General features: G+C 38.9%; 57 protein-coding genes, 2 tRNA genes, 1 other RNA gene and 1 pseudogene (2 of these 61 only partly in view). 36 read left to right on the top strand and 25 right to left on the bottom strand.

Translation table 11 applies throughout. The annotated features are described in order from the left end of the window. The 3 genes from tilS to glmM all read left to right on the top strand — a co-directional run. Window positions 1–660, top strand: the end of a protein-coding gene (gene tilS / locus B11cv2_RS05780; protein WP_100693703.1) for a tRNA lysidine(34) synthetase TilS. It extends 804 nt beyond the left edge of the window; the window shows 660 of its 1,464 coding nt (coding positions 805–1,464); the start codon falls outside the window, past its left edge; it ends in the stop codon at window positions 658–660. Between the two features lie 150 nt (window positions 661–810). Beyond that, window positions 811–2,901, top strand: a complete 2,091-nt coding sequence (gene ftsH, locus B11cv2_RS05775) for an ATP-dependent zinc metalloprotease FtsH (protein WP_100693702.1) — start codon at window positions 811–813, stop codon at window positions 2,899–2,901. 516 nt (window positions 2,902–3,417) lie between these two features. Next, a complete protein-coding gene (gene glmM, locus B11cv2_RS05765) occupies window positions 3,418–4,773 on the top strand; it encodes a phosphoglucosamine mutase (protein WP_100693700.1) in 1,356 nt (451 codons plus the stop codon). A 660-nt stretch (window positions 4,774–5,433) separates the two neighbouring features. Here the strand turns inward: glmM and B11cv2_RS05760 are convergent. Both B11cv2_RS05760 and B11cv2_RS05755 read right to left on the bottom strand, forming a co-directional pair. Continuing rightward, complete coding sequence (locus tag B11cv2_RS05760; RefSeq protein WP_100693699.1) at window positions 5,434–5,871, bottom strand: phage holin family protein; 438 nt, start codon at window positions 5,869–5,871, stop codon at window positions 5,434–5,436. Window positions 5,872–5,874: 3 nt separating this feature from the next. After that, window positions 5,875–6,195, bottom strand: a complete 321-nt coding sequence (locus B11cv2_RS05755) for a YqjD family protein (RefSeq protein WP_100693698.1) — start codon at window positions 6,193–6,195, stop codon at window positions 5,875–5,877. A gap of 457 nt (window positions 6,196–6,652) precedes the next feature. Here B11cv2_RS05755 and B11cv2_RS05750 point away from each other — a divergent pair, with 457 nt between their 5' ends. Together B11cv2_RS05750 and B11cv2_RS05745 are read left to right on the top strand one after the other, a co-directional pair. Then, window positions 6,653–7,477 (top strand): MotA/TolQ/ExbB proton channel family protein, encoded by an 825-nt coding sequence (locus B11cv2_RS05750; RefSeq protein WP_100693697.1) that lies wholly within the window; start codon window positions 6,653–6,655, stop codon window positions 7,475–7,477. Then, on the top strand, window positions 7,458–7,934 hold the full coding sequence (locus B11cv2_RS05745) for a biopolymer transporter ExbD (RefSeq protein WP_100693696.1): 477 nt from the start codon (window positions 7,458–7,460) through the stop codon (window positions 7,932–7,934). Before B11cv2_RS05750 ends, B11cv2_RS05745 begins: the two co-directional genes overlap by 20 nt. A gap of 188 nt (window positions 7,935–8,122) precedes the next feature. Here the strand turns inward: B11cv2_RS05745 and dut are convergent, their stop codons facing one another. The 4 genes from dut to B11cv2_RS05735 all read right to left on the bottom strand — a co-directional run bounded on the left by dut (window position 8,123) and on the right by B11cv2_RS05735 (window position 9,867). Further along, the gene (gene dut, locus B11cv2_RS05740; protein ID WP_100693695.1) at window positions 8,123–8,674 is read right to left on the bottom strand and encodes a dUTP diphosphatase; all 552 of its coding nucleotides are present in this window, start codon (window positions 8,672–8,674) and stop codon (window positions 8,123–8,125) included. A gap of 103 nt (window positions 8,675–8,777) precedes the next feature. Continuing rightward, on the bottom strand, window positions 8,778–8,909 hold the full coding sequence (locus tag B11cv2_RS07565; protein ID WP_256387020.1) for a hypothetical protein: 132 nt from the start codon (window positions 8,907–8,909) through the stop codon (window positions 8,778–8,780). A gap of 14 nt (window positions 8,910–8,923) precedes the next feature. Continuing rightward, window positions 8,924–9,055 (bottom strand): hypothetical protein, encoded by a 132-nt coding sequence (locus B11cv2_RS07560; protein ID WP_256387020.1) that lies wholly within the window; start codon window positions 9,053–9,055, stop codon window positions 8,924–8,926. A gap of 14 nt (window positions 9,056–9,069) precedes the next feature. Next, window positions 9,070–9,867, bottom strand: coding sequence for a hypothetical protein (locus B11cv2_RS05735; RefSeq protein ID WP_100693694.1), 798 nt, complete (start codon window positions 9,865–9,867; stop codon window positions 9,070–9,072). 211 nt (window positions 9,868–10,078) lie between these two features. Between B11cv2_RS05735 and B11cv2_RS07160 the strand changes: the two genes are divergently transcribed. Next, window positions 10,079–10,222 carry a hypothetical protein gene (locus tag B11cv2_RS07160; protein WP_158521549.1) on the top strand — a complete coding sequence of 48 codons (144 nt, stop codon included), beginning with the start codon at window positions 10,079–10,081 and terminating at the stop codon, window positions 10,220–10,222. Between the two features lie 361 nt (window positions 10,223–10,583). Here B11cv2_RS07160 and B11cv2_RS05730 read toward each other — a convergent pair whose 3' ends face one another. Next, the gene (locus B11cv2_RS05730) at window positions 10,584–11,138 is read right to left on the bottom strand and encodes a disulfide bond formation protein B (protein WP_100693693.1); all 555 of its coding nucleotides are present in this window, start codon (window positions 11,136–11,138) and stop codon (window positions 10,584–10,586) included. A gap of 12 nt (window positions 11,139–11,150) precedes the next feature. Beyond that, window positions 11,151–11,759: a YqaA family protein gene (locus B11cv2_RS05725; RefSeq protein ID WP_100693692.1), complete on the bottom strand. Its 609-nt coding sequence runs from the start codon at window positions 11,757–11,759 to the stop codon at window positions 11,151–11,153. 170 nt (window positions 11,760–11,929) lie between these two features. Between B11cv2_RS05725 and B11cv2_RS05720 the strand changes: the two genes are divergently transcribed. Then, a tRNA-Leu gene (locus B11cv2_RS05720) sits at window positions 11,930–12,014 on the top strand. A gap of 582 nt (window positions 12,015–12,596) precedes the next feature. On the opposite strand, the gene B11cv2_RS05715 is transcribed toward B11cv2_RS05720, so the two are convergent. From B11cv2_RS05715 to B11cv2_RS05705, 3 genes are all read right to left on the bottom strand, one after another. Continuing rightward, window positions 12,597–13,202 carry a hypothetical protein gene (locus B11cv2_RS05715; RefSeq protein WP_100693691.1) on the bottom strand — a complete coding sequence of 202 codons (606 nt, stop codon included), beginning with the start codon at window positions 13,200–13,202 and terminating at the stop codon, window positions 12,597–12,599. 123 nt (window positions 13,203–13,325) lie between these two features. After that, window positions 13,326–15,365: a toprim domain-containing protein gene (locus B11cv2_RS05710; RefSeq protein WP_245406967.1), complete on the bottom strand. Its 2,040-nt coding sequence runs from the start codon at window positions 15,363–15,365 to the stop codon at window positions 13,326–13,328. A gap of 22 nt (window positions 15,366–15,387) precedes the next feature. After that, window positions 15,388–16,647 (bottom strand): DUF1376 domain-containing protein, encoded by a 1,260-nt coding sequence (locus B11cv2_RS05705; RefSeq protein ID WP_100693690.1) that lies wholly within the window; start codon window positions 16,645–16,647, stop codon window positions 15,388–15,390. A 457-nt stretch (window positions 16,648–17,104) separates the two neighbouring features. On the opposite strand from B11cv2_RS05705, the gene B11cv2_RS05700 reads away from it, so the two are divergent. The 4 genes from B11cv2_RS05700 (at window position 17,105) to B11cv2_RS05685 (ending at window position 19,152) form a co-directional block, all read left to right on the top strand. Further along, a complete protein-coding gene (locus B11cv2_RS05700) occupies window positions 17,105–17,425 on the top strand; it encodes a helix-turn-helix domain-containing protein (RefSeq protein ID WP_100693689.1) in 321 nt (106 codons plus the stop codon). A gap of 305 nt (window positions 17,426–17,730) precedes the next feature. Further along, on the top strand, window positions 17,731–18,120 hold the full coding sequence (locus B11cv2_RS05695; RefSeq protein ID WP_100693688.1) for a hypothetical protein: 390 nt from the start codon (window positions 17,731–17,733) through the stop codon (window positions 18,118–18,120). 10 nt (window positions 18,121–18,130) lie between these two features. Next, on the top strand, window positions 18,131–18,322 hold the full coding sequence (locus B11cv2_RS05690; RefSeq protein ID WP_100693687.1) for a hypothetical protein: 192 nt from the start codon (window positions 18,131–18,133) through the stop codon (window positions 18,320–18,322). Window positions 18,323–18,534: 212 nt separating this feature from the next. Then, window positions 18,535–19,152 carry a lambda exonuclease family protein gene (locus tag B11cv2_RS05685; RefSeq protein WP_100693686.1) on the top strand — a complete coding sequence of 206 codons (618 nt, stop codon included), beginning with the start codon at window positions 18,535–18,537 and terminating at the stop codon, window positions 19,150–19,152. A 211-nt stretch (window positions 19,153–19,363) separates the two neighbouring features. Here B11cv2_RS05685 and B11cv2_RS05680 read toward each other — a convergent pair. Further along, window positions 19,364–19,438: transfer RNA gene (locus tag B11cv2_RS05680), tRNA-Thr, on the bottom strand. A 198-nt stretch (window positions 19,439–19,636) separates the two neighbouring features. On the opposite strand from B11cv2_RS05680, the gene B11cv2_RS07430 reads away from it, so the two are divergent. Together B11cv2_RS07430 and murA are read left to right on the top strand one after the other, a co-directional pair. Then, a complete protein-coding gene (locus B11cv2_RS07430) occupies window positions 19,637–19,789 on the top strand; it encodes a hypothetical protein (protein WP_199570328.1) in 153 nt (50 codons plus the stop codon). Between the two features lie 169 nt (window positions 19,790–19,958). Beyond that, entirely contained in the window at window positions 19,959–21,251 is a 1,293-nt protein-coding gene (gene murA / locus B11cv2_RS05675; protein ID WP_100693978.1) for a UDP-N-acetylglucosamine 1-carboxyvinyltransferase, read from the top strand. A gap of 378 nt (window positions 21,252–21,629) precedes the next feature. On the opposite strand, the gene B11cv2_RS05670 is transcribed toward murA, so the two are convergent. From B11cv2_RS05670 to purE, 7 genes are all read right to left on the bottom strand, one after another. Continuing rightward, the gene (locus B11cv2_RS05670) at window positions 21,630–22,493 is read right to left on the bottom strand and encodes a TIGR00282 family metallophosphoesterase (protein ID WP_100693977.1); all 864 of its coding nucleotides are present in this window, start codon (window positions 22,491–22,493) and stop codon (window positions 21,630–21,632) included. Between the two features lie 18 nt (window positions 22,494–22,511). After that, window positions 22,512–23,120 carry a 5-formyltetrahydrofolate cyclo-ligase gene (locus tag B11cv2_RS05665; RefSeq protein WP_100693685.1) on the bottom strand — a complete coding sequence of 203 codons (609 nt, stop codon included), beginning with the start codon at window positions 23,118–23,120 and terminating at the stop codon, window positions 22,512–22,514. A 71-nt stretch (window positions 23,121–23,191) separates the two neighbouring features. Continuing rightward, a non-coding RNA gene (gene ssrS / locus B11cv2_RS05660) (6S RNA) lies at window positions 23,192–23,352 on the bottom strand. 62 nt (window positions 23,353–23,414) lie between these two features. After that, entirely contained in the window at window positions 23,415–24,275 is an 861-nt protein-coding gene (locus B11cv2_RS05655) for a M48 family metallopeptidase (RefSeq protein ID WP_100693684.1), read from the bottom strand. Then, window positions 24,275–24,400 carry a type B 50S ribosomal protein L36 gene (ykgO, locus tag B11cv2_RS05650; protein ID WP_004863016.1) on the bottom strand — a complete coding sequence of 42 codons (126 nt, stop codon included), beginning with the start codon at window positions 24,398–24,400 and terminating at the stop codon, window positions 24,275–24,277. The genes B11cv2_RS05655 and ykgO overlap by 1 nt, the downstream gene beginning before the upstream one ends. 791 nt (window positions 24,401–25,191) lie before the next feature. Continuing rightward, complete coding sequence (locus B11cv2_RS05645; protein ID WP_100693683.1) at window positions 25,192–26,307, bottom strand: 5-(carboxyamino)imidazole ribonucleotide synthase; 1,116 nt, start codon at window positions 26,305–26,307, stop codon at window positions 25,192–25,194. Window positions 26,308–26,393: 86 nt separating this feature from the next. Then, window positions 26,394–26,903 (bottom strand): 5-(carboxyamino)imidazole ribonucleotide mutase, encoded by a 510-nt coding sequence (gene purE, locus B11cv2_RS05640; protein WP_100693682.1) that lies wholly within the window; start codon window positions 26,901–26,903, stop codon window positions 26,394–26,396. A 484-nt stretch (window positions 26,904–27,387) separates the two neighbouring features. Here purE and infA point away from each other — a divergent pair, with 484 nt between their 5' ends. The 19 genes and pseudogenes from infA (at window position 27,388) to B11cv2_RS05550 (ending at window position 48,588) form a co-directional block, all read left to right on the top strand. Then, window positions 27,388–27,606: a translation initiation factor IF-1 gene (gene infA, locus B11cv2_RS05635; RefSeq protein WP_013545481.1), complete on the top strand. Its 219-nt coding sequence runs from the start codon at window positions 27,388–27,390 to the stop codon at window positions 27,604–27,606. A gap of 211 nt (window positions 27,607–27,817) precedes the next feature. Then, window positions 27,818–28,468, top strand: coding sequence for a Maf family nucleotide pyrophosphatase (locus B11cv2_RS05630; protein WP_100693681.1), 651 nt, complete (start codon window positions 27,818–27,820; stop codon window positions 28,466–28,468). A gap of 74 nt (window positions 28,469–28,542) precedes the next feature. Further along, window positions 28,543–28,767, top strand: coding sequence for a DNA gyrase inhibitor YacG (gene yacG, locus B11cv2_RS05625; protein WP_199570327.1), 225 nt, complete (start codon window positions 28,543–28,545; stop codon window positions 28,765–28,767). A gap of 323 nt (window positions 28,768–29,090) precedes the next feature. Then, window positions 29,091–29,255: a hypothetical protein gene (locus B11cv2_RS07155; RefSeq protein ID WP_158521548.1), complete on the top strand. Its 165-nt coding sequence runs from the start codon at window positions 29,091–29,093 to the stop codon at window positions 29,253–29,255. A gap of 179 nt (window positions 29,256–29,434) precedes the next feature. Continuing rightward, window positions 29,435–32,026 carry an ATP-dependent chaperone ClpB gene (clpB, locus tag B11cv2_RS05620; RefSeq protein ID WP_100693680.1) on the top strand — a complete coding sequence of 864 codons (2,592 nt, stop codon included), beginning with the start codon at window positions 29,435–29,437 and terminating at the stop codon, window positions 32,024–32,026. A 1,034-nt stretch (window positions 32,027–33,060) separates the two neighbouring features. Further along, window positions 33,061–33,405, top strand: a complete 345-nt coding sequence (locus B11cv2_RS05615; RefSeq protein WP_100693975.1) for a hypothetical protein — start codon at window positions 33,061–33,063, stop codon at window positions 33,403–33,405. 1,608 nt (window positions 33,406–35,013) lie between these two features. Continuing rightward, window positions 35,014–36,342: a PBSX family phage terminase large subunit gene (locus tag B11cv2_RS05610; RefSeq protein ID WP_100693679.1), complete on the top strand. Its 1,329-nt coding sequence runs from the start codon at window positions 35,014–35,016 to the stop codon at window positions 36,340–36,342. Continuing rightward, on the top strand, window positions 36,342–38,162 hold the full coding sequence (locus B11cv2_RS05605; protein ID WP_100693678.1) for a portal protein: 1,821 nt from the start codon (window positions 36,342–36,344) through the stop codon (window positions 38,160–38,162). The genes B11cv2_RS05610 and B11cv2_RS05605 overlap by 1 nt, the downstream gene beginning before the upstream one ends. A 204-nt stretch (window positions 38,163–38,366) precedes the next feature. Then, entirely contained in the window at window positions 38,367–39,236 is an 870-nt protein-coding gene (locus B11cv2_RS05600) for a hypothetical protein (RefSeq protein ID WP_100693677.1), read from the top strand. A gap of 126 nt (window positions 39,237–39,362) precedes the next feature. Beyond that, window positions 39,363–40,493: a N4-gp56 family major capsid protein gene (locus B11cv2_RS05595; protein WP_100693676.1), complete on the top strand. Its 1,131-nt coding sequence runs from the start codon at window positions 39,363–39,365 to the stop codon at window positions 40,491–40,493. 67 nt (window positions 40,494–40,560) lie between these two features. Beyond that, entirely contained in the window at window positions 40,561–41,277 is a 717-nt protein-coding gene (locus B11cv2_RS05590; protein WP_100693675.1) for a hypothetical protein, read from the top strand. Continuing rightward, the gene (locus B11cv2_RS05585; RefSeq protein ID WP_100693674.1) at window positions 41,278–42,741 is read left to right on the top strand and encodes a hypothetical protein; all 1,464 of its coding nucleotides are present in this window, start codon (window positions 41,278–41,280) and stop codon (window positions 42,739–42,741) included. A 392-nt stretch (window positions 42,742–43,133) separates the two neighbouring features. Then, window positions 43,134–43,616: pseudogene (locus tag B11cv2_RS05580) on the top strand (hypothetical protein); the annotation flags it as partial. Between the two features lie 4 nt (window positions 43,617–43,620). Continuing rightward, entirely contained in the window at window positions 43,621–44,736 is a 1,116-nt protein-coding gene (locus B11cv2_RS05575) for a tail fiber domain-containing protein (RefSeq protein ID WP_100693673.1), read from the top strand. A 5-nt stretch (window positions 44,737–44,741) separates the two neighbouring features. Then, the gene (locus B11cv2_RS05570) at window positions 44,742–45,731 is read left to right on the top strand and encodes a phage tail protein (RefSeq protein WP_100693672.1); all 990 of its coding nucleotides are present in this window, start codon (window positions 44,742–44,744) and stop codon (window positions 45,729–45,731) included. Between the two features lie 537 nt (window positions 45,732–46,268). Beyond that, complete coding sequence (locus B11cv2_RS05565) at window positions 46,269–46,532, top strand: hypothetical protein (RefSeq protein ID WP_100693973.1); 264 nt, start codon at window positions 46,269–46,271, stop codon at window positions 46,530–46,532. A 223-nt stretch (window positions 46,533–46,755) separates the two neighbouring features. After that, window positions 46,756–47,418, top strand: a complete 663-nt coding sequence (locus B11cv2_RS05560; RefSeq protein WP_100693671.1) for a lysozyme — start codon at window positions 46,756–46,758, stop codon at window positions 47,416–47,418. Next, a complete protein-coding gene (locus tag B11cv2_RS05555; RefSeq protein ID WP_245406966.1) occupies window positions 47,415–47,666 on the top strand; it encodes a hypothetical protein in 252 nt (83 codons plus the stop codon). Before B11cv2_RS05560 ends, B11cv2_RS05555 begins: the two co-directional genes overlap by 4 nt. Window positions 47,667–48,138: 472 nt before the next feature. Then, window positions 48,139–48,588 (top strand): hypothetical protein, encoded by a 450-nt coding sequence (locus tag B11cv2_RS05550; protein WP_100693670.1) that lies wholly within the window; start codon window positions 48,139–48,141, stop codon window positions 48,586–48,588. 243 nt (window positions 48,589–48,831) lie between these two features. Here B11cv2_RS05550 and B11cv2_RS05545 read toward each other — a convergent pair whose 3' ends face one another. Continuing rightward, window positions 48,832–49,749, bottom strand: coding sequence for a formate dehydrogenase accessory protein FdhE (locus B11cv2_RS05545; protein ID WP_100693669.1), 918 nt, complete (start codon window positions 49,747–49,749; stop codon window positions 48,832–48,834). 751 nt (window positions 49,750–50,500) lie between these two features. On the opposite strand from B11cv2_RS05545, the gene B11cv2_RS05540 reads away from it, so the two are divergent. After that, on the top strand, window positions 50,501–51,208 hold the full coding sequence (locus tag B11cv2_RS05540; RefSeq protein ID WP_100693668.1) for a DUF4167 domain-containing protein: 708 nt from the start codon (window positions 50,501–50,503) through the stop codon (window positions 51,206–51,208). A gap of 62 nt (window positions 51,209–51,270) precedes the next feature. Here the strand turns inward: B11cv2_RS05540 and B11cv2_RS05535 are convergent, their stop codons facing one another. From B11cv2_RS05535 to B11cv2_RS05520, 4 genes are all read right to left on the bottom strand, one after another. Next, complete coding sequence (locus B11cv2_RS05535; protein ID WP_100693667.1) at window positions 51,271–51,696, bottom strand: hypothetical protein; 426 nt, start codon at window positions 51,694–51,696, stop codon at window positions 51,271–51,273. A 129-nt stretch (window positions 51,697–51,825) separates the two neighbouring features. Further along, a complete protein-coding gene (locus B11cv2_RS05530; RefSeq protein ID WP_100693666.1) occupies window positions 51,826–52,119 on the bottom strand; it encodes a hypothetical protein in 294 nt (97 codons plus the stop codon). Between the two features lie 255 nt (window positions 52,120–52,374). Then, window positions 52,375–53,388: a PAS domain-containing sensor histidine kinase gene (locus B11cv2_RS05525; protein WP_100693665.1), complete on the bottom strand. Its 1,014-nt coding sequence runs from the start codon at window positions 53,386–53,388 to the stop codon at window positions 52,375–52,377. A 15-nt stretch (window positions 53,389–53,403) separates the two neighbouring features. Continuing rightward, on the bottom strand, window positions 53,404–54,198 hold the full coding sequence (locus tag B11cv2_RS05520; RefSeq protein WP_100693664.1) for a response regulator: 795 nt from the start codon (window positions 54,196–54,198) through the stop codon (window positions 53,404–53,406). Between the two features lie 162 nt (window positions 54,199–54,360). Here B11cv2_RS05520 and B11cv2_RS05515 point away from each other — a divergent pair, with 162 nt between their 5' ends. From B11cv2_RS05515 to B11cv2_RS05505, 3 genes are all read left to right on the top strand, one after another. Next, window positions 54,361–54,576 (top strand): NepR family anti-sigma factor, encoded by a 216-nt coding sequence (locus B11cv2_RS05515; protein WP_100693663.1) that lies wholly within the window; start codon window positions 54,361–54,363, stop codon window positions 54,574–54,576. Next, a complete protein-coding gene (locus B11cv2_RS05510; RefSeq protein WP_100693662.1) occupies window positions 54,573–55,127 on the top strand; it encodes an RNA polymerase sigma factor in 555 nt (184 codons plus the stop codon). The genes B11cv2_RS05515 and B11cv2_RS05510 overlap by 4 nt, the downstream gene beginning before the upstream one ends. 221 nt (window positions 55,128–55,348) lie before the next feature. Next, window positions 55,349–56,767 (top strand): sensor histidine kinase, encoded by a 1,419-nt coding sequence (locus tag B11cv2_RS05505; RefSeq protein ID WP_100693661.1) that lies wholly within the window; start codon window positions 55,349–55,351, stop codon window positions 56,765–56,767. Window positions 56,768–57,323: 556 nt separating this feature from the next. Here B11cv2_RS05505 and B11cv2_RS05500 read toward each other — a convergent pair. Next, a protein-coding gene (locus tag B11cv2_RS05500; protein ID WP_100693660.1) for a M23 family metallopeptidase crosses the window boundary here: on the bottom strand, window positions 57,324–57,378 show its 3' portion. 1,934 nt of this gene lie beyond the right edge of the window; only the last 55 of its 1,989 coding nucleotides appear in the window; the start codon falls outside the window, past its right edge; it ends in the stop codon at window positions 57,324–57,326.

The following is a 57,378-nucleotide window of genomic DNA, read 5'->3' as shown; positions in this document are numbered from 1 at the left end:
CAACGTCGGGTTCAAGCGCAAAAAGTTGCAGATTTGATCTTAGCCTTGGATATTACTGTGGAGTATGGGCGCTGTTTTATCGGAAAACCCCCTTCTTTTTTACAGAAACATCATGCTTTTTCCTTTGTTATCGGGCTTTTTATTGTTCTCATGGGGGGAAGTTCTTATTTGCTGTCTTCTCAAAAATTGGCCGTTCTGGACCAAAAATTATCTTTGCATGATCCAGAAAAAAAACGGTTTACTCTGGCTGGGGCGGTTATTGAATATAGCCGGAAAGGAATTGCTATCTGGCGCGAAGCACGCCATATTCAAAAAGCAATGATTGCTCCGGGAGAAACCTGTATATGGGATCAACGCTATCAAATTACCAATCATGATACATTGGATATATGTGTGGGGCCTGCAGATTTGCTTCATCTGAAAGCTTCTCTCGATCAAGGAAAAAGTGATCTCGAATCCCCTCATTTCCCCTCTTTGCAATCATTGGTGATGATTTCTCATGAAAGGGGGGTTGATATTCCAGAGTTAACACCTCATTTTTATTGTCAACACAATATTATAATGAAACGAATTATGGCACCATTTCATTGGTTATTGTCACAGGAAGATGCAGCAATTGTCAGTGTTGTAGGACCTTTTTTTAATTTTAATCATGAATAAAAAATGAAAAGTTAAAGAAAAAAGGGGAAAAAAGATGAATAAAAATCATTTAAAACAGAATAAATAGCTCTTATATCTTGGCAAGGAAGAAACAAGATTATATGTTGAACACGACTCTTAAGAATCTCTATTTAAATAAATGGGCTTAATATGAATTCCAATTATCGCTCCCTCTTGATTTGGGGGATCATCGCCGTTGTTTTAATCGTATTGTTTTCTCTTTTTAATGGAGATAGTCAGCATTCTGGAAATGGCGAAATATCCTATTCTGAATTTTTACAAAAAGTTGAGAATGGCGAGCTTAAAACTGTCACTATTCAAGGGCAAAAATTAGTAGGAAAAACGACAGATCAGAGGGTGGTTTCAACCTATGCACCAAGAGATCCAGGGTTGGTGCAAAAATTGGAAAACAAAAAAGTCAATGTTAAAGCGATTCCAGAAAATTCTGGGAATAATATCTTTCTTAATTTATTATTTTCGTTGCTTCCCGTTATTATTATCGTGGGCGCGTGGGTTTTCTTTATGCGACAAATGCAAAATGGATCACGCGGTGCGATGGGTTTTGGGAAATCAAAAGCAAAATTGCTGACAGAAGCTCATGGAAGAGTTACCTTTCAAGATGTTGCTGGTGTTGAAGAGGCTAAGCAGGATTTACAAGAAATTGTCGATTTTTTGCGGGAACCACAAAAATTTCAACGCTTAGGTGGACGTATTCCACGGGGTGTTTTGCTCGTAGGACCTCCAGGAACAGGGAAAACTTTGCTTGCCCGTTCTGTTGCAGGGGAAGCGAATGTGCCCTTTTTTACCATTTCTGGATCCGATTTTGTGGAAATGTTCGTCGGAGTTGGAGCAAGCCGTGTTCGTGATATGTTTGAGCAAGCTAAAAAAAATGCCCCTTGTATTATTTTTATTGATGAAATTGATGCTGTAGGCCGTCATCGTGGTGCAGGATTGGGCGGAGGAAACGATGAACGCGAACAAACATTAAATCAGCTGCTGGTTGAAATGGATGGATTTGAACCCAATGAAAGCATTATTTTAATTGCTGCAACAAATCGTCCTGATGTTCTCGATCCTGCTTTGTTAAGACCTGGACGTTTCGATCGACAAGTCGTTGTTCCCAATCCCGATGTATCTGGACGGGAACAAATTTTAAAAGTTCATGTGCGGAATGTGCCTCTAGCTCCTAATGTTGATCTGAAAATATTAGCAAGGGGAACGCCGGGATTTTCTGGAGCTGATTTGATGAATCTTGTTAATGAAGCTGCTTTAATGGCTGCGAGCCGTAATAAAAGAGTGGTGACAATGCAAGAGTTCGAAGATGCTAAAGATAAAGTGATGATGGGAGCTGAGCGCCGTTCAACCGCTATGACACAAGAGGAAAAAGAACTGACAGCCTATCACGAAGCAGGACATGCAATTGTCGCTTTGAGTGTTCCCGTTGCTGATCCTGTTCATAAAGCAACAATTGTGCCAAGAGGAAGAGCCCTAGGGATGGTTATGCAATTGCCAGAAGGGGATCGCTATTCTATGAGCTATCGGTGGATGATTTCACGTTTGGCTATCATGATGGGGGGAAGAGTTGCTGAAGAATTGAAATTTGGAAAAGAAAATATCACTTCTGGAGCAGCTTCTGATATTGAACAAGCAACAAAGTTGGCACGAGCAATGATCACACGATGGGGATTTTCCGATATTCTCGGAAATGTTGCTTATGGTGATAATCAAGATGAGGTTTTTTTAGGTCATTCCGTAGCAAGAACACAAAATATCTCTGAAGAGACAGCACGTATGATCGATGCTGAGGTTCGTAAGCTGATTGATGATGCTTATAAGAGTGCAACAAAAATTTTGAAAGAAAAAAAGAAGCAGTGGTGGGCTATTGCTCAAGGTTTGTTGGAATATGAAACTTTAACAGGTCAAGAAATTAACAATATTATTCAGGGCAAGCCTCCTATTCGCGCACAAGCAAGTGAAGATCAGAGTCCGCGAACTTCAGGCGTGCCTAAAACAGGGAAAAAAGGAAAACAAAATACACCCAATCTTGAAGCAGAGAGTCCCAATCACGAGGGTGAGATCAGTGATGCTGAAACAAAATCACGAAGCACAAAGAATAAAACCGAAGCCAATAAATCTGATAAAGCTGAAACAGGAAATATTTCTAAAAATAAAGGAAAAACGACAGAAAAGTCTCAGACTTCTGAACGAAAGAAAAAACAAACTCCTGCTAATGATGCTTAACTCAAACCTATCAAACTTAAAGTTCCACGCATTATAATCACAAAAATCTATTAAAATTCTTTAGAGGATTTTAAGGACAGAAAGGATAGTATCTAGGAAAGTAAAAGATGCGATGGTGGGTTTAAAAATCAATTCGGAAAAAAGAGAGGCTTTGCAAAGGAGGGTGCAGTGAAAGCTGGATGAAAATTAAGATTCTTGAAAGATAAAATTATTGATGGAGAGTATAGAACTCTAAGCAGCGCGTTCTATATCCTCTTCTGAGGAGTATGGGAAAATATTGTCTTGATAAGAGATTTTCTTCTTCTGAGTTTTTACAAAAAGTTAAGAATGGTGGGCTTAAAACTGTAACTTTTCAAAGGCAAAAGTTAGGAGGGGAAATTATAGATCAGAGAGTGATTTCAACCTATCTATGCACCAAGAGATCTAGGGTTGGTGCAAAATTGAGAAAAATAATCAAGGCATAAAAATGCAGTATGTGGGGGCTGTAAAAAAAATGGGTATGTAAAAGGAAAAAAAATGGCACGAAAATATTTCGGTACGGATGGAATTCGAGGGAAAGCCAATCTTTTTCCTATGACACCAGATTTTGCCATGAAAATAGGAATGGCAGTGGGTGTTTTATTTCGCACAAAAGAACAGTCACATCGTGTGGTCATTGGAAAAGACACACGTTTATCTGGATATATGTTAGAAAACGCTTTGGTTTCAGGATTGACCGCTGCTGGAATGGATGTTTTCTTATTAGGACCGGTACCAACCCCTGCTGTTGCTATGTTATGCCGTTCATTACGGGCTGATTTAGGCGTGATGATTTCCGCTTCCCATAATCCTTTTTATGACAATGGTATTAAGTTGTTTGGTCCCGATGGTTTTAAACTTTCCGATGAAATAGAAATAAAAATTGAACAATTGGTTGAAAAAGATCTTTTACACTCTTTAGCAGAAGCTTCAGAAATCGGTCGTGCTAAACGTGTGGAAGGGGATATTTATCGTTATATCGAATATGCTAAACGAACTTTGCCCCGCGATGTGCGGTTGGATTCTTTGCGTATTGTTGTGGATTGTGCCAATGGCGCTACTTATAAAGCGGCGCCAAGGGCATTATGGGAATTAGGAGCAGAAGTTTTTGCGATTAATAATGAGCCAACAGGTTTGAATATTAACCAGAAATGCGGATCAACTGATCTCACCTCTTTAAAAAGAAAAGTGCATGAAGTGCGTGCTGATGTTGGAATTGCTCTTGATGGCGATGGTGATCGGGTGATCATGGTTGATGAAAAAGCGCAAACTATTGATGGGGATCAAATTATTGCTGTTATTGCTGAGCATTGGTATAAAACCGAACGGTTGCAGAGGAATGGAGTTGTTGCATCCATTATGTCAAATTTGGGGCTTGAGCGTTTCTTAAATAACAAAGGACTGGAGCTCATTCGTACAAATGTTGGAGATCGCTATGTTGTAGATGCTATGCGTCAAAAAGGATATAATGTAGGCGGGGAAGCTTCTGGGCATATCGTCTTAAGTGATTTTGGAACGACCGGTGATGGATTGGTTGCTGCCTTGCAAATTCTCGCTTGTATGCAGGAAAGTCAAGTTCCTATGAGCCAGTTATGTCAGCGTTTTGAAAGCGTTCCACAAATTTTAAAAAACATAGCCATTAAAAATAAAAAGATCTTACAGAATACTAAAGTCAAAACTGCAATCAATCAAGCACAGAAACGTTTAGGAAAAGAAGTCCGATTGGTGATTCGTCCCTCTGGGACTGAACCCCTCATTCGTGTAATGGCTGAAGGGGATGATCAAAAAGTCATTGAAGAGGTTGTTGCAGAGATTAGCACGGTTCTTGTACAGCATGATAGCACTGCAGCATAACAGTATAAAATAGTGGAAAACTTTTGAGAGCATGAGGAGCTTTTCGGTATTGGTTGCTGTAAATTCTCTCTACGTGATTCCATAAATTTATATAAGAGGTGGGAAAAACCTCTTCTTTTTTCTCTTGTTGAGAGAAACCTCTTACTCTTTTACAGGATGAAGAGAAACTATAGTTGTTCTATCAACCCGATTCTTATGATCAGCGAAGGGAAGAGGTGACAAAAAATCACTCAATATAAATGCTTTCTTTTATGGGTGTTGGATACGAAAAATAGCTGAGAATAATCCATGAGAGAAACAGATATTCTTGGATGAAAGATTATTCTCTTGCTGACTTTGAAAAAATTGATTGATCAAAAGCAGTGATATGCTTGTGGGTAAAGTTTGTTATCTGAAATCAGGCAGAAGAGAATATGTAATGGGGACGAGGGAAAAGATTATATTTGTTGGACGAGTCTCATTCTCGTTACAGAAAATATGCAGGTTATTATGGGGTGAGTTCCTCTGAAAACAAAAGGTCTTTTTTCAAAAAATTCAGCTTAAAGAGAATTTTTTTTGAACAGGACTTTCATCCAAGAATGTCTGTTTCTCTCATGGATTATTCTCAGCTATGGGTGAAGAGCAAGACTCTTTTAGATGCACGAGACGCTTCCCCTATTTCTAGGGGCGGTCTTTTTTATTTTTTTTCAAAAGAAAATAAGTGATAAACCCAAGAAGAGGTCCCCCTAATTTAACAAGAGGTAAATGTTTGTTTAGGAGTGTAAGACTGGAAAGCGCTGAAGCTGTTATAAGCTCATGACGTTGCTTTTCCCACTGCTTCTGGTGATCGCGACGATGATACGATTTTAAAAGCTTGCAAAGAACAGCGCTGAGTCCTGCGATAAAAAGCCAAATCAAAAATAATGTAGTTGCTGCTGCAAGAGGAGACATCACTAAACATAATGCGAGAAAACCTATGATGCATAAAAAGATAAGAGCTATAAATAATGCAATTCCAATGATTCCATAGCAAAATGTTTGGATTTGGATCTTCTTGACAGTGCTTTGGATTCCTCCACCAACAAGATGGTTCAAAAGGGGGGCTATCATTTTATACATTGGTTAACGGCGCAATAAGTGAGAAAGAATAAAACCAATGCCTGTCGCAATGAGAAGCGCTTTGCCAGGATGCTCTCGAACCTGTTGGTTGAGTGTTTTTTCTAAATCACTGTACTTGCTTTTCGCTTGTGATAAGAGTTCTTCACTATTTTCTTTTGCTGAACTGTAAAGTTGTTCGGCTTTGTTTTTTGCTTCGTTCATTTTGTTGGAACTAAAGTCACTTACGGTCGAGGTAATGCTTGCAATTTCACTGCGTAATTGATCCAATTGTTTCTTTAGTTTTTTTTCCGTCTCTGTTTTATTGTTTGTTTTATTATTTGCCATAGTCATTGTTCTTTCTATTGACTGATATTGCACATAGTATTGATATCATTTGACTGAAATAAAAATTTCATTGTCATGCTTTGTAACGTCATAAAATCTTCTTGGTTCCCTGATCTATTGAGGAATAGTCTTTTTAGAGATAGTTCTAAGAGAAATGGAGGGGGTTTGCTTCTTAAAAACTGTAAAGAAGAGTGTTCTGCAAAAAAAGAGACTACTTCAATAAGTAGACTGATGTAATCGGTTCTAATAATATGAGATTTTCTTTATAAGTTAGAAAAAAAGAAATATAAATAACATCTTAAAAAATCTTCTTGATGATAAAAAAGATTAATCGTAAGTAATAAAGAATAATTGACTTGTTTTTTGCAAATTTATACCTTTAAAAAGCGAATATAAAGAAGAGTCTGGAAGTATAAAGGGGGAATAAAAATTTAAATATAAGGATTTTGAATAGAATATGACATCTCATACAGTTCCTTTAGAAAACAAGGCAAGTGCATTACCCATGCATGATTTCTCTCCTTTTTCAATGTTTATGGCCGCTGATTGGGTGGTGCAAGCTGTTATTATCGCTTTATTGTTGGCTTCTCTCCTTTCTTGGACAATTGCTTTTTTTAAAATTGTTGAATTCACTGTTGCAAAATATAAAGCACGGCGCGTCTTTCAATTAACGAATGATGCTCAAACATTTGCAGAACTGATAGCAAGCTTTCAAAAAATTAAAGGAACTTCTGTCTTCTTTTTGGAAGAAGTTCTCAAAGAAATACGTCTGTCATCTCAACAACTTTGTCTTATGAAATCCAAAGATTTACACCAAAACCAAGGCGAAGTTTTTCCTTATGATATCCTTTCTTGTGGAAATATCGATGGAGTGAAAGAACGTGTTCATTCGCTTTTATCACGCTCCTTGTTTGCTGCAATGCGGCGTATCGCTTGCGGAAGTGCCGTTCTCGCGACGATTGGATCTGTGGCGCCCTTTGTTGGTCTTTTTGCAACCGTGTGGGGGATCATGAATGCCTTTATTGGAATCGCAAAATCCCAAACAACACGGTTGGATGTCGTCGCACCCGGAATTGCTGAAGCTTTGCTGGCAACAGCTATAGGGCTCTTTGTCGCAATTCCTGCTGTTATTCTCTATAATGGTTTTATACGTTTTTTGAATGGATATCGAAATGATTTAGCCGATATCGCAGCGGCAATCGAAAGACTTATAAGTCGTGAATTCGATAGACAACAACAGAATAAAAATTATCAGCTCAGCCATGAAAATAGATCAATATGATAATTGGGAAAACAGTGAAGAAGGCCTCCATAGTGAGATTAATATAACGCCTTTCATTGACGTCATCTTAGTGCTGTTGATTGTTTTTATGGTCGCTGCACCTTTAGCAACGTCTGTTCTTCCTGTTCAGTTGCCTACTCTTACGCAAACCCCTATTGTTGCTCAGACCGATGAGCCCATTTATATTACCTTGCAAAAGGATCATGCTCTTTATATTGGAAAAAATCACACCAGCAAAACAGAGTTGATTGATCTTTTGTTACAGAAAACGCAACGTAATTTCGAAACAAAGATTTTTATTCGAGCAGATAGCGAAATCGATTATGGAGCTGTTGTGGATCTCCTTAATCAAATCCGAAGTGCTGGATATACTAAAATTGGTCTTGTAGGGCTCCATAAAGCTGCAATAACTGCACCTAATTTTGCGGTAAATGATCCTATTGAAGATGATGACTGAATATATTCTAGAGTATTTGCTCCTTCTAGAATGTGTACTGGCCTCTCTGTATTGTGGGCTATTTGGGAGTGTGGGACTTCTGTTCAGAGGAGACTGTAGCATCTGGGGCAGAGGCAGTCTCTGTGCTTTGTCTATATGGAGAGGTGTGTGGGGGAAATATTGCGCCCTGAAGATGAGCGGTGAGAGTGTTATTCTTGTCCTGTTGAGCCAAAGCCTCCTGTGCCGCGTTCGTTTGGAATGGCTTGGAAAGAAGAAGAAAGGGAATCTGCTTGATGAGGATCAAATTCGCAAACATCAACTTGGGTAACTGGGGCAATGACCGTTTGTGCAATGCGCATCCCACGGTGGATGGAGAAATCTTCTTGCCCTAAATTAATAAGGAGGACTTTAACTTCACCACGGTAATCGCTATCAATTGTTCCAGGAGTGTTTAGGCAAGTGATGCCATGTTTTAAAGCAAGGCCAGATCGTGGACGTATTTGTGCTTCGTACCCTGGAAGAAGATGAAAGATAAAACCAGTGGGTATGAGAATACGCTGTCCTGGGATGAGATTCACAGTTTCTTCTGGAGCAAGAGCAGCGCGCAAATCAAGACCTGCAGATCCTGCTGTCGCATAATGAGGAAGCTCAAGCCCCTGTCCGTGATCAAGACGCTGAATCCGCAGAGGAAGTTTTTGTATTAGGTGAGAAAAAGTGTCTTTATGAGGCGTTGAAGGGGGAGTGTTTGAAGAATGAGGCATAGTAAGGAATTTCCAAAAGATAAATCAAGTTTATATCCTAACAAAAGCCTTGCTACAAAACAAGCAGATATGGTTTCATTAACAAGCACTCCCTTTTTTGGGTTCAGCTTGTGCCAATCAAAATCGCTGTTGCAAAAACTAAGTTGCAAAAACTAAAACGCCACCAAGGATCATCTGAAGAGAAGCGCGTCATAAGAAGGTGAACGTGAATTGATATGGTTTCATTAACAAGCACTTCCTTTTTTGGGTTCAGCTTGTGCCAATCAAAATCGCTGTTGCAAAAACTAAGTTGCAAAAACTAAAACGCCACCAAGGATCATCTGAAGAGAAGCGCGTCATAAGAAGGTGAACGTGAATTGATATGGTTTCATTAACAAGCACTCCCTTTTTTGGGTTCAGCTTGTGCCAATCAAAATCCCTGTTGCAAAAACTAAAGCGCCACCGAGGATAATCTGAAGAGAAGCGCGTCGTAAGGGGGTGGACATGAATTTATTTTGGATCCAAACAATGGCTCCTAACTCAAAAATGACAATAATGAAAGCAATAAGCGTTGCTAAGAAAAAAGAGTCAATCAAATAAGGAATCGTATGTCCTAGGCCACCAAGCATTGTCATTAGACCGCAAGCAATCCCTCTTTTTATAGGTGAGCCACGACCAGATAATTTACCATCATCATGGAGAGCTTCTGTAAATCCCATTGAAAGACCAGCACCAATGGAAGCAGAAAGGCCCACTAAAAAAGTTTTGTATGTATCACCCGTAGCAAAAGCTGCTGCAAAAATAGGAGCAAGGGTGGAAATGGAACCATCCATTAATCCCGCAAGGCCGGGTTGAATCCACGTTAGAAGAGTTTTCTTTTGATGAGGCGTAAGGGTAGAGTGATCTGTCTCTTCAGAGGAGGACTGAGCAGCAGAAAAAGACGAGAAAGCAGAGCTTTCAGGCGATGAATCTAAGGTGCCTTCATTTATATGGCAAGAAAGGTTAAGTAATTGTTTGTGGTGTTGGAGTTCATTATGACTCATGGTTGCAAGAATCAAAGCTTGAGTGGGACAAGATGATTTGAGTGCTTGTGCATATTTTAAATACAATGCAGCGTGGTCTTTTTTTAATTGAGTGGCATGAGCAACAATTTCTTGCGCTGTGCAGGAAGAACAAACCTTCTGGGGCTTCGGTGAAAAGAAATGCTTAGGCATTGGACTCATATGTTTAGTTTTAGAATTATTCTAAAATATAAAACGAAAATAATGAAAGTCAATTCGAAAACTTTACGATCAAAGTAAAATTGTGGAAGAGGGAAATTTCCTTTGTCGAAAAAACTACGCTAATTCGGTAAAGAATACCAATAAATATCCTGTAAGATGACAATCCTTAGATGCACTTTATAGAGAATGAAAACGTTCGGAGATGTTTGCTGTTCAAGGAAATAAGGGGACTCTCAAAACATCAAAAGAAGAGCATCGTCCCTTTGGTAGAGGAATCTATGGATTTTGGATAAAAAAGGATGAAAAGAGCTCTTTGCTTTCTTCTGGAGTATGGTGGGGAGGATGATGAGGAATTGGTGGAGATGAATGGAAAATCGATTTTGTACAGTGAGAGGTATGCTATTTAAGTGATGGCACGAAAGAAAGGTATGTTCTCTTGTCTTTGGAAAAAAGAAAGCGAACTCTTTGAGAAAGGGATTTCATCTGAAACATTTTTGAAAAGCGTATCGTTCTTCTTTCTGAAAATAAATAATGGATAAGGTGCAAGAAAAAACACGAAGCGGGCAGTGCTTCTCGTTACTTCCTGAAGAAAGAAAAAATAGAAAACATCGTCTTGAGGAGAAATGCTTTTGAAAGGTGAAGAGAACAATTGAAAAGAGGAGGATTTTATTCTTATTTTAGGTTGTTATTTGTATTTTTTATGGTTTTTACTGTTTCTTCAAGAGTCCTTTTGAAGCAACAAAGAGGCTGATAAGCATCAAAATTAAACTAGCAACAACATTCCAGCCAGCAAAGGAAAGAAACAAAAAATGTCCCGCTGCTTGATTACAAGAGGGAGATTGAATAGCGTTTAATTGATTTAAAAGGTGAGAGGCATCCGTTACGATCATGGTAGAGTGTGACGTGCAATTATTCGGTGCGTCCCAAAAGCGATATTCAGCCCCTACATGGTAGATTGCTAAGATAAGGCTGATGACCATGAAGATAAAAATACCCCAGAATAAAGAGCGTATCCAAGCAGAGGAGGGGAAAAATCGTGTTGATAAGGCAGCAATACTCAAAAATATCAGAGAGCCATAATAAGGAAAGCGCTCAATGATGCACAACTTGCAGGGAAGAATGCCACCAATATATTCAAACACAAGGGCAATGCCAATCGGAATCAATAAAAAGATGGCAAGAATAAAAATCCATAATTTTTGCTCTTTACTCTTGAGTGCACAGTAAAGATGTTCGGTAAAAGAAGAGTGAGAAAAGATCATTGTATGTGCGCCTTAAAGAGAAAAATATGATTTGAGAAAAAGAATGTATAAGCCATAAATGAATAAAAGCAAAAGAAAACAAAGGGGCATAAACCATTTAAAGTGACGCGAAAGCCAGTCGGTTGCTTGAGAGCCAAAACGGTGAATGAGCCAAGCAAAAAGAAAAAAACGTGTCCCACGCGACAGGATACACAGAAAAATAAAAAGCCAAAGATTAAAATGGGTAACACCCGCGAGAAGGGTGGTAATTTTGATGGGAGGAAGATGAGTCAGGCCTGAAATAGTCAGTAAAACTGCTAAAAATTCTTGAGTCGTATCATTGTATAATATTTTGAAATTTTCATATTGATTGGTAAATTCTAACAGAGGTTTGACAATCGCGTCAAAGGCGAAATAACCAAGACACCATCCAAAAATACCCCCAAAAACAGAAAAAAATGTTGCAATAAAGGCATAAAAATACGCCTTTTTAGGGCGGACAAGCGCAATGGGAATATACAAAACATCCGCTGGAATAAAAAAAATAAAACTTTCAATAAAAGCAATAAAACCAAGCCAATAAGGCGCTGTACGGCGCTTTGCCAGTGAAATTGTCCAAAGCTTTACTGAGTTCAAGATCATTATTTCTTCCGACAATTCAAAGAGGCAAAGAAGATCAAAAAAATCTTAGGAAGCCTGAATGAGACAAAAATAGCCAATTTTTGCAAAAAAAAATCTAGTGTTGACGAATCTTCTGTTCTTTATATAGTGCAAAAAAAGAGGGAACAAGTATGTTCCTTATCAGATGTCGTGCGGGTGTGGTGGAACTGGTAGACGCGCCAGACTCAAAATCTGGTTCCGAGAGGAGTGTCGGTTCGAGTCCGACCACCCGCACCATTTTATTTCATATTCTCTTAATTTTAAAGTATAAGATCGTTCTCTCCAAAAATAGATAAACATGTTGCAATAAGGGCATAGAGCGTTTTTTGAAAGCCAACAAGTGTGATGGGAATATACAAAACATCCGCTGGAATAAAAAAAATAAAACTTTCAATAAAAGCAATAAAACCAAGCTAATAAGGCGCTGTTTGTTTCCAATACAGCTCGTGGAAAGACAGCGTCTCTCCGATCTTTCTGGTGCTTATGCAGAGCTTCTTTGAAAGATTTGTTGGACGGCTTCTCTTTGCTGGCTTCTCTTCGGAGGGAAGTCAAAAAGATGTGCTAAAAGAGTTTTTTGTAAAAAAGAGAGCATATAGAGAGCATATAAAGAGGCACATACAGAGAAAATGAGGAGAAAAAGAAGAGATAAGAAGAAGTATAAGGGTAGAAGCAATGGGTGGGGACTCCAAAGGTGTGTGTTAGAATATGGTGATGAAAGAGGTGATTCGTGCTTTTTTCAAAAAGTTTAGGTGTCTTTATACGATTTGCAGTGCGGCAGTGAGCAGCAAGCTAGTCTCCTTTCAAGAAGTTAAGACATGTTTAAGATATCTTTGTGCGATTTGCGTAGCCCCAATGAACAGCAAGTAAGTCTAAACAATCGCGCAAATGATCAGCAAGAGAATTTTGTTTGCGTTTGGAGGAACTTAATTCTTTAAACGCTTGATCATAACCAACTACTTGTTCAACCAGTCGATACCCAAGAATACCTAACTGGGTCTTAACTATTTGTAATTGTTTGAGCGCATTAGTTTGGGCTTCTATTGGGTGGGTATATCGCTGATCACTATCCACTTTTTGAACGGTCAAATCAAGACTCATTTGTGTATCACCTTGGCATTGACGCCAATAAACATAAAAGCGTTCCGCTGCTTTGTATTGCGCTTGGTTGATATGTCCTTTCTTATATAAAAGGGCAATGGGACGGCTGTGGGCATCAATAAAAGCAAGAGTGGTGCGTGGGTTTTTTGTGCTAATTGGAGATGTAGATTGAAAGGCAGGATTACTCGTTTCAATGATCACTTCTCGAGTTTTTAGGTGACCAATGGATTTCTTTTTACAGCGAGAGCAGGGAGAGAGACAGGGATGGGAGGATTGCTGTTTTTTGCTGGAGGTAATGGTGGAATCTGTTTTTTGTGAATGGGGCATGATGTTTCCTTTCGAAGAGGGAGAGGGGTGTCATTTGGGTGGAAAAGCACTGAAGTAAAAGCTTTTAAGGGGGAGTGATGTGTTGGAGGATTGAAGGAATTCGCGTTGGTTGATGGATTGTTCTTAAAGAGAATTATTCTTTTGTATTGCAGGGTTTTTCTGTGCAGCGAGAGCAGGGAGAGAGACAGGGATGGGAGGATTGCTGTTTTTTGCTGGAGGTAATGGTGGAATCTGTGTAGCGAGAGAAGATGAAGGAAGAAAAGAAGAAGATTCTTGTGGAAGAGGAGGTGTAGAAAAACAGTTTACTGTGGAAGCGATGATGGGACTTTGCTTTGAATCCAAAGAGCTATTTGGGTTCTGTTCAATATAGCGTCGGGGCGTTAAGGGAGCAGAAGAAGAACAACGATAACGGTAAGTTTTAGGGTCAAACCAGAGCCCAATTTTTCCTTCAAAATCACCAGAGCGTTGTTTGGCGATATTGATAATAACACTTGGGCGTTGTGCTAAGTGCGCTTTTTCTTCTGGTTTATGGGTAGACAAAATTTTGTCTTCTAAAGAACGGTTCCGCCAAATGGTGATGATGTTAAAAGCATTGGCACCAATTTCTGAGGCGCCTTTAATATCTTCTGTGCCTGGGACATCCTTTTCTAAACCACTTTTGCGTGTATGCGTTACAAGATGAATGTGAACAGCGTTTAAAACTGCCCAATCAACTATTTTATAAACAGCTTGTTCTTGTCTTGCGTAGTCATCGGAGGCGATCCCAAGGCGCATCAAACTGTCTATAATAAACTGGTCACAGCCATATTTGGCACGGCAATAGTCAAAAATATCTAAGAGGGCATCAACGCTTGATTTGCCTACATGCTCGTACAAAATAAGACCTGCATCTAAAAAATGAAGAACGCGTTCAATCATTTCTTTCGTTGGTTGGTCCGTTCCGCCAGTTTGTTTCGTTAAACGACGTAAAGATTGTTCTCCTTTCATTTCAAGAGAAGCTAAGCAAAGACGGCTTTTTTGCGCAATCCAATGGGGAATGCAATCCGATAAAAGTTGGCTTTTGCCAGCACCACTGGCTCCACTCCAAAGGGTCAATTCCGCAGGGCGAAAATAAAGTTTACCATTCAGTTTTGGATAGGGAACTGTATAGCCAAGATGCTGTTTTGCAGGAGGATAAAATAAGTTTATAACTTGCTCCTTATAATCCAAAACATGGCGTAACCCTTTGGGTGTAAAACTTTGAGCTTGCAAAAAAGCTTCGTGGATGATGGAAGCGTCAACACCTGCTTGTAAACACGCATTCGCATCTTTGCTAGGAAGGCGGACGCGATAACATCGATGGCGACCAAGGCGATGGGCAATCTCAAATGCTGCTTCTTCCCCCGGTGTATCCATATCCGTAGCAAGAAAAATAGTTTCAAAAGACTCTAAACGATCAAATTCATTCTCAATCCAATTTTGTTTGCCTCCTTTCCCACCGCCAAAGGGAACAGAAACAGCTGGATATCCATAGGCTGCTAAAGAAAGCGCATCAATTTCTCCTTCAGTGATCACAAGAGTTCGGTCCGTTGAATCACAGTCTTTGAATGACAAAGCTTGCCAGCCAAATAAAATCGGTTCACATTGAGAAGCTGTTGGTTTTGCTGTTGCACCGTTTTTGGCTAAGCGCTCTTTCACTAAGGCAAGGGTACCATCTGGTTTATAAAAAGGAAAAATAATCTTATTGCCCTCTTCGCCAATCCGGTATTGCTGTAAAATTTCAAGGGGAATGCAACGCTCTTTGTGCAAATATGTTTTAACCCGCTGTTGCGGAATATTTGCTTTCGGAAGAGGAGGAGCACGATAATGATGGCGGGGGGCCATAAAAGGTTTTGGACGAGAAAGATTGAGATAAGCGCGTGCTTCATCAAGCGCCTCAGGGAGACTGATTCCTTTAACACTACACCACAGGTCAAGAAGATCTCCGCCATTGCCTTCAGCAAAATCATACCAAAGCCCTGCTTTTTTGCCGCTTAAACTGATCGATAGGCTTTGTCCTGCTTCGCCGTGGATATTGCCCACAACCCAAGAATTGCCGCGCTTTTTCCCTTGTGGAAGCAGCATTTCTGCTATAGAGCCTGCTTGGGCGGTAAGTCTTTGTTTAATTTCAAAAAGTGTGCTCATTGTCATCGACTTGTTAAGAAACTTAATAATTGATAAGGCTGTTATAAAGCCTTTCTTCGTGGTCGTTGCTTAAGGCAGACGCAGAGTGGGCCGAAAGAGCGATAGAGGACAAAGCAGCAAGTCGTCTCTCATTTTCTTGTAAACGCTCAATTTCACGGCGGTACCAATTACGCCAAGTGGCTGACCAATCAACTTTTTTTGCCTCTTTACCACTCTTCGCTTGCCAATAATCACGAAACTTTTTTTCTTGCCAAAGGGCTTGTTCTTCATTGAGCCCTTCTGAAATTGCTGCTGCAATGTCAGCATGCCACTCAGGGGGAAGTCGACACCCTTTGACGTTTTCTTTGGAAGAAGGACTGTCACAAAAAGAGGCAGAAGAAACAACCGCAGACGGTTTCTTTTGTGAAACACCATTAGGTGTTTCTTTTTCTTCTGTCTTTTGATCAGGGGGAAGTCGATACCCTTTGACGTCTTTTTTGGGAGAAAGACTGTCACAAAAAGAGGCAGAAGAAACAACCGCAGACGGTTTCTTTTGTGAAAGACCGTTAGGTGTTTCTTTTTCTTCTGTCTTTTGATCAGGGGGAAGTCGATACCCTTTGACGTCTTTTTTGGGAGAAAGACTGTCACAAAAAGAGGCAGAAGAAACAACCGCAGACGGTTTCTTTTGTGAAAGACCGTTAGGTGTTTCTTTTTCTTCTGTCTTTTGATCAGGGGGAAGTCGATACCCTTTGACGTTTTCTTTGGAAGAAGGACTGTCACAAAAAGAGGCAGAAGAAACAACCGCAGACGGTTTCTTTTGTGAAACACCATTAGGTGTTTCTTTTTCTTCTGTCTTCTGAGCTTCTGAGTTACGTTCAGCATCTAAAGGAGAAGCGTTGAGCAGATGTTGAAATTGTTCGTTGATTTTCTTGCGTTTTTTTGCTGAAGAGCGTCCCGCAGAAGATTTTTTCTCAAGTAATTTTGCGCGTTCATGAAAGACAATTTCACACCGTGTGTTCCAAAGACCACTGGCTAGCTGTAATATTTTTCCTTCCGTGATTAACATCTCTAAAACGCCTTCAAAAGTTCGCTTGTCACAACCACAAAGACGCGCTAAACGTTCTATCGATAAATTTAAAGGACGCCCCCGAGCGTACATTTCATTCAGTAAAATTGTATAAATGCCAATTTCGTGCGCCCGCATTCCACGGACCCCACCAAGGAAATCATTCTGGTACCAACACACATAAGGCAGTATCGATGATTCATAATGAGGAGTTTCTGGGGGTAGGACTTGTTTCATAGGGAAATAAACTTTCTTCTTTTTAGTCTGATATGAAGCGGTGAAAAGCAAAAAATATATTTTTATGTTTCCTAAAAAGTGTGTTGGTCATGTTTATTATTTTGGAAAATGTTGTTGTTTCGTTTTTGTTGTGTTTCGCTTTGTTCTGGTAGATGATCATTTTTTTGTGTATTTCCTTAAAATTGACTCATCAATTATACAGAATTTAGAGAGTTGCAATTTTACAATTTGAGGTTGTATAAAGATGGAAATTGAAGAGGGCAAAATAACAATATACGGGTTTTTGAAAAATGACTGTTTAATTCTTGGACTCTGGGTTGAGGTATTGTTTTTTGATAAAAAAATGATGAATCCTCCAACAAATGAAAATCTCCGTTAATTTTATCCTCTTTAGAAGATAAAGCAAGTCAATTTTATTACAAACAGATTTTTTTTAGGTAGGCTATAGGGTGAGACTATGAATATTGATGGTTGGCGTCAAAGATTGCAGAAAGCACTTCAAAAAAGTGGGCGGTCCAAAAGGTCTATTTCACTCGCTGCAGGGAAAGGAGCTGGGTATTTGCATTCCATTCTTTCTGAAGGAAAAGAGCCGACGATTGAATCCCTTTATCGTGTCTGTCATGCAATTAATGTGAGTATGAGCTATATTCTCTACGGACAAGAGACAATGCCTGAAGATCAGGAGTTTATTGATCTCGTTTTGCAGGTTTCTCCTGAGGAGCGGAAGGCCATTTTAACCCTTTTGCGTCGATCGCTTGACGGAGACGAAACAAAATAATCTGTTGTGTTTTTCGGTCAAGTTTTTTCCAAGATTGTAGTAGTTTGAAATCATTCATTTCAGCCCCCCGTCTGTTGAAAATATATGAATTTAGAGTAATCGGAAACAATGCAGAGCAAGATGGGAACAAGAGAGCAATCATTTTCGTTCTTGTTTTCATTTGAGCATTGTTAAAAGTCATAATATATCTTTTATTAAGGATAAAACCATTGACATATCTTCCATAGAGGATATAAGACTAACGCTATATTTGATCATGTCAAGACAGAGCTTAGTTTTATCAACTGTCTAAGGGAGAAATATTCATGAAAAATATTCCATTCATTAAAGAGGATGAGATTCTTATCATTCTTTGTGAAGATGAAATCAATGATACGTATGATGGCCCTCTTGAAAAAGAAGAAGTGCTCGAACTGGTCGAGAATAAATATGATGATGTGGTTCGACTTTTACGGCTCGATTTAAAGTCATTACATGCCGATGATGTAAGCGAACAAATCGCCGAATTATATATGAATATGAAGATGCGCGACGGTTATGATCAGGATGAACAAGTGTCTCCTTTCATTTTTAATAGCGATGCTTATCATGCTTATTTAGATCAAAAAATTGCTCAAGAATACGAAGACAATCTCTATGGATCTTATGAAAAACAGCATCGTTTGCGCTGGTCTGATGTGTTGGATAAATATTGAGGGGAAAATAATGAAAACTTACCTCAAAACACTTTCTTATGGGTTACCACTCTATTATGCCGGATATGCACAAAACATCATCAAATTGGAACCACAACAAAAAAATGCCTGTTCTTTTATTTCACACTCTGAGGCAGAGTCCATAGCGCGGAAGTTAGCACTTCAGTATCAGCGTTATGATTTTTATATAGCACAAAAATAGGAAGACATTTCCTCATGCTCATAATCGTACAAAATTAATTCCAGAAAATAAAAAACCGTAAGCAAAAAGAAAAAATGAGTCCAGCTGCGAGATTTTGGGTGTGTGCAGTTCTGCGGTGCCGTTTTGTTGGAGCTACTTGTTGCGAGATGCTGGGTGTGAAAAGAAAGATCTTCAAAAAAAGCTAGGAATGGTAAAAGGGGAGAATATTGAAAATGCCAACGATTATTGATTGTGTTCAAGGAACAGATGAATGGCGCCAAGCACGAAATGGTTTGGTTACTGCTTCTCTGTTTGAGATGGTCCTCGCACAAAAACAAGATGGAAAAAAAACGCAAAAATATACTTCTTTAATGATGAGGCTTGCTGGAGAAAGAATAACAGGAAAGCCCGTCGAAGAGGGAATAACGTTGCCTATGAAGCGCGGAATAGAATTAGAACCAAAGGCACGTCAGCTTTATGGAACTCTTACACAGACAGAACCTGAATGCGTTGGTTTTATTTTGGCCGATGATCGTTTGAAAGGAGCTTCTCCAGATGCTTTGATCGGGACAAATGGAATGTTGGAAATCAAAACAAAAAAACCTGAGATTTTAATTCCCTATTATACGCAAAGGAATTTTCCTCTTGAACATAAAGCACAATGTCAAGGAGGATTATGGATTGCACAACGTGAATGGATTGATTTAATGTTCTATTGGCCAGATATGCCGCCTTTGATTAAACGTGCTTATCGCGATGAGGCTTATATTCGAAGACTCGAAATAGAAATTAACCGATTTAATGAGGCTTTAGCAGTGATGGTTCATCGTCTGCAAACGATTTCTTTATAAACAGTGGTGGAAAAGGATATTGTAAAATTACAACAGTTGGGAAAGAAAAAGCCATGAATTCTACGAAAAATCTCAGGAAGATGGAGAATACAAATTTGAGGAAAAATAGCAGAAAAAACAAAAAGAATAAGTCTGCATGCATCAAAATAAAAAAAGTGGTTTTTACGTGAATAAAGAAAGCGTCGTCAAAAAAGAGCTATTTCTACACATATGGTGCTGCGAGAGAGGATTGAACTCTCGACCTCTCCCTTACCAAGGGAGTGCTCTGCCACTGAGCTACCGCAGCACTTTGAAACTTTGTGTCGCCTTGTGCCATATTGTTACAAAATAGGCAAGAGAACATTGATCCATTCTTGCAAGTCAGTTTATCTTATGTCATGACAAAGAAGGTGATATAAGAAGCATAAAGATAAAGGCGAGATAGAGTGTTTGTTGAATGAGCTCCCAGTTATCAAAAAAGTGAAATTGTTCAAAAAAATGTGTCATGACACAAATGGATCAACAAAAACAAGACGATAATAAAAAATGCAAAGACGAGAAAAAAAAGCAACGCCAAGAAAGGCTAGCCCAGCAGTTGCGCGCTAATTTAAGACGTCGAAAAGAGCAAAATCGAAAACGATTTCAGGATAATTCCTAAAAAAGACTTCCGATTAAGGTATTTTTACGGCATTTTTGCAACCAAACCTCTTAATGATTCGTTTCAAAGTCAGAGAAAAGGCGCTTCAAGGTATTCACTTGTTTGAAAGGAAACTCTTCAAAGGATCCTTTCTAAGGGGCACTTTGGCGTGGGTAAAAAGGGTCAAATTATGGATTCTATTCACATTATTGGTGGAAATCCTCTTAATGGTGTTATTCCTATTTCAGGAGCTAAAAATGCTGCACTTCCTCTTATGGTCGCAGCATTGCTCACTGAGGGGACACTTACTTTGAAGTATATTCCGCATCTCGTTGATGTCGAACTCTTATTGAGAATTCTCAATCATCATGGGATTGGTTATGCTGTAGAGGGACGAACATCGCATCAAGAAAGCGGCTATTCAAGGACAATTCACTTTACAGCAAAAAAAATAACAACAGTACACGCTCCTTACGAATTGGTGACAAAAATGCGCGCAAGCTTTTGGGTGATCGGTCCGCTTCTCGCACGATGTAGAGAAGCTTACGTTTCCTTACCTGGAGGGTGTGCCATCGGAACAAGACCTGTTGATTTTATTCTGGAAGGTCTCAAAAGTCTAGGTGCACAAATTGTTATCGAACAGGGGTATGTTCGTGCTAAAGCACCAAACGGTCTTCAAGGGGGGCGCTATCGATTTCCTAAAGTAACCGTTGGGGGAACACATGTGCTCTTGATGGCGGCCGTCATGGCAAAAGGAACAACGATTCTTGATAATGCTGCTTGCGAGCCAGAAGTGACAAATCTTATTCAAGCCCTAAAAGCTATGGGCGCGCGCATCTCTGGAGAAGGAACACAAACCCTGACCATTCATGGAGTGGAAAAACTGCATAGTGCCAAAGTCCAAGTGATTCCGGATCGAATCGAAGCAGGAACTTATGCTATGGCTGTGGCAATGACCGGTGGAGACGTCTTTCTGAAAAATGCAAATCCTCATCATCTCACCGAAGTTCTCGAATGCCTCAAAAAAACAGGTCTCGAAATCGAAATAAAACCAGAAGGGATCAATGTCAGACGAAACCCAGCGCAGAAAATTATGCCAGTGGATATCAAAACAGGTCCTTTTCCAGCTTTTCCGACAGATCTACAAGCACAGTTTATGGCTCTTATGACACGGGCGCAGGGAAATGCCCATATCACTGAAACAGTCTTCGAAAATCGTTTTATGCATGTACAGGAATTAATACGTTTGGGAGCACAAATTACACTCAATGGACAGACAGCTCTTGTCTGTGGAACAGAGAATCTGCAAGGTGCGCAAGTGATGGCAACAGATTTACGCGCTTCCGTTTCTCTTGTTATTGCTGCACTTGCTGCGCGGGGAAAAACAATCGTTAGTCGCGTTTATCACCTTGATCGAGGTTTTGAACGGCTGGAGGAAAAGTTGGCGCAATGTGGTGCAAATATTCAACGCGTCACAGGTTGAGAAAATATATCTATGTTTGCGGGAAGTCGTTCCTGAAGAGAGGAAGCCTTAGGTCTTCTTAAGAGGAGAAAGTTCCAGAGACAAAAACGAAAACAATGATAGCTTGTGCGCAAAGAACGATAGCGTGTGTGGGTGTGTGTTTCCTTAAGAGGAATCTTTTGTGGACAAAGCTCTGGAAAAGCTGAGGACAAGCTGTAGAGAAAGAGAGTAGTGTCTTCTTTCTGGACTTAAGGTTCTGTCACATTTTCAGCAAGCAGTGCATGGACAGGACAAAGAGAAGACTGTAAAAGGGTAAGAGCCTATAGCTCTGCAAAGGATCATCAGGTTTGCAGGCATTGCTGTGTGCGCAAAGAATGATGTGTGTATGTGAGCGTTTCCTTAAGAGGAATCTGAAGTGGTAAGCTCTGAAAGGGGTAAGGAATCCCAAAAATCTGGAATTTCAGGCTTTAAATGGGGCCCAATGCGGACAGCGGAAACTTTTTCAGCAAGGCCAGTACGGTCAGAAAGCTCAACCGCTAAACCACAAAGCGTTGCTGGTCCTTTCGCAGGCTCATAAAATTTAAACTTTTTTTTATAAAGAAAACGGTAAAGAGGTTCTTCTTTATCCATTCCTAAAGAGGAATTATAATCACCGCACATGCCTGCATCCGATAAGTAAGCGCTTCCGCCCTCTAAAATTTGTGCATCAGCCGTCGGAATATGTGTATGCGTGCCGACAATAACACTGACACGTCCATCAAGAAAGTGACCAAAACACTGTTTCTCACTCGTTGCTTCCGCATGAAAGTCAAAAATAATCGCGTCCGCTTGTTCACGCAGAGGACAGACTGCGATAATCTTATCTGCAGTGTGAAAAGGGTCATCTACTGTGCAAGGCATAAAAACAGTGCCCATCACATTCGCAACAAGAACACGAGCGCCATTCTTCGCTGTCCATAAACCAGAACCTTTTCCAGGAGTGCCTTCAACAAAATTCGCTGGACGTAAAAAACGATCGCTATAAGAGGCATAGCTCAAAGTCTCTTTACATCTAAATGCATGATTGCCCGTTGTGACAACATCAACATTCAAAGCTAAAAAATCTTGATAAATTGTCTCGGTAATGCCAAAACCATTGGAGGCGTTTTCACCATTAACAACAACAAAATCAAGGTGCCAGTGTTCAATCAAACAAGGAAGAATCTGGGAAACAACTCTGCATCCCGTTTCTCCAACAATATCACCTAAAAATAAAAAACGCATACGCGTTTTAATCACACTTTAAAATGCAAGAAAACCCTTTTCTGTAAAAATACCCTGCAAAAGAAGATCCTCTGTTCTCGGAGGAATAAAGGCAACTTCTTGGCATGAAAAACCAAAACCAAGTAAATGGACAGGGTGATTGTGGGTGCGAAAATTTTCAACGATCCGGTCATAGTAACCTGCTCCATATCCAAGTCGATGACCTTGACGGTCAAAAGCAGAAAGAGGAACAAAAATAAAATGTGGCAAAACAACAGCCTGTTTAGAACTCGGGCAAAGAATGCCAAAATGCATCCGCTCTAATTCACTTTCATGCGAAAAACGGCGAAAAACCATCGTCGTATGATCAATAATTGACGGTAAAGCCAAATGACCCCCTCGTGATGTGATAAAATCAAACAAGGGACGAGGATCAATCTCCGAACGAATAGGCCAATAACCAGCAAAAATAATCCCTGAAAGATTATTCACTTTTTTGTCAAGATAATCTGCTGCATGAGAACAGGCGCGATGCGAAAAAATAGAACGGTTCTGTAAGGATAAATGCTCTCGTTGTGATAAACCCCAGTGGCGCAAAGAATTGCGAACCGATAAAGAAGAAGAGGTGCTTTCGGGAAAATGGGGCATTGCTCATCAATAGGGTTAGAGAATTGTGTCAATCAGGTTAAACAGTAGCCGAAGCGCAAACAAATACAAAAAGGTGAACCGCAACAACCGATGGAAAAAGTTGATTCCGAGTGCCTAGTATACTAGGTGGGCACCGTGTGAAAAAGCCCACGAGCTCTTTCAGGGACAGCTCCCTTGGAAATCAATAAGGCCTCAGGAATATGTTATTTCCTGTCGAGAAGCACAGAACACCCTCCGCTATTATAAAAGAGTTTTAGCTTTTCAGCTAGAGAAAAAATGATTTCTCATAAATCTCTAAACTTCTTGATCTAACTGTTGTTGGGATACCAGAAAATCAAGGCGCTGATGAAGAAACTCCATTTGTGGATAAAAAGAAAGAGCTGTTTCATAAGCCTTGATCGCAAGATGGGGACGATTCGTCTCTTCCATAATGATGCCAAGCTCAATAAAGGCTATGTAATGCCGAGGTTCAAGCGTGAGAGCCTGGAATAAATCAAACATCGCAAGCTTAAAATCACTCAATTGAATATGAAGCCAAGCACGTTTTACCCAAGGTTCAGCATAGGTTGGAGCAAGAGCAATCACAGAATCAATCCTATCAAGAGCAGCATTATAATCTGATGCTATAATGCTTTGTTCTGCCCAGATCATTAAAAGGTCAATAGTTTCACTGCCCGAGCGTGACCATAAACGCTGAAGTTGACGACTAAGATTCTTCGCTTCCTTAACATTAGAACAATATTTCAATTCTTTGAGAAGGCGTACAATCTCTTGTTCTTTACGATCACTCGCAAGAGATTGATGTGCATGAGGCGGCAATGCATAATCTTCAAGAAGAATTGTGCCTGAGTGAGGATCTGACAAGGGAGAACTGTCAGACTGTTCCGAAGGAAAATCAGGAATTATATCCTCTAAAGGTAAAAGAGATTGTGGAGAAGGTGCTTCTTCAAATGGAGAAGAAGGAGGGTTTTGTCCATAACTGGGAGAAAGAGAAAAAAAACCACTGAAAAATAAAAGAAATATACTCTGCGGTCTTAAAAAATTTGAACAGAAAAAAATAAAACCCTTTAAAAAAACAAAAGACCTTAAATGAACATAACAAATAAATGCCCACACAAAAACAGCAGAAATCAGAAACCTGCCTTTTAAACCCATTATCCCTGACGGGCTCTAAAACGCGGATTTGTTTTATTCAAAATATAAACACGGCCTTTACGGCGAACCAACCGATTATTACGGTGACGTTCTTTAAGTGCTTTGAGCGAGTTTTTAATTTTCATCATCATCACCGTTTATATATAGTTCAAGCAAAAATCGCCTTCTTAAGATAAGAAAACTCTGCTCTTGAGACATAAGATATTATAAAAACATTTCCACTTCTGTCGTGAAAAATACTGAAATTTTCCACCATAATGGGTAAATGAAAACGGTGGATTCATAGCAGGAAGTCCTCTTTTTGTCAAGTACACTTTCCTTTAGCGATATGTTTGATAGGGGAGAGAATGCTTCTTCAGGATTGATGCCCTTTGATAAAGGAAGAAGGGCCTAAAATGGAGAAAGCAGGAGAGTGAGGTGTTGCGTGCGGAGAGTTCTTAGGAGCAGGAGAGTGTTGTGGTAGGGGAAGAGAGAGGTTTTAAAAGTACACTCTTTCTTTTCTGAAGGGAACCTGTTGATAGCGATATGTTTGATAGGGGAGAGAATGCTTCTTCAGGATTGATGCCCTTTGATAAAGGAAGAAGGGCCTAAAATGGAGAAAGCAGGAGAGTGAGGTGTTGCGTGCGGAGAGTTCTTAGGAGCAGGAGAGTGTTGTGGTAGGGGAAGAGAGAGGTTTTAAAAGTACACTCTTTCTTTTCTGAAGGGAACCTGTTGATAGCGATATGTTTGATAGGAGAGAGAATGCTTCTTCAGGATTGATGCCTTTGATAAAGGAAGAAGGGCCTAAAATGGAGAAAGCAGGAGAGTGAGGTGTTGCGTGCGGAGAGTTCTTAGGAGCAGGAGAGTGTTGTGGTAGGGGAAGAGAGAGGTTTTAAAAGTACACTCTTTCTTTTCTGAAGGGAACCTGTTGAGTTCTTTATTCTTTTGCGTAGGAAGCGTTTGTTGCTGGTCCTGTTAATTGGATGACATGGCCCATTTTGCGTTCTGGTTTGACAAGAGTTTTTCCATATAAATGGACTGATGTCGATTTTTGCTGTAAAAAATTTTGATAATCTTTCAAATTCGTACCAAGAAGATTTGTCATTTCACAATTGCTATGGCGTGAGGTATCCCCTAAAGGCAGAGCACAAATAGCACGAATATGCTGTTCAAATTGTGAAGTGATGCATGCTTTTTGTGTCCAGTGACCCGAATTATGCACACGAGGCGCTAATTCGTTAACCAAAAGACTTCCATCGGCTAAAACAAAAAATTCAACACAAAGAACACCAACATAATCAAGAATGTTCATAATCTTAGCGTTAATCTCTTGTGCTGTTTTTTGAAGCAGTGGTGAAGCCTGTGAAGGCACTAAGGTTTTATAAAGAATACCACTCTTATGTTGATTTTCACAGCAATCATAAAAAGCATATTCTTTTTGAGGATTCGATGCCGATACAACAGATATTTCAAACAAAAAGGGGACAATCTCTTCTAAAATCAGAGGTTGATGATCAAGTGCAATTAACGCTTTATCGATGATTTCTTCACTTGGATGATGAAGACCAATTTGATGTTTTCCATCATAACCAAAACAGCGCGTCTTCAAAAGACCGCTTCCCCCCAAAGCCGATAAACCCTCAATAAGAGACTTTCGATCATGAACTGCATACCATTTAGCTGTTTGAATACCATGGGTGTTCAGAAATTGTTTCTCAAGAACGCGATCTTGCGCAATCTCTAAAATCTGAGAAGAGGGATAAAGATAACTTTTTTGTTCAATATATTGTGCTGTTTGCAAAGGAAGGTTTTCAAACTCATAGGTTATCACATTGCAAACAGAAAGAAGATGAGTTAATGCCGTTTGATCATCATACGAAGCAAGAATATGCTCTGTGCTAATGTGAGATGCTGGACAATCAATCTCAGGACTCAGAACAAGTGTCTTAAAACCAAATTCTGCTGCTGCAATCGCTAACATTCGTGCTAATTGACCGCCCCCAAGAAGGCCAATAGTTTTCTCAGAACATAAGTCTTCAGAATAATGAGACATCTTTACTTTCCATCGTTAGTGTTATTGCTCCGCAGGCTGTTTGTTTTTTGCGCCAATGCTGTAAATGTTCGGATAAAATGTCATTATCATGAGATATCTTCACTTTCCATCGTTGGCATTATTGCTACACTGGCTGTTTGTTCTTTGCGCCAATGCTGTAAACGTTCGGATAAAACGTCATCGTGAACCGCAAGGACTGCTGCGGATAAAAGAGCTGCGTTAATCGCTCCTGCTTTGCCAATGGCTAAAGTGCCAACCGGTACACCTGCTGGCATTTGTACAATCGAAAGTAAAGAATCTTGACCCGATAAAGTTTGAGAGTGAATCGGCACACCAAAAACAGGTAAAGGAGTAAGAGAGGCCAACATACCAGGAAGATGCGCTGCTCCCCCAGCGCCAGCAATCAAAACTTTAAAGCCAGAAGCTTTTGCTCCTCTTGCAAATTGATAAAGTCGTTCAGGGGTGCGGTGCGCCGAGATGATCTGTGTCAAATGAGAAATGCCAAGGTGAGTTAAAATATCTGAGCTATGGCGCATGGTATGCCAATCGGATTGGCTGCCCATTAAAAGTGCTACGTCATACAATTTTTCAGCCATTTAATATCCTTTTTCATTCTGCAAGGGGCTTCATTCTCTCTTCCTAGGTGCTTTGTATTTTGATATGATCAAAGGGCGATTCAATTGCTTTTAAAAGTTTTGTTGCTTTTTTGCAAAGTTAATTAGTAAGTTTTTACTCTTTTGAAGACGAGAAAATAAATTTTTAAGTTCAATCCTTAAAGAAAAAAACGTAAAATAAAGTGTAGAATAGTGGCTTCGTTGAGAAGAAAAATCACAAAAAAGTACAGTGATTATCTCAGAACCGGTTTTCGTTTTTTATGAATGAGTGATCATATGAAATGAAGGAAAAATCAAGAGAAGAAAAAATAAAGAGTAAAAATATGCTCACAAACAGTATATAAAGAAAATCTCTCTTTCTCTCTTAAATCCTTGTTCACAAAATCAAAAAAATAAGATATGGAAAAAGAACGTTAACTTATCATATAAAATCAACGACATATACTATAAAAGGAAATCGCTCTTTATGTCTAAAGAAGAAGTACTGGAATTTTCTGGAATTGTTACAGAACTTTTACCAAATGCAATGTTTCGGGTCAAATTAGAAAATGATCATGAAATTATTGCCCATACCGCTGGAAGAATGCGCAAAAATCGTATTCGTGTCTTAGTCGGCGATAAAATTATGGTGGAAATGACCCCTTATGATTTATCAAAAGGACGAATTACATATCGCTATAAATAACCATCAAAAGGAAAAATTCTGTATCAAAAGTTAATCCAAAATTGCGAAGCTTTATTGCAGAAGTGAACTCTTGTGAAAAATAAGGTCAAGGAAAAACGCTTCAAGTGAACTATAAGATACAAAATATAGAGGTGTGAAAAAAATAATTTAAATAAAGTGGGGACGTTGGGACAAAAGTGCATGCACTCAAAATTGGCGAAAGGGGTTCATTATGGATATCAATTTGGTTCTTGCTTCTGCTTCTCCGCGGCGTTTAATGCTTCTCGCACAAATAGGTATTGAACCCGAATTTGTTTATGCAACCAATATTGATGAAACACCAAAATTAAGAGAGCACCCAGCAAATTTAGCAAAGCGTCTCGCAAAAACAAAAGCTCTCGCAGCACAGGAAAGTTGGTTAAGAGATCAGAAAAATAATTCAAAAGAATCATCATCAAAAAAATATTTAATTTTAGCTGCGGATACAGTAGTGGCGGTGGGGCGTGTCATTTTCCCTAAAGCAGAGGGAGAAGATGAAGCATACGAATGTTTGCGTTTTCTTTCAGGGAGAGCCCATAAGGTATATAGTGCCATCTGTCTCTTGAATGAGTGTGGAAAAAAAAAGATCAAGTTAGTTGAAAGTTCTATACGGTTTAAACGGTTAACCAAAACAATGGTGGAGGCGTATGTGGCTTCTGGAGAATGGCAAGGAAAAGCCGGAGGGTATGCAATTCAAGGAAAAGCAGGGGCTTTCGTGACAAATATAACAGGGTCTTATTCCAGTGTCGTGGGACTCCCTTTGGCTGAAACAATGGATCTTTTAGTGGCTTATCAGTATCCATTGCTGAATCATTGGTGCGAAAATTTCGGTGAAGGTGAATAAGACAAAATGGGCCAAAATTTAATGGGTGAAGGCAAAAAAACAAAACTTTACAGAAAAAGGTGCCTTGAAAAACAATGAAACAGCGCAAAAAAGACGGAAAAAAAGCAGAAATATATCAACTGCCCTCACAAAAAAATAATTTGCGTCCATCGCGCCCCTGTCCAGAATGTGGAAAAATGTCTCAGCAAGATTCTTATCCTTTTTGTTCATCACGGTGTCGTGCAATCGATCTGAATCGTTGGTTGTCTGGGGCATATGTTTTGCCTCCACCTCCTCAAAAAACCGATGAGGAAGAGTGAACGAAAAATAAAAATGCTGCAAAAGGAAAAATTGCCATCCTTGTCTTTGTGGCTAATTTTGTCTTTGTGCTTAAAATTAAATGCTGTTAGAATTTTTTAACAAATGGTTTATACTTTAGCGTGAATGCTTTTATCCGTGCTCTTTGTATTGGTCTTTTTAAAATATATAGCGGTGTTTGTTCTGTTATCTTCTTCCTTTATCTGTACCAAAATAGCAAAAGTACAAATTGGCTTGGTATCAGGTTAAGAGAACCGGATACAAATGTTAACATGACATAATGCGCTTTTATATGCTTGTTATATCAAGTTAATTGAGTCTTATGATGCTCTTGAAAAAGGGTTGTAAGAGTGTGCTTGAGGGGGTAAGAGTGGATAATCTTGCTGTATGGGAAGGCGCCATGGGGGAGTTTATGGGGGAGGAATATGGGGGAATATTGAGAGAAGTTGTAGAAGAGGGGCTGTGGAGAGGCAAAGTTTCTCCTTTTTAAAAGAGATTTTATTTCCCTCTTGCTATAAGAAGAGGATGTTCCCATATTCTTTTATTATTAAAATGAATTGTTGTTTATGGGTGTGTGGAAGATCGTGAAGATTCTTGAAAAGAAGTGCTTAGCGGTAAAGGCAAGCTCGTGAAAACAAAGAGCCTGTGAAGGCAGAGAGAAAGAAAAAAATGAATTTGGAAAAATATAGCGAACGGCTTCAAGGTTTTTTACAAGCAGCGCAAGGCAGTGCTCTTTCTTCTGATCATCAACAATTTATGCCTGAACATTTCTTGAAAGTGCTTTTAGAAGATAGCCAAGGGTTGGCAGTTTCTTTGATCCAAAAGGCAGGAGGCAATTTGCCAGCTATTCAAAAAGAGCTCAAAGAAGCGCTCGATTCTATGCCAAAAGTACAAGGCGGAAATGGGCAGCTCTATATGTCTCAGCCTATGGCAAAAGTTTTCGCAAAAGCAGAAGAAATTGCTCAAAAAGAAGGCGATCAATTTGTAACAGTAGAACGTGCTCTACAAGCTTTACTTCTCGAAAAAAATGCAAAAACAGCTGATATTTTGACAACAGGAGGAGTAACAGCGCAAGCTCTTGATGAAGCCATCAAGACAATGAGAAAAGGAAAAACAGCAACAAGTCGTCATGCTGAAAGCCAATATGAAGCATTGGAAAAATATGCACGTGACTTGACAAAAGAAGCGCGAGAGGGAAGACTCGATCCCGTAATTGGACGAGAAGAAGAAATCAGAAGAACTGTTCAAGTCTTATCGCGACGAACCAAAAATAATCCCGTGTTGATAGGAGAACCAGGAGTCGGAAAAACCGCTATTGTTGAAGGACTAGCTCTCCGCATCGTAAATGGTGATGTCCCCGAAACATTGCGGGATAAACAACTCTATGCTCTCGATATGGGGGCGCTTATTGCTGGGGCAAAATATCGAGGCGAGTTTGAAGAACGTTTGAAGGCTGTACTCTCAGACGTTCAAGCCGAAAATGGACAAATTATTCTCTTCATCGATGAATTGCATAATCTCGTAGGAGCCGGAAAATCCGATGGGCCTATGGATGCTTCCAATTTACTTAAACCCGCTCTCGCTCGCGGTGAACTCCATTGTGTAGGCGCAACAACGCTCGATGAATATCGAAAATACGTCGAAAAAGATGCTGCTTTAGCGAGACGTTTTCAACCCGTCTTTGTTCCTGAGCCAACCGTAGAAGATAGTATCTCTATCTTGCGCGGAATCAAAGAAAAATACGAACAACATCACAAAGTACGCTTGGCCGATAGTGCTTTGATTGCCGCTGCACGATTGTCATATCGTTATATTGCAGATCGTTTTTTGCCCGATAAAGCAATCGATTTGATCGATGAAGCTGCCGCACGTTTGAGAATGCAGGTCGATTCAAAACCAGAAGAACTCGATGCAATCGATCGACGCATCATGCAGTTGAAAATCGAACAGGAAGCTTTAAAAACAGAAGTCGATCCTGCAGCAAAAGAACGCTTGAAAATTGTGCAGACTGAACTCGAAACATTGGAAAAAAATTCAGCAGAAATGACACAAGCTTGGCAGGCCGAAAAACAAAAATTAGGCTATGCGGCTGATCTGAAAAAACAACTCGAAGAAGCACGAAATGCTTTGGCCATTGCACAACGAAATGGACAGTTCCAACGCGCTGGTGAATTGGCCTATAGTGTCATTCCTGAACTCGAAAAACAACTCAATGTTGCTGAAAATGATGACCAACAAAATAATCTCGTTGAAGAAATTGTTACAGCTGAACATATTGCGCAAATCGTTTCACGGTGGACAGGAATTCCCGTCGATCGAATGCTCGAAGGGGAACGAGAAAGATTATTGCGCATGGAAGACGAAGTCAGTAAACGAGTAGTGGGACAGGCTGAAGCTGTACATGCTATCGCACGCGCTGTACGACGCGCGCGCGCTGGACTGCAGGATCCTAATCGTCCTATTGGGTCCTTTATGTTTCTAGGGCCAACAGGTGTTGGAAAAACCGAACTCACAAAAGCCCTCGCTGCTTTTCTTTTTCAAGATGCTCAGGCTATGTTGCGGATTGATATGTCCGAATATATGGAAAAACATGCCGGAGCACGCTTGATCGGTGCTCCCCCAGGATATATTGGATATGAAGAAGGAGGCCTCCTTACCGAAGCTGTCAGACGGAGACCCTATCAGGTCATTCTATTTGACGAAATTGAAAAAGCGCATCCCGATATTTTTAATCTGCTTCTTCAAGTGCTTGATGAAGGACGCTTGACAGATAGTCAAGGGCGTACCGTCGATTTTCGAAATACCGTCCTCATTATGACTTCTAATCTCGGAGCTGAAATCTTGACTGCATTGCCAGAAGGGCAAATAACACATCAAGCAAGAGATGAAGTGATGCAAGTGGTAAAAGCTGCTTTCCGACCAGAATTTCTTAATCGCGTCGATGAAATTATTCTCTTTCAAAGATTGCAGCGCAAAGACATCGAAGCAATCGTTGATCTTCAAATCCAACACTTACAAAATTTACTTAGTGAACGCAAAATTACCTTGCAGATTAAACCGGAAGCGCGAACTTTGCTTGCCCATAAAGGCTATGACCCTCTTTATGGTGCGCGGCCCTTAAAACGAATGATGCAAAGAGAAATTCAAGATCCCCTCGCGGAAAGCATTTTAAAGGGTACGATCCATGATAATACAACCGTGACAATTACAAAAGAAGGAGAGCAATTGATCTTTTCCTCTGAAACAGAAAGCGAAAAATAAATACTTGAAAGGGTAAAATGACAGAGAAATACAATAAAACTTGACAAGGTGAATCTAAACAGCTATCATAAAGGCATAATCACAATTCCGTCTTTATTTAAGCGTTCTGTATTGGTTGTATAAAATCAGCAGAGGTTTTTTGTTTGGGTTTACAATTTCTTTTGGCAATTTAAGCTGATTAAGAAGTGCTTTCGGATAACGGGAGATTTTCTTCTTGTTCTTTTTTAGAAGATCTTAAAACTCTTGAATGTCATTTGTTATTTCCTCTGTAAAATTTGTGCGCTTCCTTAAGAATAAGGTATGGGTGGGGAAAGTTCTTGTTTCATCTTACTCAGTAGATCGAGGAACATAGCTATAATTTGAATAGATAGTGCATTTTTGAAAATTTTTGTTGTTTGACTATCCTTTTGGGTCGTTCTCTTTTTTTTCAAACAGAAAGAATTTCCTTACCCTATTAAGGTGGTTCCTTTTTATACGCGAAACTCTAAGGTATACAAACTTTAAAGTTTGTTAAAAAACATTTTTATTATATGTTATTTTTAATGCACGATCTCTTTAAATTATAGCTATGTTCCTCAACTTATTGAGTGAGATGAAACAAGAGTTTCCACCACTCATACCTTATTCTTAAGAAAGTACACAAATCTTACAGAGGAAATAACAAATGACATTCAGGAATTTTAAGATCTTCTAAAAAAGAACAAGAAGAAAATCTCCCGTTATCCGAAAGCACTTCTTAAGAAAAAAATACAATCTCTTCATGCACAAGATAAGTTTCTTTCTCTTAAGAAGAAGCTTCTTCGCATAGAACAGACCTATTTCTCTAAATAAAGAGCTCTTTTCCATTGGCTCTTTTGTCGCATTGAACTTTATGAAAGGCTAAAATTTGCTTAATTACTTTTTTACTGTCCAGTCTCCGCAGAGCAACACAGCTTCCCACACTGTCCTTGAGGATATTGAGTCATTGATTGTGTCTGGTGAAAGTGTTTTTTCAACAAATTTTAAAGTTTTGCATATGAAAAGGAAACATCTTGATTTTAAAAGATAATTCTCTCTGTTTGAAAAAAAGAGGACGACCAAGAAGAACGGTGAATAAAACAACAAAAATTTTCAAAAAAGCCCTCCTTACCGCAGCTGAACAGGCGGGTAATCAGTATGGTCATGATGGATTGGTCTCTTATCTTTGTTATCATGCGATCAATAATCCTGTTCCTTTCTTTTCTTTGTTAGCAAAAGTTTTGCCTTTGCATGTGACTGGAGAAGATGAGGGAAAGAGCAAGGTTATTTCGCGTGTTGAGATTGTACCAATGGTTTCCAATGAGACAATGAGTGATAAGCTTTACGAAGGTTCTCATGAGAATGAGATGTCACAATATTAGAAGAAAGGTTTCTCGAAATGCTGTAAGTCAATATTTTGATAGAATCAATCGCTGCAATGGAAGACAACAAAATATTATTGTTATTATTATTATTAGGAGTAGTAGTTGTTGTAGTCGTATTGGTGGTAGTGATCGTAGTTGTAGTAATAGGCGATATAGAAAGATCAACAAACTATAGCAGAAGACGTTGAAAAGGCTGAAGAAAGGTCTAATATTTAATGAAAAAATAAACCAAAAATAACATAAAATTATCCAAACTATTTTCTTTTAATAATTTTGGAGAAGTGAATGAAAATCTTTCTCTCAGTGATGGCTGTAAGATGTTCTGTGTTCTGATCCTTTGGACATATGTTTTAAAGTAGGTTTTCATGTTTGGACAGAGTAAATACATCGATAAAAATGAATGAAAGAGGACAGAGCGTTTTTTTAGAAGTCGCCAACGAATTTTCTATTTTAGAGAAGAGGTTGGATAATTTTATGTTATTTTTTTATTCCTTCATTAAATATTGGACTTTTCTTCAGCCTTTTTAAGGTCTTTTGCTATAGTTTGTTGATCTTTCTATATCGCCTGTTACTACAACTACGATCCCTACCACCAATACGACTACAACAACTACTACTCCTAATAATAATAATAACAATAATATTTTGTTGTCTTCCATTGCAGCAACTTATTAACTAGTACCCCTATGGATGTTTTTATTTTATTTTCTTGATCATGTTGAGCAATGGAATTGTACTCTTTAAGAGTGGATTTTCTTTTCCATATAGAGGACTTATAAATTGATAATTGTAGAGGATAGGGAGGGGGCCTAGAACTGTTTTGTATAATCTGTTCTTTTTAAGGGGGCTGGTTTCGTTGCAATTGTGCCGATGGTTCCTAATATCAGTGAATCTAAATAATCAAATAACGATTTGAACACATTAGAATTTTGTTCTATGGCATTCAGTCGTTACCTGCAAAAACAATGATTAATTCAAGCAGTGGAATTTGGCAAAAAGTGAAGAAAATAATAGCAAATTCTGCAGGACAATTTGTAAATGGTGATGTAAAGATTACCTAAACCATACTCTATTCTCTGATTTTAAGGAAGATATAAAATTCTTCTTTTCAGCGATTGATGAAGGTGGTGCCTGTTTCAGGTTTTTTATGCTTGAATATATTTATAAGAAATGCATAAAGACGAAAAATTTTTTAAGAAACCGTGAGTGATTTATATTTTAGGGTATGGTTTAGGTAATCTTTACATCACCATTTATAAATTGTCCTGCAGAATTTGTTATTATTTTCTTCATTTTTTGCCAAATTCCACTGCTTGAATTAATCATTGTTTTTGCAGGTAACGACTGAATGCCCCAGAACAAAACCTCAATGTGTTCAAATCGTTATTTGATCTTAACTCTTTGTGTTAAGAAATGGAATTTTACTCTTAAGGGGAACTGTTGTGATGGATTATGTTTTATGATTTTTGGATTAAGAGTCTTATGGACAGGGCTTTTGCAGAGAGCAGATATCTGTTTTTGAAAAGTGTCCTCTTTGAAGAGGATTATATAGTGTTTCATAATGAAAGAGCGAGTTCTGTCGGTTAACAAAGGTTATAGTGCACAATGACAACCGCTCAGATTACCTTAATTCCAAAACTTATCCCTATTTTTACTGGAAAAGCTGATGTTCGTGCTGCTTGGGGAGGAAGAGGATCAGGGAAAACACGCTCCTTTGCTTTGATGACAGCTGTGATTGGCTATCGTTACGGAAAAGCTGGAGAACGAGGCATTATTCTCTGTGCGAGGCAATTCCAAAATTCATTGGCTGAAAGTTCTCTTGAAGAAATTAAACGCGCTATCGAATCCTATTCCTTTTTAAGCGACTATTATGAAATTGGGGATAAATATATTCGATCAAAAGATGGCTATATCGTTTATGCTTTTGCTGGCCTTGACCGCAATATCGCTAGCGTTAAATCTATGGGGCGTATTCTGCTTTGTTGGGTGGATGAGGCAGAACCTGTGACTGATGCTGCTTGGCAAATCCTGATTCCAACCCTAAGAGAAGAGGGAAAAGAGTGGCATTCCGAATTATGGGTGACATGGAATCCTTGCCGAGAAAATGCTGCTGTTGAAAAACGATTCCGTTTTACCGAAGATCCTAATATCAAGGGCGTTGAAATCAATTGGCGCGATAATCCAAAATTTCCTGCAAAACTTAATCGCGATCGAAAAGCTGATTTAGAGCAAAGACCTGAGCAATATCAACATATTTGGGAAGGGGAGTATCTGCAGGCAATGCAAGGGGCTTATTACCAAAAATTGCTGCTTGAAGCAGAACAAGAAGGGCGCATTACTATAGTGCCACGTGATCCTCTGATCCAAGTCAAAATCTTTTGGGATATTGGTGGAACCGGTGCGAAAGCGGATGCAACCGCTCTGTGGGTGGCTCAATTTGTCGGACGCGAAATTCGTGTTCTCGATTATTATGAAGCACAAGGACAGCCCTTATCAGAGCATATCGGATGGGTTTGTCAAAAGGGCTATGAAAAAGCACTGATGGTCTTGCCTCATGATGGAGCTACAAAAGATCGTGTCTATAATGTCAGTTTTGAAAGTGCACTCCAACAGGCTGGGTTTCGTACTCAAGTTATTCCTAATCAAGGTGTTGGTGCTGTCAAAATGCGGATTGAAGCTGTAAGACGATTATTCCCCGCTATATGGTTTAATCGTGAGACAACAACCGCTGGGCGCAAAGCCCTTGCTTGGTATCACGAAAAACGCGATGAACAACGCAATATTGGTTTGGGAGCCGAACACGATTGGGCAAGCCATGGGGCTGATAGCTTCGGACTGTTATGCGTGGCCTATGAACAACCCAGTGCTCACAAAAAACGAGAGGCCTATCGGTCGCGTCCCTCTTCTTCTACAACATCATGGATGGCTTTTTAATGAATATGCAGACTGCTTCTAATTCAATTGACACCCTCGAACATCAGGCGCTTTTTCAAAAGCTCGTTAATTGGTATCAAGAGGATATTGTTCATGTTGAGCAATGGCGAAAAAATGCTCAAGAAGATTACGATTTTTATAATGGGCGACAGTGGAATGAACAAGATCTTGCTGTCTTACGGGAACAAAACAGACCTGTCATGACATTTAATCGTGTTGCGCCTTTGATTAATGCCGTCGTTGGAACTGAACGCAATAATAAACGTCATGTTCAATTTATTCCACGACAAGAAGGTGCTGCTATCGCTAATCAAATCCTCACTGGAGCGGCAGAATGGTTTCGCGATGAGGCTCATGGTGAATATGAAGATTCCGATGCTTTTCAAGATACTGTTATTTGTGGGATGGGATGGACCGATACTCGGCTCGATTATGAAGAAGATCCTAGAGGAAAACCCGTCATTGCACGGCTCGATCCTATGAAAATGGTGTGGGATACAAGTGCCGTTAAACCTAATCTTATTGATGCTCAGCGGGTTTGGTATATTGACGAAAAACCACTGGAAATTGCACAAGAAATGTTCCCAAATGTGCATTGGAGTGAGCTGAATGCGGATTGGGTGCAACAACAAACGGGAATGAGTTTGCATAGCGTTGGGGATGGAGATTACCAAAATGAAAGTTTCGGGGGTGATGAAAATATTCTGCAAAGCCCTAAAATGGTTACTCTAGCTGAATGTCGGTGGTTCGAACGTGAAGTCATCTATAAGGTTCTTAATCCTCAAACTGGGCAGTTTACTGAGTATTCTGAACAGGACTTTGAACAGATCAAAAAAGAACTTCCTACGTTGCCCGCAACAAGAATGACAAAAAAGGTTGTGAAACGGGCTTTTTTAGGAAAAAAATTGCTTGAAGCTCCTGATAGACCATTGGTTCCTTCTAATCAGTTGGGATGGGAATGTATTACTGGGACATTCGATAAATTAAGTCGACAATTCTATGGAATCGTACGTCCAGCCAAAGACCCTCAACGTTGGGCTAATAAATATTTTAGTCAAGTCATGCATTTGCTCAATAGCCAATCCAAAGGCGGTATCATGGCAGAGCGGGATGCCTTCGATGATGATCGACAAGCAACAGAAAGTTGGGCAAGAGCCGATAGTATTACTTGGCTAAAAAATGGCGCTGTGGCTGCTGGAAGAGTCCAACCAAAACCCGTTGCTCAGTTTCCGAATGGCTTTTTTCAACTTTTTAATGAAGCAAAAGGGGCTATTTCTCAAGTAACAGGATTGTCTCCTGAATTTGTGGGAACACGCTCCGTCAATCAACCAGGGATACTCGAAGAAAAACGCCGGCAATCTTCGCTCAATCTTTTGGCTGCTTTCTTTGATGGATTGCGTCGCTATCGACAACGACAGGGAAAAATAATTCTTTATCTTATCCAAAATTATCTCTCTGATGGCCGTTTAATCCGTATTGCTGGAGAAGACAATGCTAAATATGTGCCTCTTACACGGGAAATGGTCACAAGCTTAGAGTATGATATTGTGGTAGATGATGCGCCAACAAGTACAAACGAAAAAGAACGGACATTTTCTGTTATTATGCAATTGTTGCCGCTTATGCAACAATTTGCAACACCAGAGATGATGCTCGATTTTCTGCACTATTCACCTTTACCAGCATCGCTTATCCATAAAATTAAACTCAAAGCGCAGCAAAACAGTCAAGCGCTTACTGAGCAACAAGGGCTCCAACAATTCCCAGAAGGAGCAGAAGGCATCCGTATTGCACAAGCTTTACAGAATCTTGTGGGATGAGTTTATTGTTTTCAGAAGGAGTAAAAGGCATCTGTGTTGCATGAGCTCTGCGGAACTTTGAGGGATGCATCTCCTGTTTCTAGAAGGAGTAGAAGATATCCGTGTTGCGTAAGCTCTACAGGATTTTGAGGGATGCGTTTATTGTATATGTGCTCTGCATGGGTGAGGGGCATTTTGTTGTTTTAGGCAAATGAGGAAAGCATAATGAACGAAGAAACTTTAACATTGGAAGAACAGCACATATGGGAAAAGCATTCTTTGCAAGAGACAAATGAGAGTGGGGAAATAGATTCTGGGAGAGACGAGGGAGGTAACGTCCTTGCAGAAGAGGACGATGAAAATGAAACAATCTCACTGGAGCAAGAGAGTGAAGGTGATCAGAGTGAAGAGCCAATGCAAGCTCCACCAGATCCGAAAAAAGACTTTATGGGCTATCTGCAATGGCTTGGACAAATGCTTCAAAACAAACAGGAGACATCAGAGGTTCAGCAGACTGCTTCGCAGGGGCAGGAGATTTCAGAAGCAGAGCGGTTGCAGTCTTTTTTTCATCAGTCTGTGGAGACGGTCAAAAAAACACATAGCGATTTTAATCAAGCTGCTGATTTTGTTTATGAAATGCGTGCAAAGCAATTGGCTGCTTGTGCTTCTCTTTATCCTGAGCTGACAGATCCGAAAGTTATTGATGCCATGATCGGGGATGAATTGAAAAAGATTGTGCAAGATTGTCGCGAAAAGAATAAAAATCCTGCCGAAGTGATTTATACAATTGCACAGACTATTGGCTATACAACACCACAAAATCATAAAGGTGAAATTATACAAGACTATCAAGGTCAAAGTATACAAGAAACTGAGGAAACAAAGAGCCTACAAGAAAGTGTATGGGGGGAGAAAGCTTTTCAGGAGAGGCAAAACTCTGCCCGTACCCTTGTAGCTTCTAATGGTTTGAGCCCTAATGGACCAATTTCTTTGGATCTTCTCGATAAGATGTCCGAGGGAGAATTTAATGTTTGGATCGATAATCCAAAAAATAAAGCTGCTTTTAACCATTTAATGAGTGGGGGAGGGCTGTAAAGAGAGGAACAATACTAAGGAGATAAGACACTAAAAAATAACTTTCTATTCTGAGTATCAGAATAAGAAAAAATAAACATCCGGTACAATACCGGTTTTTTTATATAAAAATTATGAGGGGGAAAAATGGCTGCAACTCGCATCGGACTTAATCATCCAATGGCTGTACGTACATGGTCGAAATTACTGAATCAAGAAGTCTCAAAAGCAATTTCTATTGCACCACTTATTGGAAGAGATTCCAATAGTATTATCCAATTGAAAGATGAAACCAATAAAGCGCATGGAGATTCTATTAGCTTTGGTTTACGTGTCCAATTGTTTGGTGAGGGGGTTACCGAAAAAGATCTCCTTACAGGAAAAGAAGAAGATTTGCAATTCCTGACTGATCGCTTGGTTATTAATGAACTTTCTCATGCTGTACGTGTTAGAAATGAAGGCACAATTGATCAACAGAGAACTTTACATAATTTACGGACAGAAGCTAAAAATGCTCTTGTCGATTGGTATGCGGATCGTTTGAGTCTGATGTTCTTTCTTCATGTTTGTGGTTTTACAGCAAATAAAATCAATTTTGAAGGACGAACCATGACGATAAAACCTGTGCATTACGGATTTAATCCACCAACTGAACCAACTGATAAACGGATACTGTATCCTAATGGAAAAACAAAAGATACAGATCTTAAATCAAGCGATATTTTTACTCTTCAGTTGATTGATAAAGCTGTTGAACGTGCTAAACTTGCTAATCCAAAAATTAGACCGGTACGTGTCGATGGAGAAAATGTTTATGTTCTTTATCTCCATCCAACACAAGTTACACAATTGCGATCCAATACAGAGCCAGGACAATGGCTTGATATCACTAAGGCAGTTTACAGTGGAAGCCGTATGAAAAATCCCATCTATAATGGATCATTGGGCATGTATAATGGGGTTATCTTACGAGAAGCAGAGCATGTCACAGAAGGCGTAGGACCAGTGTCTGAGGATGGTAAGACGATCTCTATGCTTCCTCATGTACGTCGTGCTGTTTTGTTAGGGGCACAAAGTGCTGTTATCGCTTTTGGTAAGGATCGGGGAGCGACACGTTATAAATTGGTGGAAGAGCTCTTTGACTATGAACGTGATTTTGGTGTTGCTGCAAAAACAATTATTGGCATGAAAAAAACACGCTTCAGTTCAGACAGCGATTCCGAAAAGGCTCAGGATTTTGGAACCATCGTGATTTCAACATACGCTCTCTCTTCTTAAAAAGATATAAAATTCCCTCCTAATTTTTAAACTTTTGGGAGGGAATAAAATAAAAAGGAAGTCACTTATGCCTATTCCTGGATCTTCTTTAACAAAACCTTCTGCTCAATCTTATTCATCTGTTTCAAAATTCTCCGATCATGCCAAAACATTTGGGCAAATGGTAGCGCTGATTCAGGATGAAGTCGATGATACAACAGGGGAGTATTCTGTTCAAATTCAAGATTCTATTTTAACTGCTCTTCGCTTGTGTGAACAGGAGCCCTTTTTCTTCAATAAAATACGGGAAATATGCTTTAAAACACAAAGCGGAAAAACTTGGTATGGATACGAAGATACCGCTTTTCTTGAGAAAGAAATGGTTATTGAGTCTTTGGTCCTTGAGCAAAAAGATGCAGGGCGCATACCTCTTCTTTATAAATCGGTGAAAAAAGCACAAAAAGAATGTAAAAATCATTCAGTTCAGGGAACACCTGTATTCTACACTTTTTTGGACCAACAAATCGGATTGTTCCCAACACCTGATACTGTTGAAACTGTTCGCCTCTTTTGGAGACCAGTATATTTTTCCGATAGTTTCACTCTACAAGGTGAGAATCCTTGGTTTTTTTATGCTTTCGATCTGATTAAAGCACGGGCAAAATATGAACTCTATAAAAATATTCTCAAAGATGCTGAATGTGCTGCTGTAGCATTTAACGATTTTCAAGAACAGCTCCAACTTTTGCGTTATGAAACGTCGCGTCACGAAGGATGCTCTCATATTCTTTCAACGGGGTTTTAAATGGCTTTTTTTCCTCTTGCGGATTATCGTCCCGATGTTGCTCATATCAATAGTCTCTTTACCGATGAACTTGTTAATGTGCTCCCTGCAGATGGGTCTTATATTCCAATGCCAAGTTTTACCCCATTATCAGAGCCTTGTCCGGGGGCTATTTTAGGCGCTATCGCTGTCAAAACAAAAAATGGTGTATCAATTATTGTTGGAACAGAAAAAAAAATTTATCAGCTCAATAATACAACTTTGCAGTGGAAAGATGTTACGCGTAAAAATAGATCCTATTTTGCTAATATTGATGCACCTTGGTCTTTTGCTTTATTTGGTGATTATGTTATCGCTGTTAATGCGAATGATAAGCCTCAAGTTATTGATATTAATCAAGATGAAAATTTTAGAGATTTAGGTGGAAATCCCCCACAAGCAGGAATTGTTCGCGTTTGGGGTGATTTCGTTTGTCTCATGAAATTACCCGAATATCCACGACGCGTTCATTGGTCTGGGTTGAATGATCCTGAGTTCTGGACTGTAGGGAAAAAAAGCTGCGATTATCAAGACTTTCCCGATGGGGGATATGTTCAAGGGGCAACAGAAACAACAAATCCGTTGATCTTTATGCGTTCTGCAATTTATGCCGGCTCTTTTATTCCTGGATCTAAGATCATCTTCAGTTTTCAGAAAATACACGATAAACGGGGTGCAAAAAATGCTGAATCAATTGTTTGTCGTGGAGATCTGGCTTTTTTTGCCGATGAGGGAGGATTCTATCAAATTACGACCGATGGGCGAATTTCTCCGATCGGATTTGAAAAAGTCGATCGAACCATGGTGGCAAAAATCTCAGAAAATCAATTATCTACTCTGAGTGCTGCAATCGATGGCGTGTATAACCGCGTTTATTGGGTTATTGATGCCGATGAAACGATCGAAGAACGGATCTTGCTGATCTATGATTGGGGATTGCAAAAGTGGACCAAAGCGACTGTAAATATCAAAATGATCTTGCCCATTTTTCTGACTGGATATACCTTGGAAGGACTTGATAGGGTCTCAGAAAGTCTGGATGATTTACCTTTTTCTCTCGATAGTAAAGTATGGCAAAATGAAACACCAATTCTGGGAGCCTTCGATCATGAAGGGAGGCTCGGATCATTTTCTGGGCCTTCTATGGCTTGCATCATAACTTCACAAGAAATGGGACAGACAAATGGTATGGTAACTAGGGTAAGAAATATTATGCCCCAAGTGAATAGTAACACATTTCATTTGTCGATTGGTATGCGCTTTCGTCAAGCCTTTGATGAAGAAACTGTTTGGTTGCCAGAAAAACAACCTTCTACACATACGGGACAAATTCATTCTCGTGCTAGGGCGCGCTTTTATCGCTTTAAGCTTCGGATACCAGAAGGAGTCAATTGGTCTCATGTAACTGGATTCGATGTTGAGTTGAGGCCTGCCGGCATGCGTTAAGCATGCCAAATATAAGATTCATGCGTTAAGCATGCCAAAGAACAGGATTCATGCGTTAAGTTTGCTAAGGCACAAAACTAGAGTGTTGAGGATGTTAGGATAAAAGCTTAATACCGTAAGTATGCTGGGGCAAGAAGCTGATGTGGTGGGTCATTCACCAAGATTCTAAGTGAAGGAACGTAAGAGAGCATGACAATAGGATTGTCCTACTGTTATGCTGGTAATGCATAAAGTGTTTCTTCTGGAGCAAGGCAGATTTAATGGCAGGATTATGCGTGTGCATAAGAGAATGCTCTAGATAAACGGCGAGATATTTTATGGAGATATGGTATGTGTTGAGTATAGCAACAAAAAAACTTCTGGCGAAAGCAAGGTCAAGAAGTTGGGATGCTATGCCTTGGAAGAAAAAGAAAAAAGCTCAAATCATCACACAACGTTCAGATCATGAAGATTCTTATTCTCTTCATTGTACGCATCAGTGGCCTTGGGAAAAAATGGCTCTTTATCGAGAGGCTATGAATGCAGCTATGAGGAAATATGCTCAACGATTTCCCCATGATGTGTGTTTGAAACACGTAGCTGAAGAGATCGTTGGTGGGCAGGTGCAACTGTGGTTGATTTTAAAAAATAGAACTGAATTTAGTGCTTTTGTAATCACCAAAATTGAAAAAACGCACGATGGAAAAAAACGCGTTGTTATTTTAGACCTTGCTGGCCAAGGAGGGATCAAACTTGTTTCATTGATTGATCAACTCGAACAATGGGCACGGACTATCAAGGCTGATGAAATTTTGACACTGGGAAGATCTGGGTGGGCGAAAATGCTTGTTCATCACGGATATGCTATCAATTTTATTCATTATAGAAAGGTTTTAACGTATGAGAAGACGGACAAGCCCTCAAGTTCAAACAACGACACAAACGAATGCTCCACCCTCGTGGGCAGAGGATATCTTAAAACAGGCAAGCGCTGAAGCTCTGAATTTATATAATAAAGGTATAGGGGGAAATGTCTATCAAGGAGATCGACATGCTGATTTAAGTGAAACAACACAAAATGCTCTCAAGGGTTTAGAAAATGCAGCCAATCAATATAATAATTCAGTCTTTAATGAGTGGCTTATAGAACCCACAAAAAGTGCGCAAAATCTCTCTGAGATGGCAGCTGGAAATTGGATGGGCAATAATAGCAAATTTAATGATGCCCTTAGCAGGGCATTGAATAAAACATCTGATGTTGTTAATCAGTCTATGGCAGGAGCAGGACGTTATGGCTCTGGTGCCCATACCGGTGTGCTCACCGATGAATTGGGAGCGTTGGCAACTCAAGCAACCGCACAACAATATAATCAAGATGTTAATCATATGCTTAACGCTAATCAGATGATTGATCGTTCGATGCAAAATCAAGTGAATACGGCTAATAATTTCTATCAAGGACAAAGCAATGCTCAAAAGAATGCTTTGAAAGGGGGAATGGTACAAGATGCAAATAAGCAGCATGCTTTGGATGTAGAGCAAGAAAAATGGCGCGAACAGGATAATCAAGCTTGGAACCAATTGGAAAGATTGCTGCAAGTTGGAACCACAGCTGCCGGTAATTATGGAACAAAAACAGGAGAATCCACGACTATGCCCTCAATCACAAAGGATCCCTTACAGGATGCACAGCGTGTGCTTGGCTTGTTGAAAGGCATTATTGGTCTTTCTGATGTAAACGTTAAAGAAAATATCGTTCTTGTAGGGGAGAAGAACGGCTATCCTCTCTATGAATTTAATTATAAAGGAAGTTCGCAACGCTATCGCGGGGTTCTTGCTCAAGATCTCGTTCGTTTGAATCCCGATGCCGTTTATATGAATATAAAAACACATTTATTACATGTAAATTATAACAAGCTCGGCTTTGGATTGGAAAAGATCAAAAAACCAAAGAAAAAATTCTTTGCCTTTTTTTCTTCTTTCTTTTCTTGGTTGTGGTCTGCAAAAAAAGGATAAATCCTATGAGCTCAATTTATGATTGGTCCCTTGTTGCGGCTGAGAATGCTCGCGCCGACGAAATAATCAACTGGGCTGAAGGACAACCTCCAAGTTCAGTGAATGATAGTGCTCGTGCCATGATGCAACGCGTCAAAGAATATTTATCCGATATCGGCGGAACCGTTGAGGTTAAATTTACTATAACGGCTGAAGAGAAAGAAGAAAGTAAGAAAACAACTTCTATTCATTTGACAACTAAGGCTCCTTATACAGCTTATCAAAATGGTATTGTGCTTCGATTTAAAGCTCAAGAAACGAATGTCGGAGCCACAAATGTTGTCTTAAATCAATTGTCTTCTCAGCCAATTTATAAAGGAACACAGGAGGGACTCCGACCGTTGACCGGTGGCGAGATGCAAAAAGAAGGGCTTTATGAACTGGTCTATTATTCGGAAATCGGTGAAAAAAAAGAAGAAGGATGGTATTTAACCAATCCAGCTGTTGTTCTCCCTAAAGTCAGTGTTTTTCCTTCAGGCTTTATTGCTTCTTTTGCAACGAAAAAAATTCCGGATGAATGGTTATTGTGTGATGGTAAAGCTTATGCCCGAGGGGAATATGCAAGTCTTTTTGAGGCTATTGGAGAAGTGTGGGGGAAAGGAGATGGCACAACAACTTTTAATGTTCCCGATTTTCGTGGTATGTTTTTACGGGGATTGGATAGTGGAAAAGGAATTGATAAGGACCGTATTTTAGGAAGTGCGCAAAAAGACTCTTTTAAATCTCATGACCATACCGGAAAAACAGATGAAGCAGGATTGCATGATCACATATATACAGGATACGAAGCGGCAGATGATGCATTAGGAGGGGGAGGACTTATCAGACGTAGATGGACAGAACAAAGATATACAGCTGATTCCGGAGAGCATACTCACAAATTAATCATCGATAAAACAGGGGGAAATGAAACACGTCCCCAAAATATGGCCGTTATTTATGCCATTAAGATATAAAATCTTTCTGTGCTAAAAACAGAGAGAGAATTTCTGCTTTCCTATGGGGAAGGGGCAAAATATTGGTTGCAGTCTCTTGAGAAACACTAAAATGGAAAAAGAAGTACCCTTTCTAAAGTTTCCTTTCTGCTCAAGATTTCTTTCATAAAGGCTTCCTTGTTTGTCCTTCTTTTTTCGTAGGATAAGGGAAAACATCGATGTATCTACAATCATTATTGTGGAGGCGGAATAAAAATTGTGTAAGGATCCAAGAGATCCTGCTTTTTAAAATGAGGAGCTAGCTTGGTTTTTTTCATGAAGAAAATGCTAGTGCAAAGATAAAGTATTTTCCATCAATAAAAATGATTCTTCATCCTACATTTTCTATTCTTTCCAACGAATTATTGGGAGAATAACGAGAATTTCATCTACAATTATTGAAAATATAGGCTCTGACGGCTGTTCAATAATGAAAAGAAGACAGGATAATTGATCGGTGAAAATAGAAAAGTTTCCTCATGGACTGTTGATAAATCCAAGAATAAAGGAAAAAATAAAATGGCACTCTTTCCATTTTCAATCGCTGATATTGATGATCCTAGTCATATTCGTGTTGTTCTCTATGCGAGTGGAAGAATGGGACATGCTCCTTTAAATGCATTGTTGAAGCAAATCCTGCAAGAAGGAAAGCGTGAAGATAAAAAACACCAAAAAAACTATATACAACTTTTACAGCGTATTACGGCTTTGGAAGAACAATTGACAACAGGAATAAAAGATCATAGCGTTTCATCAAAAAAAGCGGGAAAATTTCCAAAATGAGCACTTAATTATCCACTTAAGAGTGCACGATCAGGGGGAGAGCATTGATTTTAATCACCTTATAGACGGTTTATGGAATTAGGAAAAAAGATCATAGCTTTTCGTTAGAAAAAGCGGGATGATTTCCTAAAAATAAACACTTAATTATTCACTTACAGAGTGCACGATCAGGAGGAAAGCATTGATTTTAATCACTCTATAGGCAGTTTATGGAACTAAGAAAATGCGGAAAATATCAAAAGAGGGGCTTGCACTTATTAAACAATGGGAAGGGTTACGTTTAAAGGCTTATCAAGATGTTATTGGTGTGTGGACAATTGGATATGGTCATACAGAACAAGCAGGAAAACCTGTTGTACAAGACGGTATGGAGATCACACAGGTTGAAGCAGAGGCTATACTTCGACAAGATTTGAAACAATTTGAACAAACTGTGGAACGCGAAGTCACCCAGTTCTTAACCGATGAACAGTTTGCAGCTCTCGTATCCTTTTGTTATAATATAGGAACGGAGGCATTTTGTAATTCCACGCTCTTAAAAAAGCTGAACAAAGGAGATTATGAAGCTGTACCGGCCGAACTGCAAAAGTGGATAAGAGCAGGAGGAAAACGTGTGCAGGGATTGGTGCATCGACGTGCAGCTGAGGCTGGTTTGTGGGCTAAAGGGGCTTATGTTTCTTCTAATTATCAAAAGGTGGAAACAACGAAGAGCATGCCTTTTTTCAAAGCAGAAGTTTTTGCACCATTGATTGCATCTTTTTCAGGTCTTACAGGATTTGTTACGGGACATGGTCCTGTACAGTGGGCTTTGGCCGGTATTATGATTGTGGCTGTGATTGTGGGCATTATCTTGTATATTGATACGGTGAGGAAAGAACAAAAGTGATTTTTTTATTTCGGTGGGGTTTTGCAATCCTTTTGGTTATTGTCATTGCTTTGAGTAGCTTTTTTTATGGACGTTCTTTTGAAAGGACAAGGTCCTTGATGCAAGCGATATCAGCTCTTCAAAATCGTGAGAAAATTAATGCTGAAACTTTTACTCTTTCTCCTTTTAGCCTCTGTCGTGCTCTTGGAGGGATGCCAAAAGAATGTGCCGTTCTCTTGCATAGGATGGAACAAGCCTCCAATCATTAATAAACCAGCACATTTAGTTCAGCAAGAACCTTTGTTATCACGTTGGATTGTCGAAACAGACCGCTTTGGAAAAAAGCAGAAATGCTGGTGAACATAAAATAAAGGAAATTTGATCTTCAAAAAAAGCTCAGTGGTCAGAGTGAAAAAGAGGGAGGAATATAATGATACGAATATTGTGTCATTCTATTCGCTCATTTTATTAATTTCATTACACCATGAGATGATGGTGTGTGTTCTTTAATGGATTATACCTATGAAAAATTGTGCAAATTGAATGAAGAAAAAGAAAGAAAAGAAACAAGATGAGTATATCATAAAAAAAGATTTTAGCCTTGGAAAAAAGCAAGATTCTTTTCTTAAAATGAACGAAAGATTGCTTTTTGATGTAAGACAATTGATAATAGTTTTTTGTTCTATTCAACTTTCTTCTCAAGTATGATCTGTTCTTGGTAGAGTAAAGGATACGCTGTTCATGGAAAAAAGACTCCGCGCCAGGCGAAAATCCTATCGCAAAAAATTATATAAAAAAATTACTTTTTTTTGTATTGTTCTTTTTTGTGTACTGACTTTTTATTTTGTGATGAAAACAATTATCGGTCACTTTTTTTTCAAACAAGAGGTTGTACAAGAAGAATCTGTTAAATTAACTATCCCAACATTTGATTTTCGTGTTTATTGTAAAGAAATTGCAGCTTTAGCTGTGCCCGATATGGTACAACAAGTCTATCAGCGTTGTTTTATTCTAGAAAGTCAGGCTTTTTTTGCGATTCGCAAAATGTGGGAAGAGGTTTCCGATGATGCTAAGAAAAAATGTATAAAAATTATTCGTCCAGGAGATGGAAATTATTTTTTGCTGCGTGACTGTCTTCTCGGTGAGAAGGAAAAAGGTGAAGGAAATAGCCAGGAGCATCATCACTTTTAAGGTCTCCACCTTTAAATTTCTTGACATTTATGTAAAGCAGAAATTGCCTTTAAGGGTATCGAGGGTTGCCTGATACTGGAAGGTTTCTTTCAATGATATGATTCCTCTTTTCAGAGGAAGAAGAATTGTAGATAATAAGATTCTTACTCAAATTGCTCAATTTTATTGCTTCTCAATTTATATTCATGTTCTCTCTCAGACTCTTTTCTCTCTGTAATCTTTCCACCTTGTTTATAGTGTATGCTATTCGTTCTTCATACTTATATATTCTGCTAGAAAAGGATTAAAAGCTCTCAGTTTTAAAGGTAGAGATGATTGTGAGAGGTGATCTAGTATATAAGCAATATCATCTACAAACACATCCAAAGATGGATCTTTGTGTTGATCAAGTCGGTTGCAGGAACACTGACATGTCTGGCATGTTTCAACAACAATAGCACCTGAACTCTTGTTTAGATTAGAGGAAGAAACGCTTTGGATTGATTCGCAAAAGGTGCATTGAAGAAGTGGATAATGCCATAAGGTGCCGCAATAAAGACAAGAGCAAAGTCGTGTACCTTCTTCTAATTCTGTCTCAACAACAATGCTGGCTGAATGGGTTCCCCTACAGGCAGGGCACAGATTCTGTTGTTGTACCTTTATGATTTCAGTATTAAGCTGTGAAGCCGCCAGAGAATAAATAATTTGTAAAACGCCAGTGATAAAAAGGTGCTCTCCTCCTTGTTTGGGTGGAATTTCACAATTGAGTATATTGCTTCCCCAAAGGCGCCATTGATCTTGTTGAAGACGCATTCTGCTTAAAGCTTCTTTTTGTTTTATAGGGAGTGCATAAGTTGACATATTGTTTAAAAAATCATGCACAACGCTTTCATAAAAACCTAATTCTAATATTTTTGATCGATCAATAAAAGGAGTAGACATGGTACTAAAACGAGCAAGTGCACGAGAAAAATCTTTAAATCGTTTGACTGATTGTTGTTGGATTGTGCAAAAATGAGCTAGAAAGAGAAGGGTATCTTTAGAGGAGTGAGTGGTGGCTAAAGATGTAAAGCGCTGAGCTCGTTTTGCAAACAAAGCTTCACTCTCAGGAAATTTTATCATAAATAGGGTGTGTGTTGTAGAAGGAGTGTCTAGTCCTTCTGAATCTTTTTGGTGTAGCATGATATCCCTCTTTTGTATTTTGCTTATAACCTTTTTTTCTTATAAAAAGCTTACAATTATCATTTTTAAGATTACTTGAATTTATTTTGCTGTGCGGATCTGCGTAGTATGGAACTTTTTTCCGCTTTTAGGGATTGTCAGTACGAACTTTTTGAACGAAAATTAATGAGCGCGAAAATATGAAAGGTGAAATGTCTTGTGAAGAGGATATTTTGCCGCACATTCGTCTATTAAACAGCATCGGGATTCAAAAAACAAGATCTTGAGCAGGAACTTCGCGATAGCGTTGTGAATTTTCTTTATAATTAAATTTGTAGAGGGGGTAGCCTTTTTATAACGTTAAAAAATCAAGCAGTATCTATATTCGGAAAAATGGATTTAAAAAGGAGATATATTCTTTTAAATCCACAACAGATGTGTGTATATTTGCGTTTTTGTGTTGTTTTTCGACAATACAATGATTTTTTTTAATGAAATTGTGATTTATTTGAAAAAAACACTTGGCATTTTCTGTGAACATCTCTAGGTTTCTGCCTGTAAGCGGAGAGATAGGGAATTTTGGGTTAAGTATTCCGTACTATTTTTGTGTGATATTTCAAAATATATACTCTTATTAAGAAGCCAAGGAATATCGTTTAAGTTAAGTGAAACGGGGATGGTTCAATAACTAAATTTTGAAAGTGATGAGCATTATAAAAAATAATGCAATGAGAGAAAATTTAAAGAGCAATAAAATCCAAAAGGGATAAATATGAGGCCACAGCAGAATAGACGCGTACGCGGTCGCAACAACAATGGCAATAATAATCGTCGCAGTCCTAATCCGTTATCTCGTAATTATGAAAGCAACGGGCCAGATGTTAAAATTCGTGGAAATGCTCAGCAGATCGCTGATAAATATATAAGTCTTGCGCGTGATGCGCAAGGAGCGGGTGATCGTGTTATGTCTGAGAATTATTTGCAGCATGCTGAACATTATTTGCGTATTATTTTAGCAGCTGCTGATCAAATGTCGTACTCTCATAAGCGTGATGAAAATAACGAGCAGGAATGTGAAGAAATAAGCGCTGAAGAAAATACAAGAGAAGATAATAATAACGAAAGACCGTCCTTGCAAGAGCAGTCATCAAAGAATGGTGACGGGCGAAAAAATCAAAGAAAAGGGAAGTATACATCTGATGCATTAGATGAGAATTTTCGAGCTGATAAAGCTGAGCAGCAAGAGCAACAAACTGCTGAAGAAGGAGCTGAAGCTTTCAAATCATCACGGCGTCTTTCACGTTCTCGTAGGGGCCGTGTTTCAGAAACTTTATCCTCTAAACAATCAACGGCTGTTTCAGATAGTGCTGAAAAAGTTATGGCAGAAAAAATTGTTCTTCTTCCTTTATTAAGCGAAAAAGAGCAGAAAAAACCACGTCGACGCCGAGCAACATCTTCTTCAGTGGAAGAAAATACTTAAACATTTTAAGATGTTTTATTCATTTTAGAAGGTGATATTTTTATTTATTCTTCTTCGATTCATTATAAAGAAGAGCTAGAATCCGTTGTTTTTTCTGTGATGTTGACCGAAAAAACCGAAAGAAGCTCACCGGTTAGGTAATTATAAATCATAAATTTTGTTTGTCCTTCTGGTGTTAAGAGTCTCAAGACCATATTTTGCTGGGAAAGACTTTGCGATAAAATTTGCGTTTTTGCAGGCAAAGATAAAGTATGATGAGGCACTGAAGAAGATAAAGACTGTGCTGATTTTAGCGTTGTCTCAGGTTTTATGATTTTATAAATGACTCCAACAAAGACAGCAAGAATTAACAAAAGTGTAATAGAGATGGAAATGATCATCAAACGCATCAATTTTTTTCTCACCTGTTCTACGGCAGGATCTAATGGTGTGTTTTGCGGAAGCACGCAGGGCTCACTGTTCTGAGCTTTGGAATCGGAATCATACATTGGTTTATGCCTTACTATTTATTGAGTGCTGTTATTGACTTTTTGCTCGTCAACCAAATGTATACTTTTAATCGTTTTCGTTCAATGAGAGAAGATGCTTGTGGAAGAGAATAGCTGTGCCCATTTGCATTACAATGCTGAGCGTACGGCATCATCAGTATTTTGTTTTTTTAGGAAAAAATTGCCTTTGTTTGTTACAGACCAGATAAGGGTTACTTCTTGTTGTGGTACGTTGGCAGGGATATTTGTGCATTGAGCGAAGATTTGTTCTCCATAAGAGGTAAATTTTTTAATTGAGGGTATAATTTTTTGCTCACATGCTTGTGCTGTGGGATAAATTTTAACCATGGTTTTATTGGAATAACAACTGTTAAAATCATCTGTGCATGAAACCAGTAGAAGAACAGCAATAACAGGATTCATAATGTACTTATCCGAATAAAATATAGAGTATTGAGAAATTGTGTGAGAGGTAGATCCTCTAGATTCTAAATAATCTCAAAGGATTTTCGTTCCAAAGAAATACTCTATCTTGCTGTTGTAGGAGGAAAAGAAAAGCTAAAAAGCATCAAGCTTTGATAATTCAGGGTATAAATTCTCTGTTGCTTGAATGGCTTTATTCTTATCCGCAATGCTCGATCGCTTGATTTTTTATTCGCAATGCTCGGATCGTTTTATCTAAGACAAAATATCAAAATAATTGTTAGAAACAGATAAACAATAAATCAATCCTTCGTCTGTTAATTTTAAAAAAGCTGAACCATCAACTGCAATGGGGACAATTTTATCTAAAACCGTATTTCCAAAACAAGCTTTCTTATGTGCAGGAAGAAAGATTTTCTTTTTAAATTCTTCACTCCATGTGATAAAAAGTTGTGTTTTTCCTTGGGCTATTGTGCTGACTGTGCAAGTAATAGAAACAGTTCCTTCGTCTTGTGATAAAGCACCAAAAGAAAGCGAATTAATAATTAATTCATGAAAAGCCAATCCAATATGCAAAACCGCATTTGGAAAAAGATAAGGATCGATGCCCTTGATGGAAAAACGCGTCTTTTCTTTTACTAAATAGTTTAAAATTTGTGTTTTTACTAATTCATGAAATTGAGCGCCACGCCAGTCAGAGTCGGTAATCAGATCTTGAGAATGAGAAAGAGAATGAAGACGTCCCTGAAATTTTCGTAAGAAGGTTTGCAGCGATTCTGTATAACGGGCAGTTTGGGTTGCAATACTTTGGATAATTGCTAAAAGATTTTTAGAACGATGGCTAACTTCCCGTAGTAATATTTTAAGGACTTGTTCGCGACGGCGTAGACCTGAAATATCAACGCCTGTAGTGATGATACCAATGATTTTTCCATTTTCATTCCGATGGCAATCAATAGAAAATTTATACCAAATGGTTTGTTTGGACATATCTTCAAATCGTGCTTCAATAGTTTGTGTTTTCCCTGTTGATAAAACTTGCAGTTTGATGGTCTCCATGTTATCCGCAAGATCGATTGAGAAAAAATCACTGTCACGACATCCAACTCGCCATTTTTCTTTCAAAGGTTGCGGCAGGTTTTCTGCCCATAAATAGATCAGATTTGTTGTTTGATATAAAACACAAATATCAGCGCCACGGATTGCTTGCAGTAAAGCGCTGAGATGTGATCTGTCTATAGATGTGGTGGAAACAGGGGGCACGAACATAATCATTCCCTTCTGTTAGGCCGCTTTAGATGCATTCTCTTGGAAAAATAAAGCTTGTGAGATGAGGGCTTTGACCATATCAGGATTAAAGGGTTTGGTGACCAAAAAGGTTGGTTCTGGCCGTTCTCCAGTGAGCAATCTTTCAGGAAAAGCCGTAATAAAGATCACTGGGATACAATCATTTTTTAAAATATCGTTGACTGCATCAATACCAGAACTGTTATCGGCTAATTGAATATCAGCTAAAATGAGGCGTGGTTTTTTCTGGTGATACATGACAACAGCTTCATTATGGGTTCGTGCGATTCCTATCACTTGATGTCCAAGGCTTTCAACCATTTGTTCAATATCCATGGCAATGAGAGGTTCATCCTCAATAATCATAACTTGTGTCGCAATTTGTTGAGAAATATCAAAAGAGGCTTGGCTAAGGAGCTCATGAAACTTTTGTTTATCAATTTTCATGATTTCTCCGGCTTCACTTTCATTAAATCCTTCAACAGCAATCAGCAAGAAAGCTTGTCGTGCACGAGGAGTGAGATAGGATAATTGAACATTGGCTTTTTGTTCAAAACCGAATTGTGGCAGTGGCTCAGCAATATTGGGTGTCGTTTGATCAAAAAGGTGGCAAAAGAGTTGATACGTTCCAATGCGATCACTGGAAGTTTGGGGGAAAATGGAAAAATCAACAATGAGCGCTTCTAACATAGCTGCAACATAGGCATCACCAGAAGTTTGGCTGCCTGTGATGGACCGAGCAAATCGTCTCAGATAGGGAAGATGAGGGGCGATGCGTTGTGATAGGGACATGATTTAGAACTCCTTCAGCTTGCGAAAGCATTTTTATTTTTTCAATCCCTTATGGATAAAAAAGTTCCTGCTTTCGGTATGGAACTTTTTAGGAGGGACTATATTTACAACTTTAAAGAGAAAAATCTTCTTTCACTACTATATGGGTTAAGGGGCTAAAAAATGAACAACTTTGGTGAAAAAAATCTCACCGATTATTTGACGTTTGAAGATGATCTTCTCGGCGCAAACAGTGAAATAGCACTAAAATTGCGTCAATTTTATATGCAAATTCAAGAAGAGCCACTTCCCCTACATTTGCTGGAACTTTTGGACAAATTAGAACAGGCAGAACAAGATAGTCTTCGTTCTGAAGAAAAAAGGTTTGATCCCTTATGACGCAGAGCTCAAAAGATTTTAAACAAGAATTGCTTTTCGTTTTACCAGCTTTACGCGCTTTTGCTGTTTCTTTGAGTGGCACACATGATAGAGCTGAAGATTTGGTACAGGATACCCTTATGAAGGCATGGGCTAAGCAAGAAAGTTTTGAAATGGGTACCAATATAAAAGCATGGCTTTTTACGATTTTGCGCAATGAATTTTATAGTCAAATGCGGAAAAGAGGAAGAGAAGTGCAAGATAGTGACGGCGTTTTCACTCAAAATATAGCTGTTCATCCTGCTCAATATGGGGCGCTCGATTTGCATGACTTTAAAAAAGCCTTAAACACATTATCAGCTGAACAAAGAGAGGCAATCATTTTAATTGGTGCTTCTGGTTTTTCTTATGAAGATGCAGCAGCTATTTGCAATTGCGCTATTGGAACAGTTAAAAGCCGTGTAAGTCGTGCACGCAATCGTTTGCAGAAGCTTCTCGAAGTTGATGGTGATACTGATTATGGTCCCGATCTTTGTTCGGCTGGAAGTATCTTATGTTCTTTTAGTGATTAGGAACACAAATAATGATGGGTGAGATCATAGTTTTATTCTTGTTATCGCTATAGAGAAATCAAAATTGTGAGAATGAGCAGAGCCTTTTATCTCGCCTTATAGGAACAAGAGCAAAAACGAGGATATAGAAAATAATTATCTTTCTTCAACTCTTAAAGAAATAAAATAATTTTTTTCTAAACTAAAGAGTGCTGATTTTTGGATTCATTGATGGAAAGTATATGATAACAAAGGCGAATTTGTCTTCTAAAATACCCATTTCTGGTTCAACAACATCACGTTGGCGGTGGGGAGCAATTATTGTTTCTCTTTTCATGGCTTTTTTGGCTTCGACCTTTATTATTCTGTTATCCAATGCCGTTGATCAGGAAATTTCACAGTTAGATACAAGCTCAGAATTGCGTGAACAAGCAGATTTAGCCCTTATTAGTTTAATCGATATGGCTGCAGCAAATCGAAGCTATGAAAAAAACCGTCGAGTGGAAGATAAAATGCGCTTTGAAACAGCAGTTCTTCATCTCGATGATATTCTCAATTATATTGCCCTTCTTGTTCATTCTCATTCACAATGGTATACGTGGTTTACAGCTTTTAAAAAAGAGATCAAAGCACGTACAGCAATCATGAAGGACCATATGATTGCTCTCGATACATCTTCTGATCAGTCCGTTCATGCCTCGGCGTTTCCTGAAGTTAAGACAACTCAAGTCACGAGTTTAGTTCAATTAATGACCAATTTTATCGATGGCGATGATATTGAACGACAAAAAAAACGTGAAGATATAGCGCTCATGCGTGCTGCTTTGACTTTGGCTGCTATTGTGTCTGTTGTGAGCACTTTTATTTCTGCCTATTTTGTTATTAACCGTTTTCGATCCGATATTCAGTCTTTAAAAACCTATCAGTTACTTCTTCATAGTGAGAATGCAGCTCTTGAAGCCCGTGTAAAGGAACGGACACAGGAGTTGGAAAAGGCTCGTAATTATGCGGAAAAAGAACGCTGTCGTGTTGAAATGTTGTTACAGGATGCGAGCCACCGCATTGGCAATTCTCTAGGTACGGTTTCTTCTTTGCTGGGTTTGCAATTAAATCGAAGCAAGAATGAAGAAGTTCGTTCTGTTTTGGGAGCAGCACGAGATCGCATCCAAACAATATCAGCAGCGCATCGTCGTTTACGTTTGAGTGATGATATGGAAACAACATTATTGGCAGATTTTCTTAATTTGGTTGTGCATGATGTTGAATTGGCTATACCATTTGAATTACGTGAAAATATCATTATTCATAAGGATTTCAAAGACTGTCGATTATCTTCAAGAGATGCTACAACACTTGGAATTATTCTAGGTGAATTGCTTACAAATTCTTTAAAACATGCTTTTCCTGATAAACGTCATGGGAATATTTATATTTTTTGTGGACTTCAGAAGAATGGAAAAATGGCTCTGATCGTTGAAGATGATGGCGTGGGGATGTGCAGTCAAAATGCAGAGCTAAAAACAGGACTCGGTCGTTTGATTATAGAACAGCTTTGTATGCAATTTGGTGAGAAAGCACTGTTTGAAACATCCGATTTAGGAGGAACAAAGGTGATCATTCCTTTGCCAAAGATCATAGGAAAATGTTCAGAGGGTTTTTAATGCTCTCTATCAAAATTTTTATTGATACAAGCATTTAAATTTCTCAATAAAATTCTCTGTAAAAAACATGATAAAATTTGGGGTAAACAAGTTCTCAAGCATTGACAGTATGCAATCATAACAATTCATTAAAGTTCTCATGTACAAGTTAGGAATGCAAAAAGAGTTTTACTGAATTGCTCTTAAAAAATCTCTTTAATTCTTTCTTTTACAGAATTTTTCTGTGATCGAAGAGACGAGAACAAGAGAAAAGGAATCTTGAAAAGTGTTTTTCAAAACATAGTTTTGACTTTCTTTCTTCTCATGAGAGCAAGTGAAAAATGTTTCTATCCAATCGCGATGATGCAGGAGAATTCACCATGATCTTAGGCTTATGATGAAATATTGGATCTCTGTCGTAAAAAATGAACAGAGATTCCTTAAAGAAATATCCCTATAATATTTTCTTGGCTTGATCTTTTTAAACTTCATCTTTGACTTAAATGATTAAGAGATTCAAAAATATAAGTGATGTCCTCTCATAGAAAAGCATCAGCTTGCCTGATATATGAATAAATTAAGATGCATTTTCTGGCTGTGTTACGCTGTATATTAAGGAATCAATATTTTTC

The organism is Bartonella sp. 1-1C (assembly GCF_002810325.1).
Lineage (GTDB): Bacteria > Pseudomonadota > Alphaproteobacteria > Rhizobiales > Rhizobiaceae > Bartonella > Bartonella rochalimae.
Note: the sequence above shows the minus strand (reverse complement) of the source record. Positions and strands in the feature narration are given on the sequence as shown.

Coding starts and splice junctions, on each gene's coding strand:
- B11cv2_RS05515 (WP_100693663.1), top strand. CDS start 54,361: ATGAACAACTTTGGTGAAAAAAATCTCACCGATTATTTGACGTTTGAA.
- B11cv2_RS05655 (WP_100693684.1), bottom strand. CDS start 24,275: ATGGGTTTAAAAGGCAGGTTTCTGATTTCTGCTGTTTTTGTGTGGGCA.
- B11cv2_RS05755 (WP_100693698.1), bottom strand. CDS start 6,195: ATGGCAAATAATAAAACAAACAATAAAACAGAGACGGAAAAAAAACTA.
- B11cv2_RS05600 (WP_100693677.1), top strand. CDS start 38,367: ATGAACGAAGAAACTTTAACATTGGAAGAACAGCACATATGGGAAAAG.
- B11cv2_RS05715 (WP_100693691.1), bottom strand. CDS start 13,202: ATGCCCCATTCACAAAAAACAGATTCCACCATTACCTCCAGCAAAAAA.
- B11cv2_RS05560 (WP_100693671.1), top strand. CDS start 46,756: ATGCGGAAAATATCAAAAGAGGGGCTTGCACTTATTAAACAATGGGAA.
- B11cv2_RS05535 (WP_100693667.1), bottom strand. CDS start 51,696: ATGTATGATTCCGATTCCAAAGCTCAGAACAGTGAGCCCTGCGTGCTT.
- B11cv2_RS05545 (WP_100693669.1), bottom strand. CDS start 49,749: ATGCTACACCAAAAAGATTCAGAAGGACTAGACACTCCTTCTACAACA.
- B11cv2_RS05760 (WP_100693699.1), bottom strand. CDS start 5,871: ATGTATAAAATGATAGCCCCCCTTTTGAACCATCTTGTTGGTGGAGGA.
- B11cv2_RS05670 (WP_100693977.1), bottom strand. CDS start 22,493: ATGCGTTTTTTATTTTTAGGTGATATTGTTGGAGAAACGGGATGCAGA.
- glmM (WP_100693700.1), top strand. CDS start 3,418: ATGGCACGAAAATATTTCGGTACGGATGGAATTCGAGGGAAAGCCAAT.
- ftsH (WP_100693702.1), top strand. CDS start 811: ATGAATTCCAATTATCGCTCCCTCTTGATTTGGGGGATCATCGCCGTT.
- B11cv2_RS05665 (WP_100693685.1), bottom strand. CDS start 23,120: ATGCCCCATTTTCCCGAAAGCACCTCTTCTTCTTTATCGGTTCGCAAT.
- B11cv2_RS05550 (WP_100693670.1), top strand. CDS start 48,139: ATGGAAAAAAGACTCCGCGCCAGGCGAAAATCCTATCGCAAAAAATTA.
- B11cv2_RS05575 (WP_100693673.1), top strand. CDS start 43,621: ATGAGAAGACGGACAAGCCCTCAAGTTCAAACAACGACACAAACGAAT.
- B11cv2_RS05610 (WP_100693679.1), top strand. CDS start 35,014: ATGACAACCGCTCAGATTACCTTAATTCCAAAACTTATCCCTATTTTT.
- B11cv2_RS07155 (WP_158521548.1), top strand. CDS start 29,091: ATGCTCTTGAAAAAGGGTTGTAAGAGTGTGCTTGAGGGGGTAAGAGTG.
- B11cv2_RS05570 (WP_100693672.1), top strand. CDS start 44,742: ATGAGCTCAATTTATGATTGGTCCCTTGTTGCGGCTGAGAATGCTCGC.
- B11cv2_RS05645 (WP_100693683.1), bottom strand. CDS start 26,307: ATGTCTCATTATTCTGAAGACTTATGTTCTGAGAAAACTATTGGCCTT.
- ykgO (WP_004863016.1), bottom strand. CDS start 24,400: ATGAAAATTAAAAACTCGCTCAAAGCACTTAAAGAACGTCACCGTAAT.
- B11cv2_RS05540 (WP_100693668.1), top strand. CDS start 50,501: ATGAGGCCACAGCAGAATAGACGCGTACGCGGTCGCAACAACAATGGC.
- B11cv2_RS05565 (WP_100693973.1), top strand. CDS start 46,269: ATGGCACTCTTTCCATTTTCAATCGCTGATATTGATGATCCTAGTCAT.
- B11cv2_RS05605 (WP_100693678.1), top strand. CDS start 36,342: ATGAATATGCAGACTGCTTCTAATTCAATTGACACCCTCGAACATCAG.
- B11cv2_RS05525 (WP_100693665.1), bottom strand. CDS start 53,388: ATGTTCGTGCCCCCTGTTTCCACCACATCTATAGACAGATCACATCTC.
- dut (WP_100693695.1), bottom strand. CDS start 8,674: ATGCCTCATTCTTCAAACACTCCCCCTTCAACGCCTCATAAAGACACT.
- infA (WP_013545481.1), top strand. CDS start 27,388: ATGTCTAAAGAAGAAGTACTGGAATTTTCTGGAATTGTTACAGAACTT.
- B11cv2_RS05710 (WP_245406967.1), bottom strand. CDS start 15,365: ATGAGCACACTTTTTGAAATTAAACAAAGACTTACCGCCCAAGCAGGC.
- B11cv2_RS05595 (WP_100693676.1), top strand. CDS start 39,363: ATGGCTGCAACTCGCATCGGACTTAATCATCCAATGGCTGTACGTACA.
- B11cv2_RS05520 (WP_100693664.1), bottom strand. CDS start 54,198: ATGTCCCTATCACAACGCATCGCCCCTCATCTTCCCTATCTGAGACGA.
- B11cv2_RS05705 (WP_100693690.1), bottom strand. CDS start 16,647: ATGAAACAAGTCCTACCCCCAGAAACTCCTCATTATGAATCATCGATA.
- purE (WP_100693682.1), bottom strand. CDS start 26,903: ATGGCTGAAAAATTGTATGACGTAGCACTTTTAATGGGCAGCCAATCC.
- B11cv2_RS05590 (WP_100693675.1), top strand. CDS start 40,561: ATGCCTATTCCTGGATCTTCTTTAACAAAACCTTCTGCTCAATCTTAT.
- B11cv2_RS05690 (WP_100693687.1), top strand. CDS start 18,131: ATGAAAACTTACCTCAAAACACTTTCTTATGGGTTACCACTCTATTAT.
- clpB (WP_100693680.1), top strand. CDS start 29,435: ATGAATTTGGAAAAATATAGCGAACGGCTTCAAGGTTTTTTACAAGCA.
- murA (WP_100693978.1), top strand. CDS start 19,959: ATGGATTCTATTCACATTATTGGTGGAAATCCTCTTAATGGTGTTATT.
- B11cv2_RS05725 (WP_100693692.1), bottom strand. CDS start 11,759: ATGATCTTGAACTCAGTAAAGCTTTGGACAATTTCACTGGCAAAGCGC.
- B11cv2_RS05685 (WP_100693686.1), top strand. CDS start 18,535: ATGCCAACGATTATTGATTGTGTTCAAGGAACAGATGAATGGCGCCAA.
- B11cv2_RS05700 (WP_100693689.1), top strand. CDS start 17,105: ATGAATATTGATGGTTGGCGTCAAAGATTGCAGAAAGCACTTCAAAAA.
- B11cv2_RS05735 (WP_100693694.1), bottom strand. CDS start 9,867: ATGCCTAAGCATTTCTTTTCACCGAAGCCCCAGAAGGTTTGTTCTTCC.
- B11cv2_RS05750 (WP_100693697.1), top strand. CDS start 6,653: ATGACATCTCATACAGTTCCTTTAGAAAACAAGGCAAGTGCATTACCC.
- B11cv2_RS05530 (WP_100693666.1), bottom strand. CDS start 52,119: ATGAATCCTGTTATTGCTGTTCTTCTACTGGTTTCATGCACAGATGAT.
- B11cv2_RS05505 (WP_100693661.1), top strand. CDS start 55,349: ATGATAACAAAGGCGAATTTGTCTTCTAAAATACCCATTTCTGGTTCA.
- yacG (WP_199570327.1), top strand. CDS start 28,543: ATGAAACAGCGCAAAAAAGACGGAAAAAAAGCAGAAATATATCAACTG.
- B11cv2_RS05695 (WP_100693688.1), top strand. CDS start 17,731: ATGAAAAATATTCCATTCATTAAAGAGGATGAGATTCTTATCATTCTT.
- B11cv2_RS05510 (WP_100693662.1), top strand. CDS start 54,573: ATGACGCAGAGCTCAAAAGATTTTAAACAAGAATTGCTTTTCGTTTTA.
- B11cv2_RS05585 (WP_100693674.1), top strand. CDS start 41,278: ATGGCTTTTTTTCCTCTTGCGGATTATCGTCCCGATGTTGCTCATATC.
- B11cv2_RS05745 (WP_100693696.1), top strand. CDS start 7,458: ATGAAAATAGATCAATATGATAATTGGGAAAACAGTGAAGAAGGCCTC.
- B11cv2_RS05730 (WP_100693693.1), bottom strand. CDS start 11,138: ATGATCTTTTCTCACTCTTCTTTTACCGAACATCTTTACTGTGCACTC.
- B11cv2_RS05630 (WP_100693681.1), top strand. CDS start 27,818: ATGGATATCAATTTGGTTCTTGCTTCTGCTTCTCCGCGGCGTTTAATG.
- B11cv2_RS07160 (WP_158521549.1), top strand. CDS start 10,079: ATGTTTGCTGTTCAAGGAAATAAGGGGACTCTCAAAACATCAAAAGAA.
- B11cv2_RS07430 (WP_199570328.1), top strand. CDS start 19,637: ATGACACAAATGGATCAACAAAAACAAGACGATAATAAAAAATGCAAA.